General features: G+C 72.4%; 47 protein-coding genes (2 of these 47 cut by a window edge). 27 read left to right on the forward strand and 20 right to left on the reverse strand.

Translation table 11 applies throughout. The features are described from left to right. The 6 genes from ACLVWQ_RS06935 to ACLVWQ_RS06960 form a co-directional block, all read right to left on the reverse strand. On the reverse strand, positions 1–1,254 hold the 5' portion of the coding sequence (locus ACLVWQ_RS06935) for a DUF2264 domain-containing protein (protein WP_414107275.1). Its footprint begins 642 nt before the window's first position; 1,254 of the gene's 1,896 nt are visible here — the first part of the coding sequence; it begins with the start codon at positions 1,252–1,254; its stop codon lies beyond the left edge, outside the window. After that, a complete protein-coding gene (locus tag ACLVWQ_RS06940; RefSeq protein ID WP_414107276.1) occupies positions 1,251–2,282 on the reverse strand; it encodes a hydroxyacid dehydrogenase in 1,032 nt (343 codons plus the stop codon). Before ACLVWQ_RS06940 ends, ACLVWQ_RS06935 begins: the two co-directional genes overlap by 4 nt. Further along, a complete protein-coding gene (locus ACLVWQ_RS06945) occupies positions 2,279–3,142 on the reverse strand; it encodes a carbohydrate ABC transporter permease (protein ID WP_414107277.1) in 864 nt (287 codons plus the stop codon). Before ACLVWQ_RS06945 ends, ACLVWQ_RS06940 begins: the two co-directional genes overlap by 4 nt. After that, on the reverse strand, positions 3,139–4,128 hold the full coding sequence (locus ACLVWQ_RS06950; protein WP_414107278.1) for a carbohydrate ABC transporter permease: 990 nt from the start codon (positions 4,126–4,128) through the stop codon (positions 3,139–3,141). The genes ACLVWQ_RS06945 and ACLVWQ_RS06950 overlap by 4 nt, the downstream gene beginning before the upstream one ends. Positions 4,129–4,154: 26 nt before the next feature. Further along, entirely contained in the window at positions 4,155–5,486 is a 1,332-nt protein-coding gene (locus ACLVWQ_RS06955; RefSeq protein WP_414107279.1) for an ABC transporter substrate-binding protein, read from the reverse strand. A gap of 122 nt (positions 5,487–5,608) precedes the next feature. Beyond that, on the reverse strand, positions 5,609–6,745 hold the full coding sequence (locus tag ACLVWQ_RS06960) for a substrate-binding domain-containing protein (RefSeq protein WP_414107280.1): 1,137 nt from the start codon (positions 6,743–6,745) through the stop codon (positions 5,609–5,611). Positions 6,746–6,959: 214 nt separating this feature from the next. Between ACLVWQ_RS06960 and ACLVWQ_RS06965 the strand changes: the two genes are divergently transcribed. Next, the gene (locus ACLVWQ_RS06965) at positions 6,960–7,619 is read left to right on the forward strand and encodes a TetR/AcrR family transcriptional regulator (protein ID WP_414107281.1); all 660 of its coding nucleotides are present in this window, start codon (positions 6,960–6,962) and stop codon (positions 7,617–7,619) included. An 87-nt stretch (positions 7,620–7,706) separates the two neighbouring features. Here ACLVWQ_RS06965 and ACLVWQ_RS06970 read toward each other — a convergent pair whose 3' ends face one another. The 3 genes from ACLVWQ_RS06970 to ACLVWQ_RS06980 form a co-directional block, all read right to left on the reverse strand. Continuing rightward, a complete protein-coding gene (locus ACLVWQ_RS06970; RefSeq protein ID WP_414107282.1) occupies positions 7,707–8,915 on the reverse strand; it encodes an acyl-CoA dehydrogenase family protein in 1,209 nt (402 codons plus the stop codon). Between the two features lie 154 nt (positions 8,916–9,069). Next, positions 9,070–10,071 carry an alpha/beta hydrolase gene (locus tag ACLVWQ_RS06975; protein ID WP_414107283.1) on the reverse strand — a complete coding sequence of 334 codons (1,002 nt, stop codon included), beginning with the start codon at positions 10,069–10,071 and terminating at the stop codon, positions 9,070–9,072. Positions 10,072–10,116: 45 nt separating this feature from the next. Then, on the reverse strand, positions 10,117–10,434 hold the full coding sequence (locus tag ACLVWQ_RS06980) for a putative quinol monooxygenase (RefSeq protein ID WP_414107284.1): 318 nt from the start codon (positions 10,432–10,434) through the stop codon (positions 10,117–10,119). Between the two features lie 152 nt (positions 10,435–10,586). On the opposite strand from ACLVWQ_RS06980, the gene ACLVWQ_RS06985 reads away from it, so the two are divergent. From ACLVWQ_RS06985 to ACLVWQ_RS07010, 6 genes are all read left to right on the forward strand, one after another. Continuing rightward, the gene (locus ACLVWQ_RS06985; RefSeq protein WP_414107285.1) at positions 10,587–11,495 is read left to right on the forward strand and encodes an AraC family transcriptional regulator; all 909 of its coding nucleotides are present in this window, start codon (positions 10,587–10,589) and stop codon (positions 11,493–11,495) included. A 350-nt stretch (positions 11,496–11,845) separates the two neighbouring features. Continuing rightward, positions 11,846–12,367 carry a hypothetical protein gene (locus tag ACLVWQ_RS06990; RefSeq protein ID WP_414107286.1) on the forward strand — a complete coding sequence of 174 codons (522 nt, stop codon included), beginning with the start codon at positions 11,846–11,848 and terminating at the stop codon, positions 12,365–12,367. A 231-nt stretch (positions 12,368–12,598) separates the two neighbouring features. Next, positions 12,599–13,969 carry a Rieske 2Fe-2S domain-containing protein gene (locus ACLVWQ_RS06995; RefSeq protein WP_414107287.1) on the forward strand — a complete coding sequence of 457 codons (1,371 nt, stop codon included), beginning with the start codon at positions 12,599–12,601 and terminating at the stop codon, positions 13,967–13,969. Continuing rightward, complete coding sequence (locus ACLVWQ_RS07000) at positions 13,956–15,563, forward strand: glutamine synthetase family protein (protein WP_414107288.1); 1,608 nt, start codon at positions 13,956–13,958, stop codon at positions 15,561–15,563. Before ACLVWQ_RS06995 ends, ACLVWQ_RS07000 begins: the two co-directional genes overlap by 14 nt. 45 nt (positions 15,564–15,608) lie before the next feature. Beyond that, on the forward strand, positions 15,609–17,060 hold the full coding sequence (locus ACLVWQ_RS07005; protein ID WP_414107289.1) for an aldehyde dehydrogenase family protein: 1,452 nt from the start codon (positions 15,609–15,611) through the stop codon (positions 17,058–17,060). After that, positions 17,057–19,720, forward strand: a complete 2,664-nt coding sequence (locus ACLVWQ_RS07010) for an FAD-dependent oxidoreductase (RefSeq protein ID WP_414107290.1) — start codon at positions 17,057–17,059, stop codon at positions 19,718–19,720. The genes ACLVWQ_RS07005 and ACLVWQ_RS07010 overlap by 4 nt, the downstream gene beginning before the upstream one ends. 74 nt (positions 19,721–19,794) lie before the next feature. Here the strand turns inward: ACLVWQ_RS07010 and ACLVWQ_RS07015 are convergent, their stop codons facing one another. Continuing rightward, entirely contained in the window at positions 19,795–20,517 is a 723-nt protein-coding gene (locus tag ACLVWQ_RS07015; protein WP_414107291.1) for a GntR family transcriptional regulator, read from the reverse strand. Between the two features lie 180 nt (positions 20,518–20,697). Between ACLVWQ_RS07015 and ACLVWQ_RS07020 the strand changes: the two genes are divergently transcribed. From ACLVWQ_RS07020 to ACLVWQ_RS07075, 12 genes are all read left to right on the forward strand, one after another. Then, positions 20,698–22,677, forward strand: coding sequence for a primary-amine oxidase (locus tag ACLVWQ_RS07020; protein ID WP_414107292.1), 1,980 nt, complete (start codon positions 20,698–20,700; stop codon positions 22,675–22,677). A gap of 182 nt (positions 22,678–22,859) precedes the next feature. Next, entirely contained in the window at positions 22,860–24,545 is a 1,686-nt protein-coding gene (locus ACLVWQ_RS07025; RefSeq protein WP_414107293.1) for an ABC transporter substrate-binding protein, read from the forward strand. Next, positions 24,538–25,449 carry an ABC transporter permease gene (locus ACLVWQ_RS07030; protein ID WP_414107294.1) on the forward strand — a complete coding sequence of 304 codons (912 nt, stop codon included), beginning with the start codon at positions 24,538–24,540 and terminating at the stop codon, positions 25,447–25,449. Before ACLVWQ_RS07025 ends, ACLVWQ_RS07030 begins: the two co-directional genes overlap by 8 nt. Beyond that, on the forward strand, positions 25,446–26,531 hold the full coding sequence (locus tag ACLVWQ_RS07035) for an ABC transporter permease (RefSeq protein WP_414107295.1): 1,086 nt from the start codon (positions 25,446–25,448) through the stop codon (positions 26,529–26,531). Before ACLVWQ_RS07030 ends, ACLVWQ_RS07035 begins: the two co-directional genes overlap by 4 nt. 5 nt (positions 26,532–26,536) lie before the next feature. After that, positions 26,537–27,238, forward strand: a complete 702-nt coding sequence (locus tag ACLVWQ_RS07040; RefSeq protein WP_414107296.1) for an alpha/beta hydrolase — start codon at positions 26,537–26,539, stop codon at positions 27,236–27,238. Beyond that, positions 27,235–28,305: an ABC transporter ATP-binding protein gene (locus tag ACLVWQ_RS07045; protein ID WP_414107297.1), complete on the forward strand. Its 1,071-nt coding sequence runs from the start codon at positions 27,235–27,237 to the stop codon at positions 28,303–28,305. The genes ACLVWQ_RS07040 and ACLVWQ_RS07045 overlap by 4 nt, the downstream gene beginning before the upstream one ends. Further along, positions 28,302–29,354, forward strand: a complete 1,053-nt coding sequence (locus tag ACLVWQ_RS07050) for an ABC transporter ATP-binding protein (RefSeq protein WP_414107298.1) — start codon at positions 28,302–28,304, stop codon at positions 29,352–29,354. Before ACLVWQ_RS07045 ends, ACLVWQ_RS07050 begins: the two co-directional genes overlap by 4 nt. After that, the gene (locus tag ACLVWQ_RS07055; protein ID WP_414107299.1) at positions 29,351–30,115 is read left to right on the forward strand and encodes an amidohydrolase family protein; all 765 of its coding nucleotides are present in this window, start codon (positions 29,351–29,353) and stop codon (positions 30,113–30,115) included. Before ACLVWQ_RS07050 ends, ACLVWQ_RS07055 begins: the two co-directional genes overlap by 4 nt. Further along, positions 30,112–30,597, forward strand: coding sequence for a cytidine deaminase (locus tag ACLVWQ_RS07060; protein WP_414107300.1), 486 nt, complete (start codon positions 30,112–30,114; stop codon positions 30,595–30,597). Before ACLVWQ_RS07055 ends, ACLVWQ_RS07060 begins: the two co-directional genes overlap by 4 nt. A gap of 122 nt (positions 30,598–30,719) precedes the next feature. Beyond that, positions 30,720–31,589, forward strand: a complete 870-nt coding sequence (locus ACLVWQ_RS07065; protein ID WP_414107301.1) for a creatininase family protein — start codon at positions 30,720–30,722, stop codon at positions 31,587–31,589. Then, positions 31,586–32,218 carry a cyclase family protein gene (locus ACLVWQ_RS07070; protein WP_414107302.1) on the forward strand — a complete coding sequence of 211 codons (633 nt, stop codon included), beginning with the start codon at positions 31,586–31,588 and terminating at the stop codon, positions 32,216–32,218. The genes ACLVWQ_RS07065 and ACLVWQ_RS07070 overlap by 4 nt, the downstream gene beginning before the upstream one ends. Positions 32,219–32,220: 2 nt before the next feature. After that, complete coding sequence (locus ACLVWQ_RS07075; protein WP_414107303.1) at positions 32,221–33,744, forward strand: gamma-glutamyltransferase; 1,524 nt, start codon at positions 32,221–32,223, stop codon at positions 33,742–33,744. Between the two features lie 105 nt (positions 33,745–33,849). Here ACLVWQ_RS07075 and ACLVWQ_RS07080 read toward each other — a convergent pair whose 3' ends face one another. The 3 genes from ACLVWQ_RS07080 to ACLVWQ_RS07090 all read right to left on the reverse strand — a co-directional run bounded on the left by ACLVWQ_RS07080 (position 33,850) and on the right by ACLVWQ_RS07090 (position 36,448). Further along, entirely contained in the window at positions 33,850–34,323 is a 474-nt protein-coding gene (locus ACLVWQ_RS07080) for a peptidoglycan-binding domain-containing protein (RefSeq protein ID WP_414107304.1), read from the reverse strand. Positions 34,324–34,583: 260 nt separating this feature from the next. After that, the gene (locus ACLVWQ_RS07085; RefSeq protein ID WP_414107305.1) at positions 34,584–35,795 is read right to left on the reverse strand and encodes an ATP-binding protein; all 1,212 of its coding nucleotides are present in this window, start codon (positions 35,793–35,795) and stop codon (positions 34,584–34,586) included. Then, positions 35,786–36,448 (reverse strand): response regulator transcription factor, encoded by a 663-nt coding sequence (locus ACLVWQ_RS07090; RefSeq protein ID WP_414107307.1) that lies wholly within the window; start codon positions 36,446–36,448, stop codon positions 35,786–35,788. Before ACLVWQ_RS07090 ends, ACLVWQ_RS07085 begins: the two co-directional genes overlap by 10 nt. Positions 36,449–36,593: 145 nt before the next feature. Here ACLVWQ_RS07090 and ACLVWQ_RS07095 point away from each other — a divergent pair, with 145 nt between their 5' ends. The 4 genes from ACLVWQ_RS07095 to ACLVWQ_RS07110 all read left to right on the forward strand — a co-directional run bounded on the left by ACLVWQ_RS07095 (position 36,594) and on the right by ACLVWQ_RS07110 (position 41,712). After that, positions 36,594–37,871 (forward strand): FtsX-like permease family protein, encoded by a 1,278-nt coding sequence (locus tag ACLVWQ_RS07095; RefSeq protein WP_414107308.1) that lies wholly within the window; start codon positions 36,594–36,596, stop codon positions 37,869–37,871. Between the two features lie 25 nt (positions 37,872–37,896). Further along, positions 37,897–39,288 (forward strand): ABC transporter permease, encoded by a 1,392-nt coding sequence (locus ACLVWQ_RS07100; protein WP_414107309.1) that lies wholly within the window; start codon positions 37,897–37,899, stop codon positions 39,286–39,288. Positions 39,289–39,296: 8 nt separating this feature from the next. Continuing rightward, positions 39,297–40,010: an ABC transporter ATP-binding protein gene (locus ACLVWQ_RS07105; RefSeq protein WP_414107310.1), complete on the forward strand. Its 714-nt coding sequence runs from the start codon at positions 39,297–39,299 to the stop codon at positions 40,008–40,010. Positions 40,011–40,143: 133 nt separating this feature from the next. Then, on the forward strand, positions 40,144–41,712 hold the full coding sequence (locus ACLVWQ_RS07110; protein ID WP_414107311.1) for an alpha-1,2-mannosidase: 1,569 nt from the start codon (positions 40,144–40,146) through the stop codon (positions 41,710–41,712). A 66-nt stretch (positions 41,713–41,778) separates the two neighbouring features. Here ACLVWQ_RS07110 and ACLVWQ_RS07115 read toward each other — a convergent pair whose 3' ends face one another. After that, positions 41,779–45,327: a substrate-binding domain-containing protein gene (locus ACLVWQ_RS07115; RefSeq protein ID WP_414107312.1), complete on the reverse strand. Its 3,549-nt coding sequence runs from the start codon at positions 45,325–45,327 to the stop codon at positions 41,779–41,781. Between the two features lie 189 nt (positions 45,328–45,516). Beyond that, entirely contained in the window at positions 45,517–46,488 is a 972-nt protein-coding gene (locus tag ACLVWQ_RS07120; protein WP_414107313.1) for a pectate lyase family protein, read from the reverse strand. Between the two features lie 329 nt (positions 46,489–46,817). On the opposite strand from ACLVWQ_RS07120, the gene ACLVWQ_RS07125 reads away from it, so the two are divergent. Together ACLVWQ_RS07125 and ACLVWQ_RS07130 are read left to right on the forward strand one after the other, a co-directional pair. After that, on the forward strand, positions 46,818–48,134 hold the full coding sequence (locus tag ACLVWQ_RS07125) for an MFS transporter (protein ID WP_414107314.1): 1,317 nt from the start codon (positions 46,818–46,820) through the stop codon (positions 48,132–48,134). 31 nt (positions 48,135–48,165) lie between these two features. Continuing rightward, the gene (locus ACLVWQ_RS07130) at positions 48,166–51,312 is read left to right on the forward strand and encodes an ATP-binding protein (protein ID WP_414107315.1); all 3,147 of its coding nucleotides are present in this window, start codon (positions 48,166–48,168) and stop codon (positions 51,310–51,312) included. Here ACLVWQ_RS07130 and ACLVWQ_RS07135 read toward each other — a convergent pair. The 5 genes from ACLVWQ_RS07135 to ACLVWQ_RS07155 all read right to left on the reverse strand — a co-directional run bounded on the left by ACLVWQ_RS07135 (position 51,293) and on the right by ACLVWQ_RS07155 (position 54,649). Further along, positions 51,293–52,084 (reverse strand): ABC transporter permease, encoded by a 792-nt coding sequence (locus tag ACLVWQ_RS07135; RefSeq protein ID WP_414107316.1) that lies wholly within the window; start codon positions 52,082–52,084, stop codon positions 51,293–51,295. The genes ACLVWQ_RS07130 and ACLVWQ_RS07135 overlap by 20 nt on opposite strands. Beyond that, complete coding sequence (locus ACLVWQ_RS07140; protein WP_414107317.1) at positions 52,081–53,094, reverse strand: ATP-binding cassette domain-containing protein; 1,014 nt, start codon at positions 53,092–53,094, stop codon at positions 52,081–52,083. The genes ACLVWQ_RS07135 and ACLVWQ_RS07140 overlap by 4 nt, the downstream gene beginning before the upstream one ends. Positions 53,095–53,142: 48 nt before the next feature. Next, positions 53,143–53,352 (reverse strand): hypothetical protein, encoded by a 210-nt coding sequence (locus ACLVWQ_RS07145; RefSeq protein ID WP_414107318.1) that lies wholly within the window; start codon positions 53,350–53,352, stop codon positions 53,143–53,145. Beyond that, the gene (locus ACLVWQ_RS07150) at positions 53,349–53,780 is read right to left on the reverse strand and encodes a hypothetical protein (protein WP_414107319.1); all 432 of its coding nucleotides are present in this window, start codon (positions 53,778–53,780) and stop codon (positions 53,349–53,351) included. The genes ACLVWQ_RS07145 and ACLVWQ_RS07150 overlap by 4 nt, the downstream gene beginning before the upstream one ends. A gap of 98 nt (positions 53,781–53,878) precedes the next feature. Then, positions 53,879–54,649, reverse strand: coding sequence for a response regulator (locus ACLVWQ_RS07155; RefSeq protein ID WP_414107320.1), 771 nt, complete (start codon positions 54,647–54,649; stop codon positions 53,879–53,881). A 108-nt stretch (positions 54,650–54,757) separates the two neighbouring features. Here ACLVWQ_RS07155 and ACLVWQ_RS07160 point away from each other — a divergent pair, with 108 nt between their 5' ends. Both ACLVWQ_RS07160 and ACLVWQ_RS07165 read left to right on the forward strand, forming a co-directional pair. After that, complete coding sequence (locus ACLVWQ_RS07160; RefSeq protein ID WP_414107321.1) at positions 54,758–56,365, forward strand: sensor histidine kinase; 1,608 nt, start codon at positions 54,758–54,760, stop codon at positions 56,363–56,365. Further along, positions 56,362–57,324: the 5' portion of a PP2C family protein-serine/threonine phosphatase gene (locus ACLVWQ_RS07165; protein WP_414107322.1), read on the forward strand. It continues 243 nt past the right edge of the window; 963 of the gene's 1,206 nt are visible here — the first part of the coding sequence; its start codon is at positions 56,362–56,364; its stop codon lies off the right edge, out of view. Before ACLVWQ_RS07160 ends, ACLVWQ_RS07165 begins: the two co-directional genes overlap by 4 nt.

The following is a 57,324-nucleotide window of genomic DNA, read 5'->3' on the forward strand; positions in this document are numbered from 1 at the left end:
GGCGGCCGACTCCGCCTCGTGCGGCCGCACATGGTCACTGCCGTGGTTGTGCAGCCGTACGATCCCGTCGGCGCGCGTCGCCTGGACGAGCAGTCCGGGCGCGGCCAGCGCCAGCACCCGGTCCGTCTCCTCCACCGGCGCGGGCTCCTCCGTCGCGGTCCACAGCGGATGACCGGCCGGCGCGAGGAGCGCGACGAACGCCTTCGACGCCCAGTAGGGCGAGGCCGGCCCGGAGTACGACTGCAGCGTGGCCTCACGCGGGCCGTACCAGCCAAGACCCAGCAGACCGTCCTCGGTCAGCGCCCCGCGGTCGAGGAAGTGCCGCAGACTTCCGCTGGCCAGCCGCCGGGAGGCCCCCGGCGTCAGCGGCGTGTGCCCGGTCACGGCGCCGAGCCCCACGGCCGCCGAGGCGGCGAAGCGGTACGCGAGCGACCGGCCGAAGTGCAGCGGAGCCCCGTCCGCGCCGAACATCAGCCCGAAGCCGTCGAGATGCTCACGCAGCCGGTCGCCGTACCGGGCGAGGAACGCCGCGTCGTTGGAGAGATGCGCGTCGAGCACCGGGTACAGGTGCAGCGCCCAGCCGTTGTAGTGGTCGAAGGCGCGTCCGTCCCCGTCGGCGTACCAGCCCTCGCCCCGGTACCAGCCCTCCAGCAGCTCCAGCGCCCGCTGCCGTACCGCGGCCGTCTCGGCGTCGCCGCGTCCCACCGACTCCAGGAACCCGGCGACCGTGTACGGGAAGAGGTACCAGTTGTTCGGCGCCGGTACGTGCCGCAGCGCTCCGCGCAGCCATTCCTCCACCCGGTCCTGGACACCGGCGTCGAGGTTCTTCCACAGCCAGGGCGCGGTCAGCCGCAGCCCGAGCGCGACCGACGCCGACTCGACCATGGGCTGGCCCTGGACGTCGTGGTCGAGGATCAGCGGCCAGGACTCGGTGTCGTCGCGGCCCGGGGAACGGGTGCCCGAGGCCAGCCCCCGCGCGTACCGCTCCAGCCAGTGGTGCGGATCGTCGCCGCCGGCGCCCGCGACCCGGAAGCCCGCCGCGAGGAACGTCCGGGCGAAGCCCTCCAGACCGTCGGAGCGCACCCCCGAGCGCGAAGGCCGCCCCGGCAGGTCGAGCAGGGCCCCGCCCGGGGTGCTCCAGCGCCACGCGGCGGTCAGGAGCCCGTCCGCGACGGCCTCCCAGTGGGCCCGGGTGTAGCCGGTGTACGGGCTCGACGCACGGTCCTCGGAGGGGAGTTCGAAGGGGATGCTCATGCCAGGAACGCCAGCCTTTCGCGTCGTACGGGGTGGAGGAAGCCGGTGCCGGACGCCCAGCGGGTGGTCTCGGCGAGGGCGAGATCGGCCAGACGGCGCCATTCGTTGCCCTCGGAACCCGCCAGGTGCGGGGTGATCAGCGCGTTGTCGCAGTCCCACAGCGGATGGTCCGCGGGCAGCGCCTCGGGGTCGGTGACGTCGAGGACGGCCCGGATCCGGCCCGTCAGGGCGGCGTCGGTGAGGGCCTCCTGGTCGACGACGGCCCCGCGGGAGGTGTTGATGAGGGTGGCACCGGCCGGCATCGCGTCGATCAGGGCGCGGCCGACCAGACCGCGGGTCGTGGGCAGCAGCGGGGTGTGCACGCTGACGGTGTCGCAGCGCGCGAACATCTCCGGCAGCCCGACGCGTTCGACACCGAGGGCGGCGGCGTCCGCGTCGGTGATGTGGGGGTCGTGCAGCAGCACCTCGATGTCGTGCGGGCGCAGCAGCTCGACGACCCGGCGGCCGATCAGCGAAGCCGACAGGATGCCGACGGTGCTGCGGTAGTTGCCGACACCGCGCGAGGTGCGCAGCCAGTTGTCCCGCGCCCGGGACACCCGGAAGTCACGGGCGCGTTCCAGGACGTGCTTGCCGGTGAGCAGGATCATCGCGAGCGTGTACTCGGCGACCGGCAGGGCGTTGGCCGCGGCGGCCGAGGAGACCTCGATGCCGCGCTCCCAGCACGCGTCCGTGATGTGCCCGCGCACACTGCCCGCGGTGTGCACGACGGCCCGCAGCCTCGGCGCCGTACGCAGCACCTCCTCGTCCAGTGCCGGGCAGCCCCAGCCGGTCACGAGCAGGTCCACGTCGGCGAGGAGCGACCTCGCCCGCGGTGACGACAGGTCGTCGAGGACCGGGGGATCGGCGAGGTCGCAGACCGCGCCGAACGCGGCGAGGGACGAGGCGTCGAGGACGGCCGAGGCGGCGTCCTGGGACATGGCCACGGCGGCCCGGGGGCGGAAGCCGGGGCCGGGGGCGTGCAGGGTCACTTGACGGCTCCGGCGGTCAGTCCGCTGCGCCAGAAACGCTGGAGCAGCACGAAGGCGAGGATGAGGGGCAGTACGGCGAGCAACGATCCCATGATCACCACGGGGTAGTACTCGGGTGAGACGGACGCCGAGCTGTTCCACTGGTACAGGCCGAGGCTGACGGGATACAGGTCCTGGTCGGAGAGCATCACCATGGGCAGGAAGAAGTTGTTCCAGATGGCGGTCAGCTGGAAGAGGAAGACGGTGACCAGGCCGGGGCCGAGCATCCGCAGCGACACCCGGACGTACGTGGTCAGTTCGCCCGCCCCGTCCACCCGCGCCGCCTCCAGGACCTCGTCGGGCACGTAGCCCCGGCTGAAGATGCGGCCGAGATAGACGCCGAAGGGGTTGAACAGCACCGGGACGAACACCGCCCAGAAGGTGTTGACCAGGTGGGCCTCGGACGCCATCAGGTACAGCGGCAGCGCGAGGACCGTCTGCGGCACCATGACCGCCGCGAGGACCAGACCGAACAGCTTCTCCTTGTGGCGGAAGCGGTACTTGTCGAAGGCGTAGCCGCAGGCGACGCTCAGCAGGGCGCCGATCGCGGCGCCGAGCACCGCGTACAGCAGGCTGTTGACGTACCAGCGTCCGTACAGCCCGTCGTCCATGGCGAACAGGTCCTTGAGATTGCGTACGAAGGAGAAGTCGCCCAGGGACAGCAGATCGCTCCTGAAGAGCGCGTCCCGGTCCTTCGTGGCGGCCAGCACCAGCCACAGCACGGGCAGCAGGGTGTAGAGGACCGAGACCGCGACGACCACGTTGGCCGTCGCCCGCCCGATCAGACCGGGGCGGACCAGGGAACTGCCGGTGGTGCTCATCGGGCCTCCTCGGCGTCGGCGCGGCTGGTGAAGCGGGTGACGCCGTAGGACAGGGCGATGGTGCAGAGCAGCAGGATCACCGAGGCCGCCGCCGCCAGGCTGTAGTTGTTGCGGGTGAACGCGGCGTCGTAGATGTACATGCTCGGCGAGAAGCGGGAGCTGATCATGGGGGAGGACTGGCTGAGCAGCATCGGTTCGGTGAAGAGCTGGAGCGCCCAGATCAGGGTGAAGATCGACACCATGACGATCGAGGCGCGCACCAGTGGTGTCTTGACCTGGAGCGCGGTGCGCACGGGGCCGGCGCCGTCGACCACGGACGCCTCGATGACCTCGCGGGGCACGGCCTGCAGGGCGGCGTAGAAGACCACCATGTTGTAGCCGAGGTTGCTCCACAGGGCGATGTTCACGATGGACGGGATGACGGTGTGGATGCCGAGGAAGTCGATCGTGATGTCCGCGCGGGCGAACAGGTCGATCACCGGACTGATGCCGGGCGTGTACAGGTACAGCCAGATCAGGGCGGCGATGATGCCGGGCACGGCGTGCGGCAGGAAGAGACCGAGCTGGGCGAAGGCGCGCAGCCGGACCACTCCGGAGTCCAGCACCAGGGCCAGGGCGAGTGCGCCGACGACCATGAGCGGGAGGTAGATCAGGCAGTAGAGCGCGACCGTGCCGAGCCCGCCGAGGAACGTGGGGTCGGTCAGCACGGCGGCGTAACTGCGCAGTCCGACGAAGATCGTGTGTTCGGCGCCGAATCCGAGGCCCGGCTGGTCGTCGCTGAAGAAGCTGAGGTAGACGGCCGTGCCGACGGGGATCAGGAAGATGGTGGTGAGCAGCGCGAAGAACGGCGCCATGAGGACGAACACGGCGCCGAACTGACGGCGCCCGGCGGCCCGGCGGGCACGCGGTCCTGAGGCGGAGAGGGCCGGGCCGTCGGTGCGGGGTGCTTCGGCCGGCACGCCGGACCGCGCGGTGGTGGTGGTCATGGGATGTCACCTGCCTTCTCGTCGGCTCAGGTGGAGTGCTGAGTGGTGGACAGGCCCAGGGCCTTGAGGTCGGGCATGGTGCCCTCCTGCGCGGTGCGCAGCGATTCGGTGAGCGATCCCTGCCCGCCGCCGACCCGGGCGAAGGAGTCCTGCATGACCCGCTGGGTGGCACTCATCCGCGGTCCCCACAGCCAGCCGTCACCGATCTTCTCCGCCTCCTGCTCGAACAGGCCGTAGATGTCCTGCCCGCCGTAGTACGACCGGTCGAAGGCCTTGCGGCCCACGGCGACCAGGCCGGGGGCGGCCGGGTACTGGCTGCTGGTGCCGCTGGAGAGGCGGGCGCGCAGGGCGTCGGGGTGGGAGACCTGCCACTCGATGAACTCCATCGCGGCCTCGGGATGCCGGCTGTCCTTGGTGACGGCGAACGTGGACCCGCCATGGGTGCCCACGGCGGGAGCGCCGGTGTCCCACTGGGGGAGCGGCGCGATCCGCCACTGGCCCTTCTGCGCGGGCCGCGCGTTCATCTGCGCGCCGGCGTCCCAGGCGCCGCTGAGCCGGGTGAGGACGAGCCCGTTGCCGATCTGCGCGTCGGACTGTCTGCTCTCGGTCGCGTTCACGAACACGTCGTCCCGGTCGATGAGCCGCTGCCAGTACGTGGCCACGCGCCGCGAGGGCGCGTCGGCCAGGGAGACGTTCCAGGCCCCCTCGGAGGTGTCGAACCACTGGGCGCCGGCCTGCCAGGCGTACGCGGCGAACTGGGTCATCCCGTCCGTCGGGAACAGCACGAGGCGCCGGTCGGAGGCCTTGCGGCGCACGGAGGCCGCCTGCTCGGCGAACTCGTCCCAGGTCCGCGCGGCCCGTAGTCCGTAGCGGTCGAACAGGTCGGCGCGGTAGTGCATCACCATCGGCTCGACGTCCAGCGGAACGCTGAACACCTTTCCCTCGAACGTCGTCTGGGCGAGGGCCTGCGGCAGCAGCTTGCGGCGCAGGGTGTCGCTGACGAGGCCGGTGAGGTCGCGGGCGACTCCGTCGATGGCGAACCCCGGCACCTGCGGGTACTCGATGGTCGCGACGTCGGGCGCGTTGCCCGCGCGGGCGGCGTTGCTGAGCTTGGCGTAGCCGCCCTGGCCTCCTGAGGGGATCTGCTGGAAGTCGACGCGCACGCCGCTGTGCGTGCGGTTGAAGGCGTCGACCACCTCCTGGCTGCCGCGCAGGGCGGACCAGAAGGTGATGTGGGTCGTACGGCCCGTGCCGGGCGACGAGGCACCGTTCCCTCCGCTGCAGGCGCTCGCGGCTCCTGCTAGCGGTACGGCTGCCATCGCGGCGAGCACGGACCGACGCTTGGGTCGTCCGGGCATGGCGCCTCCCGCGGCTCCTGCGTGTCCGTCCGAGGACACGACTGTTCGGGACACGGGAATCCTCATGCCGTCGACCGAAACGGTCAATAGACCGATCAGAAGAAAAACAAACGTTCAAACGCTCATTCGTCCGAGGCGGCGACCACGGCCCTCTCGTCGCCGCCCCGACCCGCGGTGCCGGCGACCCGTCGGGTGGAGCCGCGCACCATCAGCGACGGCATCAGCTCGACGCGGCGCGCGGGCCGCTCGCCGCCCTCCCGCAGGCGTCGCATCAGCAGTTCGGCGGCCGCCCGGCCGACCTCCGCCTTGGGCGGGGCCACGGCCGTCAGGGGCGAGGTGGCGAGCGCCGCCACCACGTCGTCGTACGCCACGACGGAGCAGTCCTCGGGCACCCGCACCGCCTCGTCCGCCAGCCGTTGGACGACCATCAGCGCGTCCACGTCGCTGTGCAGCACCACCGCGGTCGCCCCCGTCCTGCGCAGCAGCCGCGGCAGCTCCGCCGTCTCGTCCGCGCTGTACGGACCCTCGCGGCCGGCCTGCGGTGAGATCAGCGCCCACGCCCACTCCTCCAGGAGCGGATGCGCCCCGGCGATCGAGGTGAAGGCGGCCCGCAGCGCGCGGGCGGTCGGACTGTCCTCGCGGGTCGCGAACACGATCCGCCGATGCCCGAGGCCCACCAGGTGCTCCACCGCGAGGTGCGCCCCGTACCAGTGGTCGGAGCACGCCGAGTCCAGGACGTGCGCGGCACTGCCCCGCCGCGGGCGGCGCTCCATCAGGACGGTGGGCACGTCGAGGGCGGCGAGCCAGTCGTAGTCGGCCTCCTCCACCGCCCGGGTGTGCCATCGGGGCGCGAGCAGCAGACCGCGGGCGCCGTCGGCCAGCGCCCGCTCGACCAGCGGGCGTTCGGCGCCCGCCACCTGGGGGGCGATGTGCAGCGCCATGCGCATCCCGGCCTCCTCCAGGGCCGTACGGGCGCCGTGCAGGGTCTCGGTCAGGTACGAGTGCCGCTCCGGCACCACGACCGCCACCCGGTCCCCGTCGGAGAGGTCGTCCGGGGGGCTCTCCTGGGCGGGCAGCGTCGAGCGGACCACGCCGTGTCCGCGGCGCAGCCGCCCCTCGCGCGTCAGCTCCTCCACGTCCCGGCGCACCGTCACCACCGAGACCTGCAACTCGTCGGCGAGGTCCCGGACCCGCGCCGCCCCGCGAGCCTGGACCGCCGCCAGGATCCGCTGGCGCCTGAGATCGACCGGTTCCCGCATGGTGCCCCACCTCGGAATGTTCGTTTGAGCGATTCAGATCATCGTAACGATCGTCTCGCTCGGCCGTCATCCGGGTTTCCCTACCGCCCGTGCCGGGCCGTTCCCGGGTGGTGAGCGTCTGGCGTGGGCTGGATCCTTGCTGGGTGTCGCTAAGTGACATAGTGTCGGTTGAGGACATTTAAAGGGGAATGGTGAAGGGAAGGTGACGAGCGCCATGACGACGGCGGAGAGCGGCTCGAGAGGCATGAGCGAGCAGCGGCGACGGCGGCTGCGGCTGGAGATCTCCCGGGAGGCCGCGCGGCTGTTCTGGGAACAGGGCGTGGGCGCCACGAGCGGCGACCGGATCGCCGAGGCAGTGGGTCTGTCGACGCGGACCGTCTGGCGGCACTTCCGCACCAAGGAGAGCTGCGCCGAACCGGTCGTCATGCAGGGGGTCGTCACCTTGATGACGGTGCTGCGCGGCTGGCCCCGGCAGCGTTCCCTGGAGGACCACCTGGCCGTCGAACTGGCGGGGCTCCACGAGGGGACGTCACCGGTCGCTCTGGCCGACGAGATGCTCGCGATGCAGATGATCCGGCTCGCCGACACCGAACCGGCGCTCCGCACGGTGTGGTTGATGGCCTGCGATCAGGCCGAGCGCCAGATGTGCGAGATCATCGGCGACCGGCTCGGCCGGCCGGCCGACGACATCGAGGTACGGATGCAGGCGGCGGCCACCGCGTCGGTGGTGCGGGTGCTGGACGAGCACATCGGTGCCTCCTTCCTCTCCGGCGCCGACCTCACGGAGTTCGCCGATGTACCGTCCGTGGCCCGGCGCTACGCCCACGCGATCCGTACGGCCACCAGCGGGGTCGTCGGCGATCCCGTCGGCTGAGGGCGCCGGGTGAGGACGTCGGACCCGAGCGGCGCACGGGCCGCAACCCCGGCCCGCCCGGACGCGCGAAGCCCGGCTCGGCCCGTCTCAGCCCAGTTCCGCGCTGCCGAGGTGCTGCGTCAGCTGATCGGTGGTCAGCGGGTGGAAGGGGCCGCTGCGTGCGTCGCGGTACAGCTTCTCCAGCGGGTGGCCGCGGCGGTAGGCGCCGCCGCCGACCAGGCGCATGCCGATGTCGACGACCTGGATCGCGTTCTCGGTCGCCACGACCTTCGGGATCTCGAGCAGGCCCAGCCGGCGCGCCGGGTCGTCCGGCAGATCGCGCCCCTCGTTGAGGCGCGCGGCGGCGACCTCGACCGTGTTGGCCGCGGCCTCGATGAGCACCCGCATCTCACCGACACCGATCTGCACCAGCTGCTGGTCGCTCACCTTGACGTCGGGGGCCTCGGGCACCGCGCCGAGCCGCTTCGTGCGCAGGATCGCGAGCGTCTCGTCGTACGCACGGCGCGCGAGCCCGAGGTAGACCGACGCGAAGCTCAGCGTCTGCCATTCCAGGTTGGCGAACAGGCCGGTCCTGAACTCCGGGGACACCAGGTCGGCGGACGGCACGAACACCTCGTCGAACACCACGGTCTCGGTGCCCGTCGCGCGCATGCCGAGCGCGTCCCAGGTCTTCTCGATCCGCACCCCCTCGGCCGAGGCCGGACACACCAGCAGCACCTCGCGCGCCGCACGGACCGCATGACCGGTCGGCAACGCGCCGTCCGGCTCGGTGACCGTCGCGTTCACCGTGTGGAAGTCGGCGACCGGCGCCAGGGTGCCCCAGCTCTTGCGCCCGCTGACCCGGAACCCGCCCTCGACCGGCACCGCGAGCGTGTCGGCCAGACCGATCACACCGGCACGGGTCTCGCTGTACGCGCCGTCGAACAGATGCCCCTCGCGCGCCACGCCCGGGAAGAAGCGCGCCTGGTGCTCCTCGCTCCACATGCCGCGGAAGAACCCGATCACGCCCCAGTGCATGTTGAAGGCCAGGGCGATCGCCGGGTCGCCGTACGCCAGCAACTCCACGCAGCGCGCGGTGGTCGCGATGTCGGCGCCCCAACCGCCGTAGCGCTTGGGGACGTTGAGGCCCGGCAGGCGTAACGCGCGCACCCGGTCGGCCAGGTCGTACGGGAACGTGTTCTCCGCGTCGTGGTGCGGTCCGGCCTTGCTGAACTCCTCGGCCAGCCGGCGGCAGGTGGCGAACGCCTGCTCCCGCTCGGCGGAGCTCATCTCGACGACGTGCACGGGTGGGGCCATCGGGTCCTCCTCGCTCGTGGCGGGCACGGCGCGTCGCCTGACCGCGCAGGACCGGGATACTGCGGCTCGCGCCGGTACCGCAAGAGCGAGGGATCGCGGACAGGCCACCGGGGCCGGACCCGAACGGGCGGGTGCGGACGCAGGCGTCACGCGATCACGAGGTCACGTCCCGGTGCAGGATCCGGGCGAGCCAGTCGCTGCGGGTGCGGCGCGCCGTGGCCGAGACGCGGGCCTCCGGGTACAGCGTGTCGAATCCGTGGCAGCCGCCCGCCCAGACGTGCAGTTCGGCCTGGCCGCCGGCCGCCCAGAGGCGGGTGGCGTAGTCGGTGTCCTCGTCACGGAAGACCTCGGCGGAGCCGGTGTCGACATAGGTGGTCGGCAGGCCCGAGAGGTCGTCGGCCAGGGCGGGCGAGATGTACGGGGACACCTCGGGGACGTCGCTGAGGTCGCCGGCGTCGCCGAGGCGGCCCAGGACGGCGCGCCAGCCGAACTCGTTCATCTCGCGGGTCCACACGCCGGGTCCGCCGGAGTACTGACGGCTGGAGACGCTGGTGTTGCGATGGTCGAGCATGGGGCAGATCAGCACCTGCGCGGCGATCGACGGGGCGCCGAGGTCGCGGGCCAGCAGCGCGACACCGGCCGCGAGGCCGCCGCCCGCGCTGACACCGGCGACCACGATCCGGTCGGGGTCGATGCCCAGCTCGCCGCTGTGTGCGGCGGTCCAGAGCAGCCCCTGGTAGCAGTCGTCGACGAGGGTGGTGCCGGTGGCCTCCGGCGCGAGCCGGTAGTCCACCGAGACCACGACCGCGCCGAACTCGTCGAGCCACTCCAGCGGGACGTCGATCTGCGAGAAGCGATCCCCCATGACCATCCCGCCGCCGTGTATCCAGTAGACGCAGGGTGCCGCGGTGGCGCGTCCGGAGTCCGCGGGGCTGAGGACGGACAGAGGGATCGGGGCACCGTCCGGCGCGGGCACGGTGATCTCGCGCCGGTCGACCCGTTGACCAGCAGGGCGGGCGGCGAGCAGGGGCTCGACGGGTGTCGAGGAGTACGGGCGCAGTTGGGCGAGCACCTCCGTGCCGAGTTCCGGCATCGGCGGCATGCCGGCCAGCAGCTCACGCAGTTCGGGGTCCAGATCGGGCCGTGCGGCGGTCATGGTCGTCGCCTCTCGTCGGGTGGTGCGGGAAGGGGGCGCAGGTGTTCAGAAGGAGGCCTTGCCGCGGACCGGCACGTAGTCCGTGTAGACGGACTCCCCGGCGAGCAGCCCGTCGACCTCGGCCACGATGGCCTGGGCCGCCGCGCCGGCGAAGATCCGGTGGTGGTCCTCCTCGGTGCGCCACCCCTCGGTGACGTGGACGACGTCGGGGTCGGACGCGGAACGGGAGACGAGGTAGACCAGGCAGTACTCGCTCGCCCCGGGGCTACCTTCGTGCAGCCCCGTCAGCAACAGGTCGACCAGCCGGTCGCCCATTCCGGGCCTGGCCGTCAAGGTGGCGTTGAAGCCATAGCCGGGGATCATGGTGTCCTCTTCTCAGCAGCTGGAGCGCGGTGCTTCCGCTGATTCCATTAGACCGAGCTGACCTGCGGAAACGTTAGAACGATGCTCCCTCGGACCTGCACGATCCTCCCGGCTGCCGCAGCGACGGTGCCGCATGGTGCTGCAATGGACGCATGCACCTCGAAGAGCTGCGCACGCTGCTGGCCCGGCACGCGCGCCCCGACGGGACCACCCCGATCGACGGCGTCCTGATCTCGAAGGTCGACCGGCGGGACCCGCCGGCCCCCTCCACCTCCGGCACGGTGCTCGCGGTCATCGCCCAGGGCGTCAAACGTCTCGCGCTGGGCGACCGGGTCTACGAGTACGGCCCCGGGCAGTACCTGGTCGCGTCCGTCGACCTGCCCGTCACCGGCCAGTTCACCCGGGCGGACCCCGAAGAGCCCGCCCTCGGCCTCGGTCTCACGCTGGAGCCGTCCGCCGTCGCCGACCTGCTGCTGCGGGCCGGCCCCGGAGACACCCCTCGCCCCGGATCGGGCGCGCCCTCGGGGATCGCCGTCTGCGACGCCCCGCCCGCGCTGCTCGACGCCTCGGTCCGGCTGCTGCGCCTGCTCGACGAACCCCGTGACCGCGCCGTACTGGCCCCGCTGGTCAAACGCGAGATCCTGTGGCGCCTGATCACCGGCGAACAAGGGGCCACGGTGCGTCAACTCGGCCTGGCGGACAGCAGCCTGAGCCAGGTGTCCCGGGCCGTGGGCTGGATCCGTGAGCACTACGCGGAACCCTTCCGGGTCGAGGACGTGGCGCGGATGTCCGGCATGAGCGTCTCCGCCTTCTACCGCAACTTCCAGGCGGTGACCGCGATGAGCCCCATCCAGTTCCAGAAGCAGATCAGGCTGCAGGAGGCGAGGCTGCTGCTCGCCACCCACCCGGGTGATGTCACCGGAGTCGGCCGGCGGGTGGGCTATGACAACCCGTCGCAGTTCAGCCGCGAGTACCGCCGGCAGTTCGGCGAACCCCCGAGCAGGGACGCCGCCCGTCTGCACGGCGGAGGATCGTACAAGAGCGGACGGCGACAGTTCTGACAACTGCGAGACCGCTCTCCACCGCGACGCGCTCTCCACCGCGACGCGCGGGGGTGCGCATCGTCGAACTCGCGCCCTTCGGTGTGCGGGCGAGCCCGGTGCCTGCCTGACGACGAACCTCGCGGTGCGGGCGTCGCCGTTCGCAGATCCGCAGGAGCCAGTGTTACCGCGGAGAAACAGGTGACGCCCGCCCTTGAAACATGTATCGCTCACGTTTGTCCGTATCTGCGCGGGCGTCGCCCCGCGGGAGTGGCATAGGAGGACCGTGAGCACGTCATCCCCTTCGTTTTCGTTCCTTCCCCCGCACGGCACCGGGCGTCCGTACGAGGCCGATGCCGTGCGCGCGCCGCATGCATGAGCTGCTGTGGGTGGCAGGGCTGGTGGGCGGGGTGCTGTGCCTCGCCGGACATCGGGCGTCTCCCGTACGGCACTGGCTGCCGCACGCGGTCGCGCTCGCGGTCATGCCGGTGATGGCTCCCGGAGCGGGCGGCCGGGTGCTGCCGGTGGCGGGTGCCGCCGTGCTCGTCGGTGCCTGTCTGTGGGAGATGCGCGCGGGGTGCGCGTTCCGCAGGGCGGCCGAGTCGGTGAACCTGGCGACGATGGCACTGCTCACGGCGGCCACGGCGGTTGCAGGACGGAGCCACCACACCGGGGAGGGCGCCGGCGGCCTCACGCCGGCCGAACTCGCGCCGTGGACGGTGCTGTTCTGTGTCGCGTGCTGGACCGTGGCCAGGGCGGGTGTGGTGCTCGTCCGAAAGGCGTGGCCGCCCCGGATCACCGCGGTGCCTCCGCACCGGCGCGCGGTCCTGCTGGGGGAGACCGGCGGCGCGCTCATGGTCACCGCCATGGCCGTCATGCTCGGCCTGCCCTGACGGCGGTGTCACGAAGGCGGCGACGGCCGAGCCGCTCGAAATATCGGCGACGACCGGGAAGGTCGGGACGGCTGCACTGAAGTCGCGTTCCCAGTAGGTGAGTTGAGGGGGAGGCGGGCGCGGTGGGCGAGGTCCGTGCCGCGGCTCCGGGACATTCGACCCTGTCGCTTTGGATCTCGATGTGCAAGCATTGGATCCAATCAATAAGCAATCGGATGCACGAGGTGAGCGATGCTGAGACGCGAGGACAACGAGCGCGTGACGCGTACCGGCCCTGGTACGCCCCTCGGACAGCTCATGCGCGCCTACTGGCAGCCGGTCGCCCTCGTCTCGGAGATGTCCGAGGAGCGACCGGTCAAGGCGATCCGGATCATGAGCGAGGACCTGGTCCTCTTCCGGCGCGACGAGGCTCCCGGTGTCGCCGGTCCCGACGCGGCCGGCATCGGCGCGTGGGGCCTGGTCGGCCGGTTCTGCGCCCACCGGGGAGTCGACCTCTCCTTCGGACGCCGGGAGAACGGCGGGCTGCGCTGCCTCTACCACGGGTGGCTCTACGGCCCGGACGGCCGCTGTCTGGAGCAGCCCGCGGAACCCGAACACAGCAACTTCGCCGCCAAGGTGCGCATCCCGAGCTATCCCTGCGTGGAGCGCAACGGCATCGTCTTCGCCTACCTCGGCACCGGTGACCCACCGCCCTTCCCGGCGTACGACTGCTTCCGTGCTCCCGAGGAGTACACCTTCGCCTTCAAGGGGCTGTGGGAGTGCAACTGGCTCCAGGGGGTGGAAGGCGGGATCGACCCGAGTCACGTCTCCTTCCTGCACCGCTTCGTCGGCGAGGACCCGCGCGAGGTCTACGGACAGCAGTTCAGCGAGGAGGTGGAGGGCTTGGGAAAGAAGCTCTCGGAACTCGTCGGGGACAGCTTCCGACCGGACATCGAGGTGGAGAGCGCCGAGCACGGACTGCGGGTCTTCGCACTGCGTGAACTCACCGAGGACGTCCGGCACGTGCGGATCACCAACCTGGTGTTCCCCAACGCCTTCGTGGTGCCCTTCGGCAACGGCAAGGTCTTCTGCCAGTGGCACGTCCCCGTCGACGACGAGCACCACTACTGGTTCATGATCCTCTACGACTTCGAGGAGGTCACCGACAAGGACACCCTGCTGGCGCAGCGCCTCGCGGAGGTCTCGCTCCCCGACTACCGGCCGTTGCGCAACCGCTCGAACGACTGGGGCTTCGACCCCGAGGAGCAGCGGGAACTGACGTACACGGGCATGGGTCTCGACATCAACGTCCACGACCAGTGGGCGGTGGAGAGCATGGGGCCCGTCCAGGACCGTACCGTCGAGCGGCTCGGCATCTCCGACCGCGCCGTGACCGCCAACCGCAGACTCCTGCTCAAGGCGATCACCTCCTTCGAGAACGGCAACCCGGTGCCCGGACTGCCGCTCGACGCGCGGGAGGCCGAGGAACTGACCGGTCCTCTGGCCATCGACACCACCACCCCCACGGACGGCTGGGAAGAGGCGTGGCGGCGCCGGGAGGCGGAGCGGCGCGCCCGCTCGCCGTGGGCGGCCGGGCAGGCGGTGACCGGTGCGCAGCGCTGACGAACGGCCGCGGGCCCAGGGCGGCGAAGGACCCGGCGCCCGCCCGTTGACCTCCGCCGGAGCCGGCGGCTTCGTCGAGCGGCACGGCCTGTGGGACGAGCGGCAGCACGTGGCGGCCGGACACGTACGCCGGGTGATCGACGAACTCGGTCTGGACCGGGTGCGGTTCTCCTTCGCCGACCAGCACGGGGTGCTGCGCGGCAAGACACTGACCCGGGAGGCGGTACCCGGCGCCCTGCGCTCGGGGGTCACCGCACCGTCCTCCCTGCTGCTGAAGGACACCTCCGGCCGGACCGCCTTCCCGGTCTTCTCGGGCGGCGAGGGCCTGGCCGGCGGTCGCTTCGCGGGGGCCGGTGACATCGTCCTGGTACCCGACATGACGACGTTCCGGGTACTGCCGTGGGCCGAAGGCACCGGCTGGATCCTGTGCGACCTCTACCACCCCGACGGCACCCCGGCGGCGTTCTGCTCGCGCGGCCTGCTGCGCCGCAGCCTGTCCGCCCTGGCGGGCACCGGGTACGACCTCACGGTGGGCGTGGAGCTGGAGTTCCACGTGTACCGGCCCGCCGGCGGCGGGCCCGCGCCGGTGGGCGTCGGACGGCCGGGCGCTCCGGGGCCGGCGCCGGAGGTGGAGGCGCTCAGCGGCGGTTCCCAACTGCTGCACGAGGAGGGCCTGGACCGGCTCGACGACCTGGTGGGCCTGCTGCACCGCGGACTCACCGGACTCGATCTGCCGTTGCGCTCACTGGAGCTGGAGTTCGGCCCCAGCCAACTGGAGCTGACCCTCGACGCGCGGGACGCGGCGCAGGCCGCGGACGACGCGCTGCTGGCCCGTGCGGCGGTGCGGCAGATCTGCCACCGGAACGGCTACCACGCGACGTTCATGTCCCGTCCCGCCGTGGCGCGGACCGCGTCGAGCGGATGGCACCTGCATCAGTCGCTGCGTTCCCGGGCCGGTGGCCGGGCCGTCTTCGACCCGGCGCCTGACCCGGCGGGCGCGATGCGCGGCGCGCCGCTCGACTCGACGCCGGGCCCGGCGTCCGGAGAGGCGCGGAGCGGGGACGCTCCGTCCGGAGAGGTGCTGTCACCGGTGGGCCGGCACTACCTCGCGGGACTGCTGGAACACGCGGCCGCCGCCACGGTCTTCACCACACCCACCGTCAACGGCTACAAGCGGTACCTGCCGATGTCCCTGGCCCCCGACCGGGTGGTGTGGGGCATCGACAACAAGGGCGCCATGGTGCGCGTGGTCCCGGCCCAGGGCGGGGGCGGCGCCCGGCTGGAGAACAGATCCGGCGAGCCGGCCGCGAACCCGTACCTCTACATCGTCTCGCAGGTGGTCAGCGGGATGGACGGGATGGCCAGGCGGCTCGACCCCGGCCCGCCGATCGCCGACCCGTACGACGCCAGGGCCCGCACGCTGCCCGGCTCGCTCGCCCAGGCGCTGGACGCGCTCGACGCGGACCCGGTGTTCGCCGAGGCGCTCGGCCAGGAGGTCGTCTCCTGGCTCACCACGATCAAACGCGCGGAGTTCGCCCGCTACCTGGCGCACGTCTCGGACTGGGAACAACGCGAGTACTTCGACCTCGTCTGACCGCACCCGGCCGTCCGCGGCCGCCCTCACCTCACGGAAGACGCCATGACCACGTTCAAGGCCCACCCCGCGCCGCTGGAACCCTTCCTCGTCGACGGACGGTGGATCGCCCCCGGCGACCGGCGGACGTTCCCCGTCCTCGACCCCGCCTCGGAGACCGTCCTGACCCGGGTCGCCCAGGCCACACCACAGGACGTCGACGACGCCGTGGCCGCGGCCTCCCGGGCGCACGAGGACGGCCGCTGGCGCGGCCTGCCGGCCGCCGAGCGGAGCCGGGTACTGCACCGGATCGCCGAGCTGATCGAGGAGCACGCCGAGGAACTGGCGGTGCTGGAGACCCGCGACAACGGCAAACCCGTCGAACGCTCGCGCGCCGACACCGCGATGAGCGCCAGGACGTTCCGCCACTTCGCGGGCGCCCCCGCCCGGCTGACCGGCACGGTCGTGCCCCTGGACCCCGGACACCACGTCTACACGGTGCCGGAGCCCGTCGGGGTGGCCGCGCTGATCCTGCCGTGGAACTTCCCGGTCATGACCGGCTGCTTCAAGCTGGCCCCCGCACTCGCCGCGGGCTGCACCGTCGTGCTCAAACCCGCCGAACAGACCCCGCTGACCATGCTCCGCGTCGCCGCCCTGTGCGCCGAGGCGGGACTGCCGGCCGGAGTGCTCAACGTACTCACCGGCGACGGCGAGGTGGGCGCCGCGCTCACCACGCACCCGGGGGTCGCCAAGGTGTCCTTCACCGGCTCGACCGAGGTGGGCCGGCTGGTGATGGGCGCCGCCGCCCCCACCGTCAAGCGCCTCACCCTGGAACTGGGCGGCAAGAGCCCCAACATCGTGTTCGCCGACGCCGACCTGGACGCGGCCGTCGTCACCGCGATGCGGGCCGCCTTCGGCCACTCCGGACAGATGTGCACGGCCGGCAGCAGACTGCTGGTCCAGCGCTCCGTCCTGGCGGAGATGGAGGAGCGGCTGGCCGACGCGGTGCGCAAGGTCCCCGTCGGCAACGGCCTGGACGGCGGGATCACCGTCGGACCGCTGGTCTCCGAGGAACAGCGGACCCAGGTCCTGTCGTACGTCGAGGCAGGTGTCGCCGAGGGCGCGAAACTGGTGACCGGCGGACAGGTACCGGACCGGCCGGGCTACTTCGTCGAACCGGCGCTGTTCACGGGCGTCACCAGCGGCATGCGGATCGCCCGCGAGGAGATCTTCGGCCCCGTGGTGGGGGTGATCCCCTTCGAGGACGACGACGAAGCCGTCGCCGTCGCCAACGACACCTCCTACGGGCTCGCCGCCGGCGTGTGGACCAAGGACCTCTCCCGCGCCCACCGCACGGCCGCCCGGCTGCGCGCCGGAACCGTGTGGATCAACACCTACAACATCTTCGACCCGGCACTGCCCTTCGGGGGAATCGGCGACTCGGGCCTCGGCCGGGACCTCGGTGACGACGCCCTGTACTCCTACTGCGAACGCAAGGCGGTGGTGGTCGCACTATGAGCACCGACACGACAGCGGGTACGGACACGGCCGCGGGTACGGAAACGACAGCGAGCACGGACACGACCGCGGACACCGGCACGACCGCGGTTCCCGGCCCCTCGGCGGACGGATCCGGCGGGCCGGCCCTCGACGTCGCGGCACTGCGCGCCGCCACCCCCGGAATGCGCCACGCCCACCACATGAACGCCGCGGGAGCGGCACTGCCCAGCGCGGCGACCCTGGCCGCCGTCACCGACCACCTGCGCCTGGAGTCACTGCTCGGCGGCTACGAAGCGGCCGAGGCACTGGCCGACCGCACGGAGCGGGTGTACCACTCGGCGGCCCGGCTGATCGGCGCCGGACCGCAGGACATCGCCCTGGTGGACAGCGCCTCCACCGCCTGGCAGCGGGCCCTGGGAGCCCTGCGGCTCAAGGCGGGCGACCGGGTCCTGGCCTCGTCCTCCACCTACGTCAGCTCCGCCCTGCACCTGCTGGAGATGCGCGACTCGCACGGCATCGTCCTGGAGGTGCTGCCCGCAGACGAGAGCGGGCAGGTCGACCTCGGCGCACTGGAGAGCGCCCTGCGCCGGCCTGCGGCGCTCGTCACGACCGCTCATGTCCCCACCTCCTCCGGGCTGGTGGAACCGGTGGCGGAGGTGGGCGCGCTGGCCGCCCGCGCGGGGGTGCCGCTGCTCCTGGACGCGACCCAGTCGCTCGGCCAACTCCCCGTCGACGTCGAGGAGATGGGCTGCGCCGTGGTGGTCGCCACCGGCCGCAAGTTCCTGCGCGGCCCGCGCGGCACGGGCCTGCTGTACGTCGGCCCGGAGCTGCGGGCCGGCACCAGGCCCGCCGCCCCGGACGTACGCGGCGCCCAGTGGTCGGCGGACTTCCGCTACGAGGTGATGCCGGAGGCACGGCGCTACGAGACGTGGGAGTCCTCCCACGCGCTGCGCCTCGGCCTCGGCACGGCCCTGGACGAGGCACTCGGCCTCGGCGTCGAGCGGATCCGCGACCATGTGACGGCCCTGGCCGAACGGCTACGGGCCGGACTCGCGGGCGTACCCGGAATCCGGCGCACCGATCCGGCGGCGGCGGCCTCGGGCATCGTGACCTTCCTGCGCGAGGACGAGGACCCCCGCCAGACCGTACGGGACCTGCGGGCCACCGGGTTCCGGCTGACCACGGTGCCCGCGTCGCACGGGCAGTGGGACCTGGGCCGCCGGGGTCTGGACCGGGTCGCCCGAGCGTCGCTGCACGTCTACAACAGCGAGGACGACGTGGACGCGCTCGTCGCCGCCCTGACCGCCCGCGAGCGGCGCCGCCGGGGTGCGCGGGAGGCGACCGCCGGAACGTCGTCGCGTACGACGTCCGAACCGCTGCCGGACCCGGCACCGGGACCGGTGCCAGTCGCGGCGCCCGGCGCGGCGTCAGCGGTGGTGTCCGGACCGGCGTCGGCGTCGAGTGCGACGACCGGGACCGCGGCGGACGCGACCGCCGTTCCCGGAACCGCCTCCCGGCCCGCGGGCCGCGCCGGTGACCGGGCCGACGTGATCGTCGTCGGGGCCGGTGTCCACGGCTCGTCCGCCGCCTGGCAGTTGGCGGCCCGCGGAGCGAGCGTCATCCACCTCGACCGGTTCCCCGCCGGCCACACCGAGGGCTCCTCGCACGGCAGGACACGGATGATCCGGCGGGCCTATCCCGCCGAGGTCTGGGACGGCCTGGTCGACACCGCCTACGGCGCCTGGGAGGACCTCGAAGTCGCCTCCGGGCAGCGGCTGGTGACGACCACCGGAGGCCTGTACGCCCGAGCCGTGGACGCACCGGGCGCACCAGGCGCACCGGGTACCCTGCGCGGCCCCGGCTGCGCGACCGTGGACCATGTCCGTGCCGCCGAACTCTTCCCCGGGCTGCGCCTGTGCGAGGGCTTCACCGCGGTCCACGACCCGGCCGCCGGTGTCATCGACGCCCGGGCCTCGCTCACCGCACTGGCGGCGCTCGGCCGCGCCCACGGCGTGGAGCGGCGCGACGGCTGCGCCGTGCTCGGGTGGCGCCGGGACGGCGAGGGCGTACGCGTCGACACGGAGCAGGGCGTGCTGCGCGCGGACCGGCTGGTCGTGTGCGCGGGCCCCTGGACCGCCGAACTGCTGCCCGCCTTCGCCCGGCCGCTCAGCGTCGTACGGATCGTGAACCTGCACCTCGGCTCCACACGGCGGCACCTGCTGGAACCGCCCCTGCTGGGCGCGTTCTCCGTCGACGTCCCGGGCGTCGGACTGCTCTACGGCATACCGGCCTTCGGCGGAGCCGGCGTCAAGATCGGCCTGGACCACGGGCCGCCCGAGGACCCGTCGGTGCCCGCGGGACCGGTCACCGGGGACGAGCGGGACCGGCTCCTCGGGCTGGCCTCGCGGTTCCTTCCGGCGGCCGACGGACCGGTGGAGGAGACGATCACCTGTCGCTACACGATGGCGCCGAACAACCGCTTCGCCGTCGGCCGGCTGCCGGGTGAGGACAGGGTGCTGATGGCGGCGGCCTGTTCGGGCCACGGCTTCAAGTTCGGGCCCGCGCTGGGCGCCGCGCTCGCGGACCTGGCGGAGGGCAGGCAACGAGCGGACCTGGACTTCCTGTCCCCGGCCGCGATGGGCGTCACCGACGCGCCAGGACCGGGGGCCGGAGCATGACCCCCGACGCCCGCCCGTACGGCGTCGGTCCGTACGGCCCCGGCCCGTACCACGCCCGCCCGGACAGCGGCAGGTCAGCCGCGGAAGACGGTGGCCGACCGCTGCTCGTACCAGCGGGCCAACTGCTCGCCCGCGCTGATCACATGGGCCTTCATCTCGCCGCGCGCCCGCTCCGCGTCCTCGGCGGCGAGCGCCTCGACGATCCGCTCGTGCTCGCGGATGTTGTCCTCGCGATGGCGGGGGTTGTCCTGGAGGACGAGGGCCGAGACGTTGCGCGGGAAGGCCTCGTTGACGTCCTTGATGGCACGGGCGAGCCGCTTGTTGCCTGCGACGGTGTGGATCAGGGTGTGGAAGCAGTCGTTCGCGGTGGTGGAGGGCGAGGAGCCCTCGCCGGGCGGCGGACCACCGCTGACCGTCCGTACCGTCTCGTTGGCCTCGCGCAGTTCCCGCAGCACGTCGGGGGTGACCGCGTGGACCGCCCGGACGCAGGCGAGCCCTTCGAGTTCGGCGCGGATCTCGTACGCCTCGCGGACCTCCCAGGGGGCCGGGACGCGCACCACGGCGCCGCGGTTGGGCAGCACCTCGATGAGCCCGCCCGCCTGGAGCTGGCGCAGTGCCTCCCGTACGGGGGTGCGGCTCACGCCGAGCAGCTCGGCGAGCTCGACCTGGCGCAGTTGCGCCCCGATGGGGATCTCGCCGGAGAGGATCCGCGCGCGGATCGCGGCGGCGGTGTCGTCGACGAGTGCCTTGCCCTTTCCGGCGGGCGGGTCCGCATCGGGGAGCGGGGCGGTGTCCATGGGGTCTCCGTCTGGTCGGCGAGGTCGAAGGCACAGTCAAAGCCAAGGGTGCGAACCGGCGGTGGCCGGGGCGGGGGAGGGCCGGGACACACGTCCTGACAGCTACCCGACAGCTTATGTATCCATTCTAAAGGTCGCAGGATCCAAGGCTTGCGATCCGTGCACAGGAGCGGAGACACCATGCACAACCCGTCCGGACATGTCAGCACCCCCGGGGACGCCGCCGCCCCCGGCAGCGTCAGCACCCGCGTCCACGCCCGGCGCGAGCGCACCCATCCTCTCGACCCGCTGTCCCCCGCGGAGATCGACGCGGCCGTCGCCGTGGCACGCGCCGACGGACGGCTCGGGGAACGGACCAGGTTCTGGGGCGCGGTCCTCGACGAACACTTCGCCCGTGAGGTGATGGCCGGGCTGCACGCCGAGGGCGAGGTACGGGTGGGCCTGGTGGCGATGGACCACGACCTGCCCGGGGCCTGGGAGATCGACGTGCGGCTCGGCGCCGAACCGCGCTGCCTGGAGTGGCGGCCGGTGGACATACGGCGCCCCGGCATCACCTCGACGGAGGCGCGTGCGGCGGCCAGGGCGTGCCGGGAGAGCCCGTTGTTCCGCGAGGCACTGGCCCGCCGGGGCATCCACGACGTGTCCCTGACGGTGATCGACGCGGAGTCCATCGGCGGCTTCGTACCGGAGAAGTACAAGGACCGCCGCATCACCTGGGGTTCGGTCTGGCACCGCGTCCAGGAGGACGACAACGCCTATGTGCGCCCCGTGCAGGGTGTCATCCCCCTCATCGACATGGCGACGATGGAGGTGCTGGAGGTCGAGGACCACGGGGTGGTCCCGGTCTCCGCGGAGCCCGGACCGCTGTCGGCCGGCGGGTTCGGCCCGGACCGCGCAGGGCTGAAGCCGCTGGAGGTGGTGCAGCCCGAGGGGCCCAGCTTCACGGTGGACGGACACCGGGTGAGCTGGCAGGGCTGGGAGCTGCGCGTCGGCTTCACCCACCGCGAGGGCCTGGTCCTGTACGACCTCGGCTTCCTGGGGCGCTCGGTGCTCAAGCGGGCCGCCTGCAACGAGATGTACGTCCCCTACCTCGACCCGAGTTCCACGCAGTTCCGAAAGAACTTCTTCGACTGGGGCGAGTACGGCGCGGGGCCGCTCACCAACTCGCTGGCGCTGGGCTGCGACTGCCTGGGTGTCATCCACTACTTCGACGCGGCCCACCTCGGGGGCGACGGCGCGGCCGAGCAGATCGAGCAGGCGATCTGTCTGCACGAGGAGGACGACGGCATCCTCTGGAAACACAACGACCTGCGCCGCGGGGTGAGCGAGGTGCGCCGCTCCCGGCGGCTGATCATCTCCAGTTTCCAGACGGTGGCCAACTACGACTACGGCTTCTACTGGTCGCTCTACCAGGACGGCAGGATCGAGCTGGAGATCAAGCTCACCGGCATGCTGTCGGCCTCCGGCATCGAGGAGGGCGAGGAGGTGCGGCACGGCCGGGTGGTCTCACCCGACGTCCAGACGCCCACGCACCAGCACTACTTCGGCCTGCGTCTGGACGCCGCGGTGGACGGTCCGCTCAATCGCCTGGTGGAGGAGAACGCCCAGGCGGAGGACGACCCGGACCACGACCCGTACGGCAACGCGGTCCGCATGGTGCGTACCCCGCTGCTGTCGGAGTCGCAGGCCGCCCGCCGGACGAACCCGGCGACGTCCCGGCACTGGCGGGTGGAGAGCGCCGAGAGGCAGAACCGCTACGGCGAGCCGACCGCGTACCGGCTGCGACTGCCCGACACCACCCGGCCCTTCGCGCGGCCCGAGTCGGTGATGGCCCGCCGGGCGCCCTTCGTCCACCAGCATCTGTGGGCCACGGTCTCCGACCCCGCCGAGAGCTACGTCGGAGGGCAGTACCCGAACCAGGCGGAGCCCGGCGAGGACGGCGTACAGGTCTGGCAGCGCAAGGACCGCTCGCTGGACGGGGCCGAGCTGGTCCTGTGGCCGGTCGTGGGCAGCCATCACTTCCCGCGGCCTGAGCAGTGGCCCGTCATGCCGGTCGACCGGGTGCGGATGGTCCTCGAGCCCGACGGGTTCTTCGACCGCAACCCGGCCATGGACGTCCCGGACCCGTCGGCCGGCCGGGACCACTGCTGCGGAACGTGATGAACCGTCACAAATCCAGTCTGTCGAAGGATCTCAGCAGATAGCACACAAGATCCCGGTTTCACGCGCTCGTAACACCCGGGACACGGCTCGGAAGCGCGAGCCGGACAGGATCACTTTGGATCCAATCAAGCCAAGATTAGATCCATTCCTTTGAGGAACGGTGCCCCAAGGAGGCCCTCATGCCGGATCAGTCGCAGGGATCGCCCGCACTCCGCCCGGCCGGACCGCGGGTTTCCGCCGGATCGCAGGTCTCCCGCCGCACCATGCTGCGCGGTGCCGGGGTCCTCGGCGTCGGGGTGGGCTTCGGACTGACCCCCCTGCTCACCGCCTGCGGTGTGGCCGACGACGGTTCCGGGGAGTCGGAGGGCGGATCCGGCAAGGGCGGCACCCTCACCCTCGCGATCGACTCGACCAGCGCGGTCAACGACCCCGCCTTCTATACGACGCTGGGGGACTGGATGGCGGTGGACTGCATCTGCCGCGGGCTGACCTTCATCTCCTTCGAGTCCAACGAGCCCACGCCGGACCTCGCGAAGAGCTGGAAGATCTCCGCCGACCAGCTGACCTACACGTTCACCCTCCGCGAGGGCGTCACGTTCCACGACGGTACGACCCTGTCCTCCGCGGACGTCCTGGCCACCCTGAACCGGCAGTTCGACCCGGAGGACAAGACCCTGCCGAAGGGCGCGTCCAGACCGCTCGCCTCTCTCGGCAACAACGTCGCCTCGCTCACCGCCGAGGACGACCTCACCGTCAAGCTGGTGCTCAAGGCGCCCGACCGGACCGTACTGGCCCAGCTCTCCGACATCGGCGGCCGTGTCATCTCCAAGGCCGCCCTCGACAAGTACGGGTCCGGCATAGGCAAGCCCCTCGTCGGCACCGGGCCGTTCAAGTTCGGCTCGGCCACCTCCGGCCAGTCGATCACCCTGGAGGCCTTCGACGACTTCCGGCTCGGCCGGCCGCCGATCGACCGGCTGGTCCTGCGCCAGGTGCAGGACCCCTCGGCGATCGTCAGCTCCCTGCTCAGCGGGGACGTCTCCGCCACCCAGTTCACGCCCTACTCGGCCGTCGAGCAGCTGAAGGCCGACGCCGCGGTCACCGTGTACGACACCAAGGAGGGCTTCGACGCGATCCTGATGATCGACGCCCGGCGCGTGCCCGAACTGAAGGTGCGCAAGGCCATCAACCTGGCCATCGACCGCAAGGCGATCGTCCAGCAGGCGTTCTTCAGCGTGGCCAGCGAGCCCGACGGCTACACGGTCCCGCCCGCCCAGAACGGCTACGACACCGGTCTCGCCGACCTGAGCACCAAGAACCTCGCCCGGGCGAAGAAGCTCCTCGAGGAGGCCGGGGCGGTGGGCCGTGAGCTGGGACTGATGGCGGCCAGCGACTCCTGGCACCCCAAGGCCGCGCAGATCGTCAAGCAGAACCTGGAGGACGCCGGCTTCAAGGTGAAGACCACCTCCGTCGACCCCGCGTCCTACTTCAGCCGGCTCAGCGACGGCAAGGACGACTACCACGACCTGATGATCTGGGAGCGCAACTCCTACGTCCCCGACCCCAACAACATGGTCGGCGCCATGGCGAACCCCGCCGGGCTCTACGGCAGCACCATCACCGGCCTGGACACGCTGGACGGCGTGGACACCATGGCCGAGGACCTCCTCGCGGCCAAGAACCTGCCGGTCGGCAAGAAGCGCACCGCCGCCTACTCCAGGATCCAGCGGCGCTGGGCGGAGGAGTACATGGTGATCGCCATGCTGGCCTGCTCGACCAACCTGGTGGTCAGCGGTGCCGAGGTGAAGGGCGTCGACGCCGCCGCGCTCGGCAACCACCGCTGTTTCATGGAGAAGGCCAGTGTCTGACCACGTGTCCGACCGGACGGCTTCCGGCCCGGGCCGCGTGCGGGGGAAGGGCCTCGGTGTCCTGGCCTGGCCGGCGGGACTGCGCAGGCACGGCATCGGCACGTCCTGGCCCGCGAAGGTGTCCTGGGTGTTCCTGATCGCGATCGTCCTCGTGGCGCTCGTCGGACCCCTGCTGATCTCCGCAGACCCGGTCCGGCAGACCTCCTCGGCGATGCTGCCCTTCGGCTCGCCCGGCCATCCGCTCGGCACCGACGACCTGGGCCGGGACGAACTGGCCCGGCTGGTGCACGGGGCCCGGCCGCTGCTGCTCGTGGCGTTCGCCGCGACCGCCCTGGCCGCCGTGCTCGGCACCGGCGTCGGCCTGCTGGCCGGCTACGCGGGCGGCGCCGTGGAACAGGTGCTGATGCGCGTCGTCGACCTGGCTCTGGCCTTCCCCTCCATCCTCCTGGTCATCCTGCTGGTGGCGGCCGCCGGACCGGGCACCACCAGCCTCGTCATCGGGGTCGGCGTCTCCCTCGCCCCCGGTCTGGCGCGGCTGGCCAGGGCGCTCGCGGCCAGGGAGACGTCCCGGGACTACGTCGTCGCGGCCCGGCTGGGCGGCACCCGCACGCCGCGCGTCCTGGCACAGGAGATCCTGCCCAACATCGCCGGGCCGATGGTGGCCCAGGTCGTGATGACCCTGTCGGTCGCCGCCGGCTTCGCCGCGGGGCTGTCCTACCTCGGCCTCGGCATCCAGCCGCCCACCCCCGACTGGGGCTACATGGTCCAGGCGGGCCAGGAGTTCCTCTACTCCGCGCCCCGCCTGGTGGTGCTTCCGGCGGTCCTGACCCTGCTGTTCGTCGTGGCCTGCAACTTCGTGGGCGACGACCTGCGGGACGCCCTCGACCCGAAGGGCACCGCATGAGCGCCCTCCCGCTGCCGCGACCGCGGCGCCCGCACGGCCCCAGGTCCGAGCGGGCGGACACCCTGTGGGCCATGGTCCGCAGGCTCCTGGGCATCCCGGTGGTCCTGTTCGCGCTGGCGACCCTGGTGTTCGTCGCGATGCGCCTGCTGCCCGGCTCGCCCACCGCCTCCCTCGCGGGCGGCGGGACGACCCTCACGGCCGCGGAGATGGCCCGGAACGAGGCACGGGCCAGCGAGGCGCTCGGCCTCGACCGGCCGCTGCTCTCCCAGTACGGCACCTACCTCGACAACCTGGCGCACCTGCGCTTCGGCGAGTCGTTCTTCGGCTCCAACAGCGTCCTGGGCCTGCTGGGCGACGCCCTGCCGGGCACCATCGAACTGACCCTGGCCGCGATGACCGTGGCCGTGCTCCTCGGCGTGGTCACCGGGGTCGTCGCCGCGCTGCGCAAGGGCACCTGGATCGACACCGCGACCCGGGCCGTGGCGACCGTCAGCTTCTCCCTGCCGTGGTTCGCGCTCGGGGTCGTCGCCATCGTCGTCTTCGGCGTCTGGCTGCGCTGGCTGCCCGTGCTGGGACGCCTGCCCAGCTCGCTCGACTACCGGCCCACGACCAACTTCGTGCTCGTCGACGCGCTGCTGCAGAACCGCCCCGAACTGATCGGCCCCTGGATCCAGCACCTGATCCTGCCCGCCACCACCCTGGCGCTCTCCATGGCCGGCTACATCACCCGCATCGTGCGCGCCTCGGTCCTGGACGTCCTCGGTGACGACTTCGTCAGGACCGCCCGGATGAAGGGGCTCGGCGAGTCCGCGGTGATCCGCCGCCATGTCCTGCGCAACTCCTGGCTGCCGATCGTGACGGTCCTCGGCCTGCAGTTCGGGTCCCTGCTGGGCGGCTCCGTGATCACCGAGACCGTCTTCTCCTACGGCGGCGTCGGCCGGCTGCTGGTGCAGGGCGTGCTCCAGCGCGACTACCCCGTGGTGCAGGGCGCCGCGCTCGCCATCGCCCTGCTGTTCGTCCTCGTCAACTACGCGGTGGACGTGCTCTACATGGTCCTCGATCCCCGTATACGGAAAGGCTGAGCCGCATGGACATCGTGCTGGTCCACGGAGCGGGCGGTCGCCCCACCACCTGGTCGGAGGTCGAGCCCCTGCTCGCCGGCCTGGGACACCGGACGGTCGCCGTCACCAACCCCCTGACCTCGCTGGACGAGGACGTGGCGCACACCACCGCCGTCATCGAGGAGTTCGCCGAGGAGACGGGCGGACCCCTGCTCCTCGTCGGCCACTCCTACGGGGGCGCGGTCATCACCAACGCGGGGCTGCACCCCGCCGTCCGGGGCCTGGTCTACATCGCGGCCTTCGGCCCCGAGGAGGGCGAGACCGTCAACGGCATCGTCGAACGGTACGAGCCCGCGGAGATCTCGGCGTACATGCGGCGCGGTCCGAACGGGGAGTGGAAGTCGGAGGCGAGCGCGGAGTTCTGGGCCGAGATCGGGCCCGACCTCTCGACCGCGCAACGGGCCGTGGTCGAGGCCGAGGGGCGCAAGGCGGAGAACCTGATCTTCACCCAGCCGACCGGGACACCGGCCTGGCGCACCCTGCCCGCCTGGTACCTCGTCGCCGACGACGACCGCACCCTGCGCCCGGACGCGCAACGCGACATGGCCGCCCGCATGGGGGCCGTCACCGAGCACGTACCGGGCAGCCACTACACCACGCTCGTGCACCCGCGGCGGGTGGCCGACCTCGTCCACATCGCGGCCACGGCCGTGCGCGGCACCCCGTGAGCGGGCCCGCGCCGGCCGCGCCCCGGCAGGAGAGCCCGCCCGCGGTCCTGGAGATCCGCGGGCTGAAGGTCGGTTTCGACGTCCCCGCGGGGCGGCTCCCGGCCGTCGCGGGCGTGGACCTGACCCTGCACCAGGGGGAGATCCTCGCGCTGGTCGGCGAGTCCGGCTCGGGCAAGTCCGCGCTGTCCATGAGCCTGGTCGGACTCAACCGGGGCCCGCGCACCCACATCAGCGGCGAGGTCGCCTTCGGCGGCCGCAACCTGGCCGAGGCGTCCGAGCGCGAACTGCGCTCCGTCCGGGGCAAGGACATCGCCGTCGTCTTCCAGGACGCCCTGGCCGCGCTCAACCCGCTCCACCGGGTCGGCGCCCAGGTCACCGAGATGATGCGCGCCCACCGCAGGATGCCGTACGCGACGGCCATGGACCGGTCCGTCGAACTGCTCGGCGAGGTCGGCATCGCCAACCCCCGCGCGAGTGCCCGCGCCCTGCCCCACCAGCTGTCGGGCGGCATGCGCCAGCGCGTGATGATCGCCATGGGGCTGGCCAACGACCCCGCCGTCCTGATCGCCGACGAACCCACCACGGCCCTGGACGTCACCATCCAGGCACAGGTCCTCTCCGTCCTCCGGCGGGCCGGTGCCGACCACGGCACCGCGGTCCTCCTGATCACCCACGACCTGGGCGTCGTCGCCGAGGTCGCCGACCGGGTCGCCGTGATGTATGCCGGCCGCATCGTCGAGCAGGGCTCGCGCGACGAGGTGCTGTTCAACCCGCAACACCCGTACACCATCGGCCTGTTGGGCTCGGTCCCGCCGATCGACGGACCGATCGCCGACCGGCTGCCGGCCATCCCGGGCAGTCCGCTGACAGGCGTGGACCGCCCCGGCGGCTGCGCGTTCGCGGAGCGCTGCGCCTTCACCGAGGAGGCGTGCGCACGGCAGCCCGAACTGCGCCACCGGCACGGCGGGCCGGGCCACCTCGACGCCTGCGTCCTGACCGACTCCGTACGCAGGGAAGCGCGTGGGGCGGGCCTGGACCTGGTACGCAACGAGAAGGGGCGCTCATGACATCGACGCCGACCACCTCCGCCGCCTCCGCCGCCGAGGACTCCGGTCCGATACCCCCGGCGCCGCCCGGAACCCCGCTCATCCGGGCCGAGAAGCTGCGCGTCGAGTTCCGCGGCCGCTCCGGCGGCAAGGTACGCGCACTGCGTGACGTCGACCTGGAGATCCTGGAGGGCGAGACGCTGGGGCTGGTCGGCGAGTCGGGATGCGGCAAGTCCACCCTGGGCCGGGCCCTGCTGCGGGTCATCGAGTCCGCGTCCGGCACCATCGACTTCCTCGGCCTGAACATCACCCGGCTCAGGGGAACCCGGCTGCGGCGCACCCGGGCCGACCTGCAGATGGTGTTCCAGGACCCGTTCGGCTCGCTCAACCCGCGGCGCAAGGTCGCCGACATCGTCGCCGAACCGCTGCTGCGGGCCCGCGGTATGGGCAGGGCCGAAGCCGCGCCGATCGTGGCCGAGCTGCTCGACCGGGTGGGCCTCGGCGCGGCGGCGGGCCCGCGCAGGCCGCACGAGTTCTCCGGCGGCCAGCGCCAGCGCATCGGCATCGCACGGGCGCTGGCCTCCTCGCCCAAGTTCGTCGTCGCGGACGAGGCGGTCTCCGCACTGGACGTCTCCATCCAGGCACAGGTGCTGAACCTGCTGTCGGACATGGTCCGCGAGCGCGGTCTGACCATGCTGTTCATCTCCCACGACCTGGGCGTCGTGCGGCACATCGCCGACCGCGTGGCCGTCATGTACCTGGGCCAGATCATCGAGGTCGCCTCCCGCGACGACTTCTTCTCCGGACCCGCCCACCCCTATTCCGAAGCCCTGCTGTCCTCGGTTCCGTCGCTGCGTCCCAGCGGACGGCGCGAACGACGGGTCCTGGAGGGCGAACTGCCCGATCCCGCGAACCCGCCCACCGGCTGTCTGTTCCGGACCCGCTGCCCCTTCGCCGAGGACCAGTGCCGTACCCGCATGCCGGAACTGCGGACTGTCGCACCCGGCCGCACCGTGCGCTGCCACCTGCCCCTGGTGGCCGGCCCAGTTGAGAAAGGCGATCCCGCGTGATCATCGACGCGTACAACACCACCCAGGACGTCCGGGGACGGTCGGACTACCTCACCGGCGTCCGCAAGGGGGAGGCGCCGCCGCCGTACACCCCGTTCGAGCCCCGGCGCATCCTGGACCGGATGGACGCCGCAGGGGTCGACCTGGCCATGGTCTGCTCGCTCGCCCAGCGCATCGAGAACGACTTCATCAGCTCCCTGGTCGCCGCCCACCCCGACCGCTTCTTCGGCTTCGGGCAGGTCCTGCCGCAGGCCGACGACGCCGTCGAGGAGATCGACCGCATGGCCGACGCAGGCCTGGTCGGCCTCAAGCTCCACCCCAGCCTGCACGGCTACCACGTCGCCGACCACGGCCTGCTCGACCCGCTGTTCGAGGCCTGCGCGCGACGCGGACTCATGGTGCTGATCAACGCCCTGGACGACTCCTTCTGCGCCCCGCTGTCCATCGAGGAGATCGCCCGCGACCACCCTCAGGTCCCCACGATCATCGCCCACATGGGCGCGGTGTGGAACGTGCCCGAAGCGATCATCGTCGCCGAACGGCAGCCCCATGTGTACCTGGAGACCTCGGCGACGCTGATGAGCGACGTCAAGCGGGCCTACGCCCGGCTCGGGCCGGAGAAGATCCTCCTGGGCAGCGAGTGGCCGGGATCCGACTTCGACCTGGAGCGCATGAAGATCGCGAAGGCGATCCCGGACGACAAGGACCGCGCGCTCGTCGAGGGCGGCAACATGGCCCGTCTGCTCGGAATCGGCGCGTGAGCACCGCACCGCCCGACGCGCCGCGGCCCCGCGCCGCCGTCACGCGGGTCACCGTGCCCGCCGCGATGAGCGACGAGGACGCCGAACTGCTCACCACCGCGCAGGAGGTGCTCGCCCGCGTCTGGCGCGACGGCCGGCACGAGGTCGCGTCCGCGGTCCGCACCGCCGACGGCGCCGTGCACACCGGAGTCCACCTCGAAGGGTCCTGCCGGCGCAGCTCCGTCTGCGCCGAGGGCGTCGCCCTGGGAGCGGCCCGCGGGGCGTACCCCGGCGGACGGCCGCTCGACGTCACCTCGGTCGTCTCCGTCCAGATCAAGCCCGCCGGGCGGTTCCGGGTGATCGCGCCGTGCGGCGTGTGCCGGGAACTCATCAGCGACTACAGCCCGGACGCGACGGTCTGGATCACCACGGTCGAGGACGACGAGGTCGTCCCGGTCCGCGCCCTCGACCTGCTGCCGGACAAGAGCCGGCGCGTGTGGTGACGCCCGGCCACGCACTCGGCCGCCGGGCCCGGCAGCGCGCCTGACCCCGAGTCGGGCCGCGACGACGAAGGAAACACCATGACCCCAGCGGAGACCGCGCCCCCGGCGCAGAAGGAAACACCATGACACCCGCCGTCCCCGTACCTCCCGGACAGCCGTCCGTCCCCACCGGCCTGGACGTTCCCGCGCTCGCCGCCGAACTCGGCGGCAGCGGAGTCCCGGTGCGCTGGGAGGAACTCACCTGGCAGCAGGCGGAGTCCACCGCCGCCGCACGCGACGCCGTGATCATCCCCGTCGGCGCCACCGAACAGCACGGCCCGCACCTGCCGCTGGCCGTCGACACCCTCATCTGCCGCGCCGTCGCCCTCGGCGTCTCCGCGCTCACCGGCGTCCCCGTGGTGCCGCCGCTCAGCTTCGGCGTCTCCGCCTCCCACGGCGACTTCGGCGGCACGGTGGCGCTGCGCCCGGAGACCATGATCGCCGTGGTCGAGGACGTCATCGAGTCCCTGTACGCCTCCGGGGTACGGCAGTTCATCCTGCTCAACGGGCACATCTGGAACAACGGCGCCCTCGACGTGTCGGCGGAGAAGCTCCGGGTGCGCCACCGCGACGCCCGCGTACGGGCCCTGGGCTACGTGACGATGTACCCCGGCCCCGAGGTCGACGGCCATGTCCGGTACGGCCGGGCACTGATGCACGCCAACTTCTTCGAGACCTCGGTCATGCTCCACCTCCACCCCGAACTCGTGACGATGGAGAAGGCCACCTCGCACCTCGACGTGGACTCCTTCTGGGACTACCGGATGGACCAGGTCAGCGAGACCGGCGTCTGGGGCCGCGACGTGGCCGACGCCGACGCGAAGCACGGCGGCGAGGAGTTCGACCGCTGCCTGCTCACCACCGCCCGCGCCGTGTCGGCCGCCGTGGGCGAACCCTGGCCCGACCCGACTCACCGTCCCGGCCCGACCCACCGTCCTGGAGCCACCACGTGAAGATCTACGACATCACCCTGCCCATCCACCCCGAGATGCTGCACTGGGGACGCAAGCCCGAGGTCGAGGTCGTCGAGTCCCTCTCCCACGGCGACGCCTCCAACGTCACCCGCTGGCGGCTCGGCGCCCACACCGGAACCCACGTCGACGCGCCGGCCCACTTCCGTGACGGCGCCACCCCCATCGACGAGGTGTCCCTGCACGCGCTGGTCGGGCCCGCCCTGGTCATCGACCTCACCCACGTCGAGGGAGACGTGGAGCCGCACCACCTGGAAGAGGGCGGGGCGGCCGGGCACACCCGCGTCCTGCTCAAGACCTCCAACTCCGCGGGCCCCCTCAAGGAGACCGAACGCGCCCCGCAGTGGGTGGGCCTCTCCCCGAAGGCCGCCGACTGGCTGATCGCGCACGAGGTCGCCCTCATCGGGATCGACTACCTCACCATCGAGAGCCACCACCGCACCGACACCTGGGACGTCCACCACTCGCTGCTGGGCGCCGGCGTGCTCATCCTGGAGAACGCGGACCTCGACCGAGTACCCGCCGGTATCTACGATCTGGCGTGTCTGCCCACCAAGCTGGTCGGCGCGGACGGCTCCTTCGCCCGCGCCATCCTCACCACCCGGGACTGACCGTGGCCACGCTCGCGATCGCCGCGCCCCATCCCGCCGCCGTCGAGGCGGCGCGCCAGGTGACCGCCGACGGCGGCGGCCTCATCGACGCGGCACTCGCTGCCGCCGCCGCGCTCACGGTGGCCTACCCGCACCAGTGCTCCGTCGGCGGCGACCTCGTCGCCCTGGTCCGCCACGCCGCGCACGGCAGGGTCCGCTCGGTGCTCTCGGCGGGAGCCGCCGCGGCGGCCACCGACCCGGCGCCGCTGCGGGCGGCGGGGGACCGGATGCCGCCCGGCGGCCCGCACACGGTGACGGTCCCCGGAGTGGTCGCCGGCTGGGCCGAACTCGCCCGCCTCGGGGCGCGCCTGCCGCTCGCCCGGATCCTCGCGCCGGCCGTCGCCCTGGCCGACGGCGGCGTCCCGGTGAGCGAGGGCCTCGCGCGGGCGATCCGCAACCGCCTCGACGTCGTACGGGCCGACCCGGGGCTGTCGGCGCTGCTGCTGGACAGGACAGGAGCGCCGCTGTCCGTCGGGGACCCCTTGGTCCAGCCGGCACTCGCCGCGACCCTGGCGGAACTCTCCGACGACTGGCGCCACTTCTACACCGGGCCGACCGCCCGGCGCCTGGTGGCGGGGCTGCGCGAGCGCGGCAGTCTGCTCGACGCGGCGGACTTCGCGGGCCACCGGGCGGAGAACACCGCTCCGCTGAGTGCGACCGAGGACGGCGTCACCTGGTGGGTGGCGCCGCCGCCCAGCCAGGGCGCCTCACTGCTGGCCGTACTCGGACGCGGGAGCGACGCGGTGACCGCCGCCCGGCGGGCGGAGCTGAGCCGGGACGCGCTCCTCGGCGACCCCCGGTCCGGCGCCGTGGACCTCGACGGACTGCTGCTGCGCACGGAGCGCGACGTCGCCGCCCTGCCCTCCGGTCCGAGACCGGCCGGGGACACGGTCGCCGTCACCGCCGTCGACGACCAGGGCAACGCGGTGTCCCTGATCCAGAGCGTGTTCCAGAGCTTCGGCTCCGGTATCGCCGACCCGGCCACCGGCGTCGTACTCCACAACCGCGGCTCGGCGTTCAGCCTGGACCCGGCCCATCCCGGGGCGCTGCGGCCCGGTGCGCGGCCCCCGCACACCCTGTGCCCGGCGCTCGCCACGGCTCCGGGACGCGTCGTGGCCCTGGGCTGCCAGGGCGGCAGGGCCCAGGCGTGGATCCTGTCCCAGGTGGCCGAGGACCTGCTCGACGCCCCCGACCCGGAAGCCGTACTGGCCCGCCCCCGGTGGGTCATCGGCTCCCGCGACCTGGGCCGCCCGCACCCCACCCTCGTCCGGGAGCCCGGCACCCCGGACGCCGAGCACCTGACCGCTGCCGCGCGCCGTCTGGGCCTGGAGGTCGCCGAGGCACCGGGGCCGCACGACGAGGCGGGCCATGTGCAGACGGCCCGGCTGCGCGGCGGTGAGGTCGACGCGGCGAGCGACCCCAGGGCGGACGGCACGACAGCCGTCCTCACGGGGTCCGCGCGCGGACGGCCGACCCGGAACCCGTAGGAGCGCACGGCGGCCTTCGCCGCGTTCGGACGCCTCAGCGGCGCCGCGGCACCTGGCGGGACGCCCCGGCCCGGCCCCTCCCGCGGGCCGGGCCGGGGCGTTCGCTCAGGCGCAGTAGTTCGTGCCGCTGAAGTCCCAGAACGCGTCCTTGGTCGCCGGTCCGGCCAGCCCGTCGACGACGAGCTTGTAGTGGCCGCCGTCGTAGTTGCCGATCCAGTTCAGGAAGCGCTGCAGCCCCTTGATGGTGTTGGGTCCGACGATTCCGTCGATGGAGTCGTCGTAGTAGCCGAGGTCCTTGAACAGTCTCTGCGCGGCCTTCCAGCTGTTGGTGCCCAGCTGTCCGTCGATCGTGCCGGGGTCGTACTTGCTGCCCACGTTGCGCAGGTAGCACTGCCAGTGCTTGGCCCGGGTGGTGTTGAGTCCCAGGTTCACCACCGCGAGCGGCGCGAGCTCGGCGCTCGCCGCCTGCCGCTGTGCGGACGTGGGGGCCGCCGTGGCCGTGGCCGCGGTGGCCAGGCCGCCGGCGGCGATGCCGATCGCGGCGGTGGCACCGACGAGTGCCTTCGTGAGAGCTCGCATGCTGTTCCCCTCCGTTGACGTGCGATGAACTGACCGACCACACCGGCCGGTTCCGCGACGAGACCGCGGCTCCGGCGCGAACTCCGGCCGCGGTCGGCCCCGAAGTGGTCTCGTCCCGGGACCGGCCTCGTCCATGGACTCTAGGGTCGTCGTGGGCTTCGGACTGTGGCATGCGTGCAGGGAGCTTTGTCAGTCGTGCACCGCTCGGGAACCGTCCGTGTCGCGAGGGGCGGCTCGTGGGGGAACGGGCCGAGGCGTGGTCAGGCCGGCCCTGCTCCTGCGAACCGCAGGGTGACGCGGACGCCGCCGTCGTCGCCGGGCTCGGCCGTCAGGACGGCGTCGTGGGCCTCCGCGATGGACCGGGCGATGGAGAGGCCGAGACCGTGTCCGGTGGTGCCGACCCGGTCCTGGGCGAGACGGCGGAACGGCTCGAACAGAGCGGGGATCTGCTCGGCGGACACCGGGGCGCCGGTGTTGGTCACGGTCACGGTGCGCCCTTCGAGCCGTACGCGGACCCGGCCGCCGGGGCGGTTGTACTGGACCGCGTTGCGGATGAGGTTGGTCAGCAGATGCCGAAGCAGCACGGGGTCGCCGAGCACCGGCAGCGGGGCCTTCGCCGAGAGGCTGATGCGCACCCTCTCGTGCGCCGCCGGTGCGGCGAGTTCGGCGGTCACGGTCCGGGCGGTGGTCAACAGGTCCACGCCGACGGTCTCCTCCAGGCCGCGGTCGCTGCGGGCCAGCAGGAGCAGGGCGTCGACGAGCTGTTCGGCTTCCCGGTTGACCGTGAGCAGGTCTTCGCGGACTTCCGCGAGGCCCTCGGGCAGCGGGTCGGCGAGGCCGACCTGGAGGCTGGTGCGCTGGACGGCGAGGGGGGTGCGCAGTTCGTGAGAGGCGTTGGCGATGAAGCGCCGCTGGCTCTCGAAGGACTTCTCCAGCCGTTCGAGCATGGTGTCGAAGGTGTCGGCGAGGCGCTGGAGTTCGTCGTCGGGGCCGGTGAGCGCCAGCCGTTGATGCAGGTTCTGTTCGCTGATGCGACGGGCCGCCTCGGTCATCGAGGTGACCGGCCGCAGGGCCCGGCCCGCCAGCCACCAGCCGAGCAGTCCGGCCAGCAGCGCCATGACCAGCAGTCCGACCGCCGACCAGAGCACCGTCTGACGCAGCGCGGTGTCCTGGACGGCCTGCACGGTCCAGTCGATCTTCCGGATCATGGCGCCGTCGCCCTCGTCCCTGCCCTGGGCCGGCCGGGGGTTGCCGGTGGGGCGGGTCCGGTGGAACGGACCTTGACGACTCGTCGACACGTTGTCGTACTTGATGTCGATTCCCTGGACCTGCTGGGCCGTTCCATGGCGCGCGAGGAGCACCACGAAGGCGAGCAGCGCCACGCCTGCGAGCAGGAACAGGGCACAGATGGCCGAGGCCAGCCGGGCTCGGAAGGGGAGTCTGCCGAGAAGCGCCCGCGGGGTCAGTCGCACAGGCGGTATCCCTGTCCCTTGTCGGCGGTGATGAGGCCCGGGTCGCCGAGTTTGCCGCGCAGCCGGCTGACGGTGGCCCGGACCGCGCTGGTGCGCGGGTCGAGGTTCTCGTCCCAGAGGGTGCGGACGATCTCGCGGTGCGGCACCGCCTCGCCGCGGGCCTGGAGCAGCAGGTGCAGGACCGCGAACTCCTTGGGGGTCAGCTCCAGCGGGCGGCCGTCCACGGACACCTCGCGCCGCGTCCGGTCCAGGGCGATCCCGCCCTGCCGCAGGACGGTTCGCGGGGGCTGCGGTGCCCTGCGGCTCAACGCCCTGATGCGGGCCACCAGTTCGGCGAAGTCGAAGGGTTTGGCCAGGTAGTCGTCCGCGCCGAGCGTGGTGAGCCCGTAGACCTTGTCGGTGATCTCGCCGGCCGCCGTGAGCATCAGGATGCGCGGCGGGTCGGCGAGGTCGCGCAGCCGCCTGCACACCTCGTCACCGGTCATGACCGGCAGATCACGGTCGAGGACCAGCACGTCGTAGTCGGTGAGCAGACATCTCCGCTCGGCCTCGTCCCCCGTGGCGGCGATGTCGACGGCCATCGCCTGACGGCGCAGACCCGTGGCGATCGTACGGGCGAGCACGCGATGGTCCTCGGCTATCAGCACTCTCATCGCCTCATGAAACCAAGAACACGATTGCAACGGCATAAGCGCTGCGTCACAAGCGGTGCGGCACACGGCATCCCGCACGGGCACCCCTTATGCCGCTGTAACACCCTTATCCAGCTGCACGGTGCGCCCTGGTCTCCTCGTCGTCATGAACTTCGTCAAGCGCGCCGGGATGAGCCTGCGTGCCAGGAAAGCCAGGACCGCCGCGCTGTCGGGGATCTTCGCCGTCATCTGCACCCTGCTCCTGGGCGGCTTCCTGCTGCAGGAGGCCGCCGCGAGCCAGGAGGCGGACGCCCGGCGCACGATCGGTGTCGACGTGACGATCAGGGGCAAGGCACTCACCCCGGCGCTCGCCGACCGCCTCGGCGGGTCGGCGCCGGTGAACCGGTACAACCCGCGGCTGCCGGGCCAGGCCGTGCCCCGTGGCATCGAGCCGGTGGAGTCCGATCTGCCCGAGCCCGGCGGCACCAGGCCGGGGGACCGCCCTGAGCGCTTCCTGGCGGTGGAGGGCGTACGGGACTCCAGCATGCTGCTGCCCTTCTCCTACGGATCGACCAGAATCACGGCCGGGCGCGGGATCACCCCCGAGGACAGCGGCCGGCGGGTGGCCGTCGTCGAGCGGCGCCTGGCCGAGAGGAACGGCCTCACGCCCGGCGACACCGTCCGCGTCCGGTCCGCCGACGGGCGACGCACCCTGGCGCTGACCGTCGTCGGCGTCTTCCGGGACCCGACACGGGACCCGCGGAGCTGGGCGCCCCCGCACGAGCTGCCCGGCAACACGCTGTACACACCGGTACGCGTCGTCCAGCAGCTGAGTCCCGGCACGGCGGCGGCGCTCAGCGAGGCGGTCTTCAAGATCGGCTCACCGGACCGGGCCGAGCGCCTGCACACCGAGGCGGAGCGGCTGCTGGGCGCGGGAGCCTTCGACTTCCGCGTCAACGACAGGGCGTACCGGGACCAGGTCCGCCCGATCCAGCGGGTCGGTTCGTTCGCCGGACTGATCGTGTGGGTGATCGCCCTGGCCGGGGCGGCGATCCTGGCGCTGATCGTGATGCTCCAGGTACGGGAGCGGCGTGACGAGCTCGGGGTGCTGCTGGCGATGGGCGAGAGGCGGCACCGGCTCATCGGCCAGCACGTCGTGGAGGTGGTGGCCGTGGCCCTGCCCGCCGTCGTGGTCGCGGGGCTGGCCTGCCAGGTCGCCGGCCAGGAGCTGGGCGACGCCCTGCTGAGCCCCCGGCAGCACGAGCTCGTCGCGGCGGCCGGCGTACCGAGCGCCACGGTCGCCCCGCCCACGGTGAGCGTCGGGCCCGTGCTCCTCGGCAAGGTCGCCGGCATCGGCCTGGGCATCTGTCTGGTCGCCACCGCCGTCCCCGGGATCGGGATCCTCCGCCTGCACCCCCGCTCCATCCTCACCCGCGACGCATAGCCACCGAAAGAGAGAGCCGATCTTCATGAACTTCGTCAAACGCGCGGGGCTCAGTCTCTGGGCCCGCAAGGGCCGGACCCTGATCACCCTCGCCGCCTTCCTCGTCATCTCCGTGATGGTGCTGGCCGGCGTACTGATCGACGACGCGACGGCCCAGGCCGAACAGAAGGCCGAGAACTCCGTCGGCGCCGAGGTCACCCTGGACATGGACATGGACGGGCTGAAGGACGGCGGAGGCGGTGCCGGTGGCCTCCAGGCTCCGCAGATCGCCGCCTCGACCGTCGACGAACTCGGAGCCCTGCCGCAGGTCCAGAAATACAGCTACTCCATGTGGGACCGGGTCATCCTCAAGAAGGGCACCGAACTCGTCACCGACGGGGCGGCGAACCCCATGGGCCCCGGTGGCACCGCCGGGATCGGCGTTCTCGACTCCAGCCTGCTGTCCGACTTCCGCAGCGGCAGGTTCACCCTGCTGTCCGGCCGCCACCTGACAGCCGCCGACCAGGACAAGAACCGGTTGCTGATCGAGGAGCGGCTGGCCCGCAAGAACGGCCTGGAGGTGGGCGCCGAGATCACCCTGGGCGCCAACGAGGGGAAAGCCACAGCGGACTTCACCGTGGCGGGCGTCTACCGCGATCCGCGCCCCGCCTCCGAACCCGAACCGGAGTACGGCATCAACCCGGCTGACATGCTGTACGGGACCGTGGGCGACCTCGCCCGGCTCAGCTCCGGCACCGACGGACCCCTTCAGGTGAGCAAGGCGACCTTCCTGCTCCAGGGCGCCGACGACCTGGGCCGCTTCAAGGACGAGGCCGGACGGGTCGCCGGCTCCGCGCTCGACGGATTCGCTCTGGACACCAACAGCAAGGCCGTCCAGCAGATGACGGGCCCCCTCAAGAGCATCCGGTCCACCGCCACGATCGCCATGTGGCTGACCGGCGTCGCGGGCGCCGCCGTCCTCGCCCTCCTGGTCGATCTCGCCGTGAAGCAGCGCCGCAAGGAGTACGGCGTCCTGCTGGCCATGGGCGAGCGGAAGGGCAGGCTCATCGCCCAACAGGCCCTGGAGATCATGGTGGTCGCAGCCTTCGCCGTCGGACTGAGTTCGCTGTTCGCCCAGAGCCTCACGCAGAGCGCCGGTCAGGCGCTGCTCGGGCAGGAAGCCGCCGATGCCCGGCGCGAACTCGACTCCTGGCAGGCCCCGCCGCCCGGCAGCACCGGCCTGGACCAGGGCATCGACCCGAACGACAAGCCCGTGGAGAACGCCGACCCCGTCGACACGATCACCGTCCGCCTGGACCGGGCCGACCTCGCCGCTGTCGGAGGCGTCGGCCTCGGCATCGCCCTGCTGGCCACCGCCGTCCCCGCCGCGTCCGTACTGCGGCTCAGCCCCCGCACCATCCTCACGAAGGGCAAGTGACCCCCGCCATGAGCCACTCCACCGCCACTCCGACCGGTCCCGTCCTGCGACTCGACGGCATCAGCCACACCTACGCCGGCGGGCGCCGCAGTACCACCGTCCTCAAGAACATCGACTGCGCCTTCGAACGCGGCACGTTCTCCACCATCCTGGGTCCCTCCGGCAGCGGGAAGACGACGCTGCTCAGCCTCGCCAGCGGTCTGGACACCCCCACCCGGGGCACCGTCGCCTTCGACGGCCGGGACCTGACCGAACTCGGCCTGGGGCGCTACCGCAACAAACACGCCGCCACGATCTTCCAGGAGTACAACCTCCTCACCTACATGACCGCCCTCCAGAACGTCACCACCGCCATGGAGATCACCGGCGTCAAACCCACGACGGGAAGCCGCAGGGCACGGGCCCTGCAACTCCTGGAACACGTGGGGCTGGACAGGGCCACGGCCACCCGGAACGTCCTGCAGCTCTCCGGCGGCCAGCGGCAACGCGTCGCCATCGCCCGCGCGGTCGCCTGTGACGTCGACATCCTCTTCGCCGACGAACCCACCGGCAACCTCGACGAGGACACCGCACAGGGCATCATCGACACCTTCCGCGAACTCGCCCACGAACAGGGCAAATGCGTGGTCGTCGTCACCCACTCCGTACTGCTGAGCGACCAGTCCGACCGCGTCCTCACGCTGCGCAAGGGGAAGCTGACGGAGAAGGCCACCACGAACTGACGGCACACAGGACCCAACTGCCGCGTACCCACGGCCCGTTGTCAGTGGCGCCGGTTAGTCTCCGGGACGACACGGATCACTGGCCGGTCGCCCCGACCGCGCGCAGTGACTTGGACGATCGTGAGGAACCACCATGGACCCTGTCTTCGCCGATTTCGCGACCCGGCCCGCCGAGCTGTCGAACGCCGTCGTTCGCCGGCACCGCTGCGCGGTGGCCCCGTCCTACGTGGTGGTCGCGGCCGGCGGCTTCCTCAAGGTGGACTTCCATGTGCCGGACGGCGAGGAGACCACCGAGGCCGAGCTGCGCATGTCGGTGCTCGGCACGGCCGCGCCGATCGACGCCTGGGTGAACGACGAGCCGCTGGCCAAGGGCTTCCTGCTGCCCGGCGCCGAAGGCCCCGACACCGTACGGGAGTACGTGCTGACCGTGCCCGGCACGGCGCTGCGGCCGGGTGCCAACGTCCTGGCGGTCCACAACGCCGACGACGGGGACGAGGGCGTGCTCCGGCTGCGGACCGTCGCGCTGGACGGTGCCGAACAGGACGGCCGGGCACCGCGCGGCGCCGGGCACGACGCGGGCGGACGATCCGTGTGGACCTTCACCACCGAGCGCCGCCGCCTCGGAGGCTCGGCCTGGCAGCCGGCGGCGGATCTGCGCCTCCTGCTCGACCGGAGCGAGACGCACGACGCCGCGGCGGAGCGGGAGCCCGTGACCCGGCTGGCCTGGCGCGGCACCACGGGAGCGGAGTCCTCCGTGGCGTTCCACACCGACCTGTCGGGGTTCCACGGCCACTTCAGGGACGCCGACGGTTCCCTCGGTGAACTGCGCGGCACGCTCACCGGCCGGCTGCCTCACACCGGGGGCGCCGCCGAGCGGCACTTCACCACCGAGGAGGCGCACGACGGAGTGTGGAGCCCGGCCGGGCGGCTGCGGCTGCTGCTCGACGACGGCGGCGCCCCGGTGGAGCGGGTCACGTGGAGCGACCGCCGGGGCGCCGCCACCTCGCTCTCCCTGCTCACCGCGGCCGTGGTGGGACAGGTCCCGGTGTCCGGTGAGCGGCGCGACATCACCGACCTGGTCTCCCAGGTGTGGGCCAGCGAGGAGTTCGCGGAGTTCGGCGAGGTCGCGGAGAACCTGCTGAAGTCGCACAGCAAGTGGCTCGCCCACGAGCAGGACCCCGAGCTGAGCTTCACCTTCGACCTGCCCGTCACGGTGAGCGCCTACAGCCTGACCTCCGCCAACGACGCCCCCGACCGCGACCCGGCGGTCTGGGTGCTGGAGGGCTCGTCCGACGGCCGCGCCTGGACACAGCTGGACTCCCGGGAGGGCGAGGTCTTCCACGGGCGCTACCAGACCAAGGAGTTCGTGCTCGCCCGCTCCGAGGCCCACCGGCACTACCGCCTGCGGATCGCCACCAACCGCGGTGCGGACGAGACCCAGCTGAACGCGGTGCGCTTCTTCGACGGCGGCGCCGAGGCCGCGGCACCCGGCGACTGCGACTTCGTCGGCTACCGCCAGGACGCGGGCGCGGAGCCCGTGGGATACCGCGGGACGAGGGTCCCCGCGCCCGTGTCCGGCAAGGACGAGGAGAGCGGCGCCGGCACCGGGGAACTGCTCGCGGCGGACTTCTCGGACACCGCCCGCAACCTCCAGGACGCCGCACGCCTGCTGGAGCAGCTGACCCGGTACCTGCGCCCCTGACGGCGCCCCAGCCCCGACACCGCCTCTCGGACGCCGGCACCGGGCACCGGGGCGCGACACGGCGGCTCAGCGAAGGCCAGGACCGGCGGGCACGTCCCGCAGGCGCTCTCCGGAGACGGCGTCCCGTACGCCCTCTCCGGAAGCGGCCTTCTCACGGTAGTGGTGCGGGGCGGCCCCCGTGACCCGGCGGAACACCCGGCTGAAGTACGCGCGGTCCCGGAAACCCACCGCCCGCGCCACGCTCTGCACGCTGTCGTCGCTCGACCGCAGACGCTCCGCCGCCCGCCGGATCCGCAGCCGGGTCAGGTACTCCCACACCGTCAGGCCGTACCGCTGCTGGAACAGCTTGCCGAGGTGGTCGGGGCTGACACCGGCGGCCTGCGCCACCTGCCAGCGGGAGATCGGCCGGCGCCAGTGCTCGTAGAGGAAGATCAGCGCCTCGTCGAGGACGTCCCTGGTGCGCGGGGGTAATCGGGTGTCGTGGCCCGCCAGTCCGCGCACGAGCGCGGCCGCCTCGTGCGGCGCGAACACACCCATGTCCAGCAGGAGCAGCGCCGGATGCTGGCGTCCGCGCCGCGCGTCCGCCGCCGTCATGCCCTCGTGGTCGGCGATGACGACGGGGCACAGCGCCCGGCCCGTGCCGTCGTGCAGCCGGTCCACCACGTCGAGCGCCTGCAGATCCGGCAGCGCCCGCTCCAGCAGCACCAGCCGGGGAGTCTCCTCCGCGACCAGCGCCAGCAGCGTCGTCGCGTCGGCGCAGACCCGCGCCGGATGGTCCGGCAGAGCCGTCTCGGCCAGCCGGCGCAGCGCCTCCCGGGACTCCGCCGAGCCGGCCGCGACGATCACCGGCTCGGCGAACCCGTCGGGCCGCAGCGCGCGCAGGACCCCCGGCAGATCGGTGCCGTCGGCGCCGAACAGCATGAACGGCGTGTGGCGCAGGGCCGGATGGTCGTGCAGCCGCTGCACCGCACGCCACTCCTGGGGCCGGTCGGGCTGGGCGTCCCACACGACGGCTCCGGGCGTGCGCCGCGCGACCGAGGGCATGGGATCGTGCGCGGCGTCGGGCCGCAGTACCCGAAGACCGTGGCGGGCGGCGTGCTCGGTCACGTCCGCGCCCGGCTCCCCGGGAGTGACGACGAGCAGCGAGGCGTCGCCGGCGTCGGCCAGGTGCGCCTGCCCGCCCGGGGAGGGCAGCGGGACGTCCAGGACGTACAGGGCCCGGCCCGCGCTGTCGGAGACGGTCAGCGCGCCGCCGTGCATCATGGCCAGCCGCCTGGCCGTGGTCACCCCGACGTCCAGGAGCTGTCCGGGGCGCGGGAACGACGCGCGGGCATCCGGTACGGCGACCGTGATCCGCACCCCGGCCGGGCCGAGGGCGGCCGTGACCCGGGGCGGTGCGTCCTTCGCGCGGCCCGCCGCCGAGACCAGCACGTTGTACAGGATCTGCTGGAGCCGCGCCTCGTCCACCCAGACCGAGGGGAGCCGGGCCGGCAGCCCGAGCTGCCACCCGGGGCCCGCGGGCAGGGCGGAGGCCGCCGTCGCACACGCCCGGGAGAGCACGGGCAACGGGTCCATGAGCCGCCTGGTCAGCAGGAGATCACCGGCCTCCGAACGCGCGAGGTCGAGGAGGTTCTCCATGAGGTGCAGCACGCGCACGGCGTCCCTGCGGACCTCCATGAGCGCCTCCGCCGGGTCCCCTGAGCGGTGCAGCATGGCCTCCACCGGCGTACGCAACTCGTCGGTGACGTGCGTCAGCAGCCGGTTCTGGAACCTGCTGGCCTGCTCCGCGGCGTCCCGTGCGCGCCGCACCTCGTCGAAGAGCCCGATGCCCTTCAGCGCGGCGCTGATCTGGTCGCCCAGCTCCCGGTAGAGCGCTCCGTCGTGGTACGCGGCCCGCGTGTCGGTCGCCTCGAACACGGCCACGCCCAGGTGCTCCTCTCCGATGTGCAGGGGTTCGAGGACCAGCGTGAACCGGCCCCCGCGCGGCAGCAGGGAGTCGGGAAGCAGCAGCGCCGAGGAGAACGCGGGACCCCCGAGCGGCCCGGCCCCCGCGGATCCCCGGCCCGCCTCCGCCCGCGCGAGCAGCGGGCGCGCCATCCCGGGAGCCGCCGGTCCTGAGGCGTCGGTGTCGCGGTCGTACAGAACGATCCGGCAGTGCGGGACCCCCGACTGGCCCAGATGCCGCTCCAGCACGTCCGAGAGCCCCTCCAGGTCCACGACCGTGGTCAGCGCGGTTCCGAACTCCCGCAGTCTGCGGGCCCGTTGGGTCTGCGACCAGCGCTCGTACTCCAGGAGCGCGCGCGACCGCTCGGCCACCAGGAGCCGGGCCTGCCCGAACAGGACCTCGCCGGCCCGGCGCAGCGGACCCGGCAGCGCGTCGACGACACCGCGCCGGGCGCCCTCCAACGCCTGGTGCCACCGGTCGACCTCGGCCTGGGTCCCGGCGCTGCCGCGCAACAGCCGCTCGACCAGCGGGAGGAAGTCCCCGGGCAGGACGTCCCCGCTCGCCGCCCCGGGGCCGTCACCGCTCGCCGGGGTGTACGGATCACCGTCGCCGCGCGTGAGTTCGGCACGGAAGGCCGTGGCCAGGCGGGAACCTCCGGAGGGCAGCACACCGTCCACCGCGTGCCAGCCCTCGGGGCGCGGCGCGGCGGCCGGCGCCGGGACGACGGGGGAGGGCCGGTACGACGTCGGATAGGGGCACCCGCAGGAGCGGCGCGGAACCAGCGTGGCGGGGATGGTGGTGCGGTCCGGCGGGCGGGTGCCGCGCAGCCGGGCGACGAGCGTGTCCACGGCGAGCGCGCCCAGTTCCTCGAACGGCAGCGCCACGGAGGTGAGGGGCGGGTCGCCGAGACGGGCCTCGGGCGAGTCGTTGAAGCCGACCACGGCCACGTCCTCGGGGACCCGGATGCCGCGTTCGGTGAGGTGGCGCAGTGCTCCCGCGGCGAGGACGTCGCTGCAGGCCAGCACCACGTCGAAGTCGACGCCCGGGGTCAGCCCGCGGGCGTCGAGGAGCACCTGCATCGCCGAGGCGCCGGCCGCCGCGGCGAAGTCGACCGCGGCGCCCACGTGTTCGTGCCGGATGCCGTGATGGCGCAGGGCGTCGACACAGGCGCGGTAACGCTCCTCGGAGACCGGATTGGCGAGCGGGCCGTGGATGCAGGCCGGCTTTCTGCGGCCGTGCCGGCCGACGAGATGCCCGACCAGTTTGCGCATCCCCGCGTGGGAGTCGATCGACAGCACGTCGGTCTGGTCGCTGAGCGGCTGGTTGAGGCTGACCAGCGGCAGATGGGAGAGCCTGCGCAGCAGACGGCGCGCCCGGGGCCCCGCCGACGGCAGGCCCAGGGTCGAGCTCCAGCAGACGACACCGTCGAGCCGCGCGGGGCCGACGAGTTCGTACAGCTCGCTGCGGGCCACGTCGCCGTGGCGGATGTTGCCGCCGGGGAAGCAGATCAGATCGACGTCGTTGCGTTCGGCGGCGGCGCAGGCCCCGGACCAGAGGGTCGAGCCGACGCCCAGATGAATGTTGGCGGTGAGCAGGCCGACGGTCAGCGGCCGGTTCGGCCGGACCGGACCCTGCGACGTGCCGCCCGCGATGCCCTGAACCGGGTCCATCGGCGCCCCCTCGTCCGGCGTGCGTCGGGGTGCCCCGGGGGCTGCGGTGCCGACGAGGCCCAGGGAAACGTAGGGGAGGTCGTGCCGCGGGGCAAGACCGGTGACACGTCGGTCACCGGCCCTGCCCCGTGCCGTGCTGTTCTGCCGTGGTCCGTGCGGTGTCGTGCTGCGCTGTGCGGAGGGCGCGGGTCAGATCTTGCCGACGCCCGCACCGGCGGTGACGCTCGCCTTGACGGTGGACGCCGACTGCGCGGTGTAGCTGTACGGGATCGACGCCACGGAACCGCCGGTCTGTCCCGCGGTGGAGTTCGACAGGTAGTTGTTCTTCGCCACCAGCGAACCCGCGCTGGAGCTGGCCTCACCGAGGTGGTACGTGTCGTCGGTGTTCTCGAAGTAGTTCGACTCCACCAGGACGCCCGCGTTCTCGGTGGACGCCACACCGTAGGAGCCGATGTTGCTGAAGTAGTTGTTCAGCACGTGGACCGGGTTGCCGAAGCGGACCCGCGGGTTGCGCTGGTTGGTGCCGTCGAACCAGTTGTGGTCGTAGGTCACCTTCAGCTTGCCGGTGTCCTCGCTGCCGTTGTCGTCGGAGTGACCGAGCAGCATGTTCTTGTCCTGGTTGTGGGTGCGGTTCCAGGACACCGTGATGTTCGTCGAGGCCCGCTTGATGTCGACGGCCCCGTCGTACGCGGACTGGATGTCGTTGTGATCGATCCAGACCTTCGTCGAGTACTGGACGTTGATGGCGTCGTCGTTGGACCCGGAGAACGACAGGTTCTGGATGATCACGTTGTTCACGCTCGCGACGTTGAGTCCGCTGCCGGTGATCTTGCCTGCGGTCCCGACGCCGACGATCGTCTTGTTCGACGCGACCTTCGTCATCTCCGTCAGCGCGATGGTGCCGTTGACGCGGACGGTCTGAGTGGTGCTGCTCTGCACCGCGGTCTTGAAGGCGGAGGCGCTGGTGACGGTCACCGTGCTGCCGCCGGCTCCGCCGGTGGTGCCGGCCCCGAAACCGATGGGAGCGGCGGCAGCGGCAACCGCCGGCTCCGACCGGGCGTCGGTGGAACCGCTCGCCGTGGTGGCTCCGATCACGGCCAGTGCGACGGCACTCGCCGCCGCGGCTCCGGTCAGGGTGAACCGTGCGCTCGTCCTGCGCATGTGGATCTCCGTCCGTGGGGTTTTGGAGAAGTGACGTACCTGTGCGGGTACTACGCCGGGGCCGCGCGGTCGGCTCGCTGCGAGACTAGAGCGACGGGTGTGGACAATGACGTGCCGTGTGTGGACTATTGCGTGCTGCTCACCCGTGCTGCCTCTGGGACACGGCACGGGCACGGGTGGAGCCGTGGCCGGTGCGCCACCCGCGTGCGACGCCGCCGGCCCGGCCTCAGGAGCACTCGACCCCCAAATGAGTTGAGAGCCGGCCGCATCCTTGTTAGAAACGAGGGCTGGTCATCGGGTGGCCACGTGGGACGAGGGCGGTGCGTGGCGTGGCACGGGCGACGACCGGAGACGGTACGGGTCCCAGCGGCTCACGGCGCTGGCCGCTCCTGGTGGCGCTGGCGATCGACGCGGTGGGCACCGGCCTGTATCTGCCGCTGTCGCTCCTGTACTTCGTGAAGGTCACCGACCTGGGCCTGGCGGCCCTCGGTGTGCTCGTCAGCGTGACCACCGCGGTGACCCTCCCGGTGCCGCTGCTCATCGGCCGGCTCGTCGACCGGTTCGGACCGCGCCTGGTGGTGGCCGCGGGGCAGGCACTGCAAGGGGTCGGCTTCCTGCTCTACCTGACGGTCACCGGGGCGACCTCCCTGGTGGCCGCCGTCCTGGTGACCACGCTCGGCCTGCGCGTCTACTGGTCGTCGGTCTTCACCCTCGTCGCCGACCGGGCGGACGCCGAGGCGGCGAGCGAGGACGGGGCGGACGCCAAGGAGCAGTGGTTCGCGCGGACCGGGATGATCCGGGAAGCGGGCGCCGGCGGTGGGGCGCTGCTCACCGGCGCGGTGCTCGCCGTCGACTCCGCGCGCGTCTACGAGGGGCTGATCCTCGGCAGCGCACTGGCCTTCCTGACCGCCGCCCTGGTGGTCGTCGTCGCGGTGCCCTCCACCCCGCACGCCCCGCCGCCGCCCGGGGCCCACGTCGGCCACCGGGCGCTCCTGCGGGACCGGCCCTACCTCGCGCTGATCGGGACCTGCACGCTCTTCGCCCTGTGCAGCACGTTCCTCTCGCTGGCGCTGCCCGTCTACATCGTCGAGGGCCTGTCGGGACCCGACTGGCTGGCCGGCCCCCTGCTGGCCCTCAACACCCTGCTGCTGGCCACCTGCACGGCCGCGGTCTCCTGGTTCGTACGGCGCCGCTGGACCCGTACCCGCGCCATGGCGTGGGCCGGCGGACTGTGGGCGCTGTGGTGCGCCGCGTCGGCGGCGGCCGTTCTCGTCCCCTCCGGGACCCTGGCGCCGTTCCTGGTGGCGGCGGTGGTGTGCTACTCCCTGGCGGAGATGGTGTACGGGCCCGCGTCGAACGCCCTCTCCGCGGCGGCGGCACCGGACGGTTCGCGAGGCACCTACCTGGCGGCGTTCCAGTACTCCTTCGCTCTCGCCAACATCCTCGCGCCCAGCCTGTTCGGCCTGCTCTTCAGCCAGGACCGCCTGCTGCCCTGGCTCGCCGTGGGCCTGCTCGCCGCACTGGGTTCGGCACTGATGCTGCGCCTGGAGCACCGGCTGCCGCAGGAGCACCGCACGGTGCGGCACAGGGGGCACCAGGGACACCAGGAGGGCGCCCCGGACGCGGTACCGGAAAACTCCCCCTGAGCGGCGGCCCGGCCTTGGCTAATCTGCACGGGTGACCACCGAACTCGTCCTCCTGCCGCGCGTCTCCTGCCGCGGACAGGAGATCACCGCGCCCCGGCTCCGTGGTCTCCTCGCGCTCCTCGCGGGCGACCTGCGCACCGGCTGCAGCACCGAGCGGCTGGTGGCCGGGCTGTGGCCGGACCGGCTGCCGGAACGGCCGGGCAAGGCGGTGCAGGTCCTCGTGTCCAGGGCGCGGGCGCAGTTGGGCGCCGACGTCGTCACCAGCACGCCGACCGGCTACCGGCTCGCTCTCGCCGAGGACCAGGTCGACAGCTCCGCCCTGCTGCTGCACGCGGCCGCGAGCGCGGACCGGGCCAGGGCCGGGGACCACGCGGGGTCGCTGGCCGCCGCCGAGGCGGGCCTCGCGCTGTGGGCGGGCACCCCCGACGAGGCCGGCGACAGCGACGACCCCGTGGCCGCGCTGCGCGCCGAGCGCGCCCCCGTCCACGACGCGCTGGTACGCGCGCGGGCGCTCGCGCTCGCCCGCCTCGGACGGCACACGGAGGCCGCCGGACCACTGGCCGCGGCCGCCGCGCGGCGACCACGCGACGAGGAGCTGCTCGCCGAACTGCTGCGCGGCGAGGCGGCCACGGGGGGACCGTCCACCGCGCTGACGCGCTACGAGGCGTACCGCCGTGAACTGCGCGACGCACTCGGTACCGACCCGGGCACCGGACTCAAGGCCGTCCACGAGGAACTGCTGCGCGGCGAGGCGCCCGTGACCCGGCACGGCGTACCGCACGAACCGAACCCGCTGCTCGGCCGGGACGACGACCTCGCGGCGGTGGAGCACCTGCTGCGGACCTCCCGCGCCGTCACCGTCGTCGGCCCCGGCGGCCTCGGCAAGACCCGGCTCGCCCACGCCGTCGGCCGCCGGGCCGAGCACCGCCTGGTGCACGTCGTGCCGCTCGCCGGCGTCACCGCGGACGAGGACGTGGCCGCGGAGGTGGCCTACGCGCTCGGCGCGGGCGAGGGCCGCCCCGGCTCCGTGAGCGGCCACGCCAAGGCCGACCCGGTGTCCGGCATCCTCGCCGCGCTCGGCTCCGGGTCCGCCCTGCTGGTCCTCGACAACTGCGAGCAGGTCGTCCGGGGCGCCGCCGATCTCGTACAGGCCCTGGTCTCGTCCGCCAAGGACCTCCGGGTGCTCGCCACCAGCAGGGCACCGCTGGGCCTCAGTTCGGAGGCGGTGTACGCCCTGCCGGAACTCGGCCTCGCCACCTCGGTCGAGCTGTTCACCCAACGGGCCAGGGCCGCCCGGAGCGGCGTACTGCTGCCGCCCGACGCGGTCGCCGAACTCTGCGGCCACCTCGACGGGCTGCCGCTCGCCGTGGAACTCGCCGCGGCGCGGGTGCGCGTCCTGTCGGTCGCGGAGATCGCCCGCCGCCTCGGCGACCGGTTCGCGCTGCTGCGCGGCGGGGCGCGGGACGCGCCGGAACGCCACCGCACCCTGCACGCCGTCGTCGACTGGAGCTGGAACCTGCTCGCCGAGGACGCGAGAGAGGCGCTGCGCCTCCTGTCCGTCTTCCCCGGCGGTTTCTGCGGCGAGGCGGCGGAGCGGGTGCTGGGCGAGGACGCCCTGTCCCTGCTGGAGCAACTGGCCGACCAGTCGCTGCTGACCGTCGCCGACACCCCGGCCGGTGTGCGCCTGCGCATGCTGGAGACCGTACGGGAGTTCAGCGCGGCCCGGCGCGCGGAGGCGGGCCAGGACGAGGAGGCGGTCGGCCGGTTCCTCGCCTGGGCCCGGGACTTCGGGGTCACCCACCACGACTGGTTCTTCGGCTCCGAACCCCTGGCGGTCTGGGAGCGGATCAGGACCGAGCAGGACAACCTCGTGGCGGCCCTGCGCCACGCCCTGGCCCGTACGGACCACCCCACCATCGCCGCCCTCACCGCCGTCCTCGCCGCCCTGTGGTCCACCGGCTCCAGCTACCCCCGCCTCACCGCCCTCGCCGCGGACACCGGCCCGCCGCTGTCGCACTACCACCCCGAACCCGAGTACGTCGAAGTCGCCCGCGCCGCCGCCGTGTTGTGCACGGCCAGCCTGTTCATGGGCTACGGCCCGCACGTCGTACGCCAGCTCGTCACCCTCCGCCGGCTGCCCCCGGCCCCGCCGGACACGCTGCTGCGCGCCGTCGCGGTGGTGCTGAGCGCGGTCCCCGAGATGATCCCGCCCGACTACGCCGTGCTGCGGGAGCTCTGCGACAGCGAGCAGCCGCTGCTCGCCGGCATCGCCGAGTGCGTCGCCACCTACGTCTGGGAGTCCGAGCACGACATCGACCGCGCGCTCGCCTCGGCCCGCCGGGTGATCACCGCCCTGACACCCGTCGACAACCCGTTCCTGGGAGTCATGGGCCACGCCCGGCTGGGCGAGCTGTGCCTGCAGACGGAGCGGGGCGACGACGCGTACGTCCATCTCAAGGCGGCGCTCGACGTGCTGCCGCGACTCGGTGACGAACAGGACGCCATCGGGGTGCGCTGGGGCCTCGTGCTGGCCTGTCTGCAGCGTGGCGACCCCGACGAGGCCGAGTACTGGCTGCGGCAGGCGGAGGGCGACGACGTCCCGCGGGACGAAGACGTCTACAGCCCCGACTTCGGCGGCCGGGCCGAGATCGCCCTCGCCCGCGGGCTGACGGAGGTCGGACTCGGCCTGTGGCGCCGCAACCTGGAGCGGCTGCCCGAGGCCGGTCCGACGCACGACGACGACCCCTTCTACGACCGGTGGGTGCTGCAGATCCAGGCGACGGCGGTGACGGCGCACGCGTACGCCGACCGGCTCGGACTCGTCACGCAGGTGGTCGACCGGCTGCGGCGGCGACTGCGGACCCTGCTCCGCGGTCCGGCCCGCTCGCCCCTGGAACTCCCCGTGTACGGGACCGGGTTGCACGCGCTCGGCATGGCCGGACTCGTGTCGGGGGACGCCTCCGCCGCGCGGATGATCGCGCTGGCCGAACGGCTGCGGGTGCTGCGCGACTTCCAGCCGACGATGTCGGCGGACCGCGCCCGGCAGGCGGTCGGGGCCGCCGGGAACGCCGCGGGGGCGGCCTACGCCGACGCGGTGTCGGAGTACGCCGCCCTGGAGCGGGACGAGCTGCGGGACGCGGCCCGCGCCGTCCTGTCGGTCACTTCGGGTCGCGGTTGAACAACGATGTCGACCAGCGGTAGCCGAGCACGGTCAGACCGACGCACCAGGCCACGGCGATCCACCCGTCGTTGCCGATCTCGGTGCCCAGCAGCAGGCCGCGCAGGGTCTCGATGGCCGGCGTGAACGGCTGGTACTCCGCGATCGGCTGGAACCAGCCCGGCATCGTGTCGGCCGGGATGAAGGCGCTCGAGATGAGCGGCAGGAGGATCAGCGGCAGGGCCATGTTGCTGGCCGCCTCGGGGTTCGGGCTGGCCATGCCCATCCCGACCGCGATCCAGGTGAGGGCCAGCGAGAACAGCGCGAGCAGCAGGAACGCCGCCAGCCACTCCAGGACCGTGGCGTCCGTCGAGCGGAAGCCGATGGCCACGGCGACGACCCCGACGAGGACCAGACTGGCGAGCACCTGGAGCACACTGCCGAGCACGTGTCCGATGAGCACCGACCCGCGGTAGACGGCCATCGTGCGGAAGCGGGCGATGAGGCCCTGGGTCATGTCCATCGAGACGGACACCGCGGCCCCGATCACGGTGCTGCCGATGGTCATCATCAGGATGCCCGGGACGACATAGGCGATGTACTCGGCACGATCGGCTCCGCCGCCACCGATGCCGGCGCTCATCACGTCGCCGAAGATGTAGACGAAGAGCAGCAGCAGGACGATCGGCGTGAGCAGCAGGTTGAGGGTCATGGACGGGTAGCGCAGCGCGTGCAGCACGGTGCGGCGCAGCATCGTGTTCGAGTCGCGGACGGCCAGGCTGAGGGCGCTCATCGGACGTTCTCCTTGGGCTGGTTCGGCTGGTTCAGCTGCTGCGGCTGGTGGGGCAGGCCGGGGACGCCGGCGCCGGTACCGCCGGTCAGGGCGAAGAACACGTCGTCGAGGTCGGGGGTGTGCACGGTGAGCTCGTCCGCCTCGATCCCGGTCGAGTCCAGCCAGTCGAGGATGGCGCGCAGTTCGCGCTGACTCCCGTCGCTGGGGATCTGCAGGGCCAGCGTCTCGTCGTCCCTGGTGACCTCGCGCAGAGCGCAGGCGGCACTCTGGTACGCGTCCGGGTCGGTGAAGCGCAGCCGCACATGCCCGCCCGGGACCAGCCGCTTCAGCTCCTCGGCGGTGCCCTGCGCGGCGAACCTGCCCTCGCTCAGCACGGCGATCCGGTCGGCGAGCTGGTCGGCCTCCTCCAGGTACTGGGTGGTGAGGAAGACGGTGACGCCCCCGGAGACCAGCGCCCGGATGATCCCCCACATGGTGTGGCGGGCGCGCGGGTCGAGCCCGGTGGTCGGCTCGTCGAGGAAGATGATCCGCGGGCCGCCCACCAGGGTCATGGCGAGGTCGAGGCGGCGTTTCATGCCGCCGGAGTAGGTGGAGACGGGCTTCTTCGCGGCTTCCACCAGGTCGAAGCGCTCAAGGAGTTCGGCGGCGGTGCGGCGGCCCTCATCGCGGGGGAGGTGGTGCAGGTCCGCCATGAGGAGCATGTTCTCCTCGCCGGTGATCAGACCGTCGACGGCGGAGAACTGCCCGGTGACCCCGATCGCGGCGCGCACCGCCTGCGGATCGGTGGCCAGGTTATGGCCGCCGACCCACAGGTCACCGGCGTCGGCGGTGACGAGGGTGGAGAGGATCTTGACGGCGGTGGTCTTGCCCGCGCCGTTCGGGCCGAGCAGGGCGAAGACCGTGCCGGCCGGTACCTCCAGGTCGATGCCGTCGAGGACCGTCCTGTCCCCGTAGGCCTTCCGCAGCCCCTTGGCCACGACGGCGAGTGAGTGCGAAGTCGTTGTCGTCATGCCGCAGAGGCTGCGGCAGGACGCATTCAGAACGCACTCAGCACGGTTTCACGAGGGTTTCAGCACCCTGGAACCCCTTGAAACCCCTGGAATCCCAGGACCGCCCGGAACCGTGGCATCGACCCGGGCCAGGACCCGGTCCGCCACGTGGCCGACCGTCTCCGGATCGTGGACCAGCCACTCGGGCCGCAGCGGACGCAACGCGTCGACCGGCGTGGTCTTCCCGCTGCCGAACGCCCCGTTGATCCAGACGATCAACGCGATCCCGCCTGCCCGGCGTCCTGCGCCCTGAGCACCTCGGCGTCATGACGGCGCAGCCGGACGCTGACCGCTCCGGCGGTCAGCAGCGCGCTGCCTGTGGCCGAGAGCGGCACGGATACCACCAGGGCCGCCAGCGGCTCGGGCCAGTCCCGGTCGGAGGCGCACTGCAGCGCGTTCGCGTGGGCGCCGTCGGAATCGTCGAAGTAGACGTCCCTGCGCTCGGAGTTGAACGGAGCGGGGCAGTCCACCGCGTTGTAGGTGGAGTCGAACGGCGTGAACACCTGCCAGGCGGCATAGATCCAGAACAGGGAGGCGAAGAGCAGCAGCGCGATTCCCCACCCCTGAAGCCGGCCCGCCCGGACCTGGAAGTTCTGTTCGATCACCAACGGATGCACGTGCGTCTCCTCGTGTCGGGCCTGAGTCACCCGGAGACTGTACGGATCACCGTGCGTGCCCGCCGCCGGGCACGGGCGGCCGACGGCCGGACACCGGAGACGCGACGCGTCCTGGCCCACCCGGCCGCTCAGGGGCGGGGCCGGGTGGCGGTGTCGAGGTAGAACGCGTCGATGCTCTGGACGGCCTGCTCGAACTCCTCCAGATTGACGGGCTTGGTCACGTACGCGTTGGCGTGACTGCTGTACGCGCCCGTGACGTCGTCGGGGGCGGTGGACGTGGTGAGGACGACCACGGGGATCGTCTGCAGGTCGTCGTCGCTCTTGAGGACCTTGAGCAGATCGCGGCCGTTCATCCGGGGCATGTTCAGGTCGAGGACGATGAGGTCGGGCCGCGGGGTGCCCGGCGCCCGCAGATGCTCCAACGCGGCGACTCCGTCCGTGACCTGGACCAGGTTGCGGGCCCCGCGCTCGGAGAGTGCCTCCTCGATGAGCATCGCGTCGGCAATGTCGTCCTCGACGAGCAGGACGTCGAAAGGGCGGGCGGGGGTGGTCATCGTCGGATGCTCCGTGGGTTTCTCGGTGGAGTGGTGGTAGAGCCCCGGCCAGCGGCGCCGGGCACCTTGCCGGGTCATGCCGAGGGCGGCGCCGATCTGCGGGTAGCCGGCACCCGCGCGAGCGGCGGTCACGGCCGCTTCCTGCTGCAGCCGTTCGGCGGCCTGCTTGAGGTGATCCAGCACGTGGAGCAGGGCCAAGGACTGTGCAGGGCCGTCGGACACCGGCTGCGGCGAGTCGTCGAGCAGCCGGCGGGCAAGACGCCGAGCGGCATCGCCGACGGCCGCGTCGGCGATCGCGGCCGTCTCCCGCGGCGTGATCCGCGACACGAAGTCCTTGCCAGGCATACGCGGCACTTTAGGTCCCTGGGCAGCCCCGCGACAACAAGGGTTGTCGCCCTTTAAAGTGTGCTGCCCGAACTTTCAAGGTGATCATCACGACGAGGAGCCCACAGGATGACCGGCGATGAGAGGCAATCGCGTACGCGAGGGCTTGCCGCGTGGACGACCAGGCGGTGGCTTCGCGTCGGGGTGGCCGTGTCCCTGGTCGTCCTGATCCTGCTCGGGACGGCGGGCGGCTGGGTCCTGCGGCGCACCGGGTCGATCAGCGACGACCTCGTGGACGTGCGGTCTCCCGCCCTGACCGTCGCGATCCGGCTGGAATCGGCCGTGCTCAACCAGGAGACCGGGATCCGCGGCTACGGGCTCACCGGTACGCCGGAGTTCATCACGCCCTACCGGGAAGGGCTCACCGAGCAGGCGGCGTACCGCGCGCAACTCACCGACCTGCTGCGGGACGACCCGGCACGCCTGAAGGACCTGAGGACCGTGCAGGCCGCGGTGACGAGGTGGCAGGAGAGGATCGCCCGGCCCGTCGCCGCCGAACCGGCCGGCTCGCCCTCACGGCTGGCCACCGAACGGGCCGCGGAGGGCAAGGCCGCCTTCGACGACGTACGCGCCGCCCTGCGCGGCCAGCAGGAACGGCTGCGCGCGGACCGGGTGGGCGCGCGGGACGACCTCGCCACCGTGACGACGGTGCGCAACTGGGTGTTCAGTGCCATCGCGCTGCTCATCGTCATCCTCACGGCGCTGATCTTCGAAGGGCTGCGCCGCGGTATCACCAGGCCGTTGGAGCGGCTCGGCGCGGACGCCCGCGCCGTCTCCGGCGGGGACTTCGGCCACCCCATCACCCCGACAGGACCGGCCGACCTGCGGCGCCTCAGCGGCGAGATCGACTTCATGCGCCGGCGTCTCGTACGGGAACTCGCCGTCAGCGAGGAGACGCGGCTGCGCCTTGACGCGCAGACCGCGGACCTCCAGCGCTCCAACGCCGAGCTGGAGCAGTTCGCGTACGTGGCCTCCCACGATCTGCAGGAGCCGCTGCGCAAGGTATCCAGCTTCACCCAGCTCCTGCAACGCCGTTACGGAGGGCAACTCGACAGCCGGGCCGACCAGTACATCGGGTTCGCGGTCGACGGGGCGAACCGCATGCAGACCCTCATCAACGACCTGCTCGACTTCTCCCGGGTCGGGCGGATGCACAACGCCCACCAGAGCGTCGACCTGGAGACGGTGCTGGAGAGGACCTTGTCCGCGCTGAGCGTCGGCATCGAGGAGGCCGGTGCGGCCATCACCCACGATCCGCTGCCGACCCTGGTCGCCGACCCGACCCAACTGGGCATGCTCTGGCAGAATTTGATCGGCAACGCCGTCAAGTTCCGCCGCAGAGGCGAGCCGCCGAAGATCCACATCACGGCCGCCAGGGAGGACGAACTGTGGCGGTTCACGGTCACCGACAACGGCATCGGCATCGCCCCGGAGTACGCCGACAAGATATTCGTGATCTTCCAGCGGCTGCACACCAAGGACGCCTACTCCGGGAGCGGCATCGGCCTCGCGATGTGCAAGAAGATCGTCGAGTTCCACGGCGGGACCATCTCCGTCGACCCGGAGTACCGCGAGGGCGCGCGCATCACCTTCACCCTCGCACCGCGACCGCCCGAGAGCCCGGGTACGTCCACCACGCCCGAGGCCACCCGTTTCGACGCGGAGGCGGCCCGATGAGCGCACCCACGACGGCCGCTCCCGATGCGGCCCCCGAAGAGCCGGTGTACCGCGTCCTGCTGATCGAGGACGACCTCGGTGACGCCCTGCTCGTGGAGGAACTCCTCCACGACACCGGGCTGCGGTTCACGCTGACCACCCGGACCACGCTGGCCGAGGCCCGCGTCGAACTGGCGGGCGGCCCGATCGACTGCATCCTTCTGGACCTGCACCTGCCCGACGTGTCGGGCATCGACGCGGTCAGATCCGTCAGGGGATTCGCGCCGCACACCGCGGTGATCGTCCTCACCGGGCTCTCCGAGGACCGGGCGGGCACCGACGCCATGGCCGCGGGAGCCCAGGACTACCTCGTCAAGGGCAAGGTCGAGGCGGACCTCCTGCAACGGACACTGCGGTACGCCGTCTACCGGAGCCAGACCGAGCGCGCGAGCGCCGAGGCCCAGGCCATCCGGCTGCGCGCGGAGGAGAACGCGCGTCTGGAACGCGGCCTGCTGCCCCAGCCGATCCTCGACACCTCCACCGTGAGAGTGACCTCCCGCTATCTGCCCGGAGCCGAAATGGCCCTGCTCGGCGGTGACTTCCTCGACGTCGTGGAAGGTGACGACGGGCTGCTGCACGCCGTGGTGGGCGACGTCAGCGGTCACGGCCCCGACGCCGCCGCGCTCGGCGTCTGCCTGCGGATAGCGTGGCGCTCCCTCGTACTCGGCGGACACCGCGGGGACGACCTGCTGCACCTGATGGAGCGCATCCTGGTCGCCGAACGCGGCAGCCAGCACCTGTTCGCCACCTGCACCCTCCTCACCCTCGACCAGGAAGCCGCCACGGCCACCCTGCACCTCGCGGGCCACCACGAGCCCCTCCTCACCGCGGCAGGGGAGACCTGGGAACTGACCGTCGCGCACGGCATCGCACTGGGGATCGTCCCCGGGGTGCGCAGCTGGCCCTCCACGGTCGTCCCC

It is taken from the genome of Streptomyces sp. CWNU-52B (assembly GCF_047444975.1).
Taxonomy (GTDB): domain Bacteria; phylum Actinomycetota; class Actinomycetes; order Streptomycetales; family Streptomycetaceae; genus Streptomyces.

Bases quoted from the DNA above. Each gene is read 5' to 3' on its own strand.
- ACLVWQ_RS06955 (WP_414107279.1), bottom strand. From the start codon at position 5,486: ATGCCCGGACGACCCAAGCGTCGGTCCGTGCTCGCCGCGATGGCAGCC.
- ACLVWQ_RS06945 (WP_414107277.1), bottom strand. From the start codon at position 3,142: ATGAGCACCACCGGCAGTTCCCTGGTCCGCCCCGGTCTGATCGGGCGG.
- ACLVWQ_RS07025 (WP_414107293.1), top strand. From the start codon at position 22,860: ATGCCGGATCAGTCGCAGGGATCGCCCGCACTCCGCCCGGCCGGACCG.
- ACLVWQ_RS06980 (WP_414107284.1), bottom strand. From the start codon at position 10,434: ATGATCCCCGGCTATGGCTTCAACGCCACCTTGACGGCCAGGCCCGGA.
- ACLVWQ_RS06985 (WP_414107285.1), top strand. From the start codon at position 10,587: ATGCACCTCGAAGAGCTGCGCACGCTGCTGGCCCGGCACGCGCGCCCC.
- ACLVWQ_RS07115 (WP_414107312.1), bottom strand. From the start codon at position 45,327: ATGGACCCGGTTCAGGGCATCGCGGGCGGCACGTCGCAGGGTCCGGTC.
- ACLVWQ_RS07110 (WP_414107311.1), top strand. From the start codon at position 40,144: ATGGACCCTGTCTTCGCCGATTTCGCGACCCGGCCCGCCGAGCTGTCG.
- ACLVWQ_RS07140 (WP_414107317.1), bottom strand. From the start codon at position 53,094: ATGACGACAACGACTTCGCACTCACTCGCCGTCGTGGCCAAGGGGCTG.
- ACLVWQ_RS07020 (WP_414107292.1), top strand. From the start codon at position 20,698: ATGCACAACCCGTCCGGACATGTCAGCACCCCCGGGGACGCCGCCGCC.
- ACLVWQ_RS07080 (WP_414107304.1), bottom strand. From the start codon at position 34,323: ATGCGAGCTCTCACGAAGGCACTCGTCGGTGCCACCGCCGCGATCGGC.
- ACLVWQ_RS06990 (WP_414107286.1), top strand. From the start codon at position 11,846: ATGCATGAGCTGCTGTGGGTGGCAGGGCTGGTGGGCGGGGTGCTGTGC.
- ACLVWQ_RS07090 (WP_414107307.1), bottom strand. From the start codon at position 36,448: ATGAGAGTGCTGATAGCCGAGGACCATCGCGTGCTCGCCCGTACGATC.
- ACLVWQ_RS07135 (WP_414107316.1), bottom strand. From the start codon at position 52,084: ATGAGCGCCCTCAGCCTGGCCGTCCGCGACTCGAACACGATGCTGCGC.
- ACLVWQ_RS06950 (WP_414107278.1), bottom strand. From the start codon at position 4,128: ATGACCACCACCACCGCGCGGTCCGGCGTGCCGGCCGAAGCACCCCGC.
- ACLVWQ_RS06960 (WP_414107280.1), bottom strand. From the start codon at position 6,745: ATGCGGGAACCGGTCGATCTCAGGCGCCAGCGGATCCTGGCGGCGGTC.
- ACLVWQ_RS07050 (WP_414107298.1), top strand. From the start codon at position 28,302: ATGACATCGACGCCGACCACCTCCGCCGCCTCCGCCGCCGAGGACTCC.
- ACLVWQ_RS07065 (WP_414107301.1), top strand. From the start codon at position 30,720: ATGACACCCGCCGTCCCCGTACCTCCCGGACAGCCGTCCGTCCCCACC.
- ACLVWQ_RS07155 (WP_414107320.1), bottom strand. From the start codon at position 54,649: ATGCCTGGCAAGGACTTCGTGTCGCGGATCACGCCGCGGGAGACGGCC.
- ACLVWQ_RS06970 (WP_414107282.1), bottom strand. From the start codon at position 8,915: ATGGCCCCACCCGTGCACGTCGTCGAGATGAGCTCCGCCGAGCGGGAG.
- ACLVWQ_RS07160 (WP_414107321.1), top strand. From the start codon at position 54,758: ATGACCGGCGATGAGAGGCAATCGCGTACGCGAGGGCTTGCCGCGTGG.
- ACLVWQ_RS07035 (WP_414107295.1), top strand. From the start codon at position 25,446: ATGAGCGCCCTCCCGCTGCCGCGACCGCGGCGCCCGCACGGCCCCAGG.
- ACLVWQ_RS07095 (WP_414107308.1), top strand. From the start codon at position 36,594: ATGAACTTCGTCAAGCGCGCCGGGATGAGCCTGCGTGCCAGGAAAGCC.
- ACLVWQ_RS07015 (WP_414107291.1), bottom strand. From the start codon at position 20,517: ATGGACACCGCCCCGCTCCCCGATGCGGACCCGCCCGCCGGAAAGGGC.
- ACLVWQ_RS07005 (WP_414107289.1), top strand. From the start codon at position 15,609: ATGACCACGTTCAAGGCCCACCCCGCGCCGCTGGAACCCTTCCTCGTC.
- ACLVWQ_RS07105 (WP_414107310.1), top strand. From the start codon at position 39,297: ATGAGCCACTCCACCGCCACTCCGACCGGTCCCGTCCTGCGACTCGAC.
- ACLVWQ_RS06995 (WP_414107287.1), top strand. From the start codon at position 12,599: ATGCTGAGACGCGAGGACAACGAGCGCGTGACGCGTACCGGCCCTGGT.
- ACLVWQ_RS07040 (WP_414107296.1), top strand. From the start codon at position 26,537: ATGGACATCGTGCTGGTCCACGGAGCGGGCGGTCGCCCCACCACCTGG.
- ACLVWQ_RS06965 (WP_414107281.1), top strand. From the start codon at position 6,960: ATGACGACGGCGGAGAGCGGCTCGAGAGGCATGAGCGAGCAGCGGCGA.
- ACLVWQ_RS07100 (WP_414107309.1), top strand. From the start codon at position 37,897: ATGAACTTCGTCAAACGCGCGGGGCTCAGTCTCTGGGCCCGCAAGGGC.
- ACLVWQ_RS07120 (WP_414107313.1), bottom strand. From the start codon at position 46,488: ATGCGCAGGACGAGCGCACGGTTCACCCTGACCGGAGCCGCGGCGGCG.
- ACLVWQ_RS07010 (WP_414107290.1), top strand. From the start codon at position 17,057: ATGAGCACCGACACGACAGCGGGTACGGACACGGCCGCGGGTACGGAA.
- ACLVWQ_RS06975 (WP_414107283.1), bottom strand. From the start codon at position 10,071: ATGACCGCCGCACGGCCCGATCTGGACCCCGAACTGCGTGAGCTGCTG.